At 39.1% G+C, this 57,671-nt stretch carries 58 protein-coding genes and 1 pseudogene (2 of these 59 only partly in view); 56 read left to right on the top strand and 3 right to left on the bottom strand.

From position 1 onward, the window contains the following. The 42 genes and pseudogenes from I585_RS15060 to I585_RS14850 all read left to right on the top strand — a co-directional run. Window positions 1-111 carry the 3' portion of a hypothetical protein gene (locus tag I585_RS15060; protein WP_010741521.1) on the top strand. Its footprint begins 105 nt before the window's first position, so only the last 111 of its 216 coding nucleotides appear in the window; its start codon lies off the left edge, out of view; it ends in the stop codon at window positions 109-111. Window positions 112-187: 76 nt separating this feature from the next. Further along, entirely contained in the window at window positions 188-943 is a 756-nt protein-coding gene (locus I585_RS15055; RefSeq protein ID WP_010741520.1) for a winged helix-turn-helix domain-containing protein, read from the top strand. Window positions 944-974: 31 nt separating this feature from the next. Then, entirely contained in the window at window positions 975-1,688 is a 714-nt protein-coding gene (locus tag I585_RS15050; protein ID WP_010741519.1) for a winged helix-turn-helix domain-containing protein, read from the top strand. A 521-nt stretch (window positions 1,689-2,209) separates the two neighbouring features. After that, window positions 2,210-2,620 (top strand): annotated as a pseudogene (locus I585_RS22965) (SOS response-associated peptidase family protein). 479 nt (window positions 2,621-3,099) lie between these two features. After that, entirely contained in the window at window positions 3,100-5,178 is a 2,079-nt protein-coding gene (locus I585_RS15040; RefSeq protein ID WP_010741518.1) for a BglG family transcription antiterminator, read from the top strand. A gap of 3 nt (window positions 5,179-5,181) precedes the next feature. Beyond that, a complete protein-coding gene (locus I585_RS15035; protein WP_010741517.1) occupies window positions 5,182-5,658 on the top strand; it encodes a PTS sugar transporter subunit IIA in 477 nt (158 codons plus the stop codon). A 15-nt stretch (window positions 5,659-5,673) separates the two neighbouring features. Then, complete coding sequence (locus tag I585_RS15030; RefSeq protein ID WP_010741516.1) at window positions 5,674-5,967, top strand: PTS sugar transporter subunit IIB; 294 nt, start codon at window positions 5,674-5,676, stop codon at window positions 5,965-5,967. A gap of 58 nt (window positions 5,968-6,025) precedes the next feature. Next, on the top strand, window positions 6,026-7,297 hold the full coding sequence (locus I585_RS15025) for a PTS galactitol transporter subunit IIC (protein ID WP_010741515.1): 1,272 nt from the start codon (window positions 6,026-6,028) through the stop codon (window positions 7,295-7,297). Window positions 7,298-7,372: 75 nt separating this feature from the next. Then, window positions 7,373-8,437: a galactitol-1-phosphate 5-dehydrogenase gene (locus I585_RS15020; protein ID WP_010741514.1), complete on the top strand. Its 1,065-nt coding sequence runs from the start codon at window positions 7,373-7,375 to the stop codon at window positions 8,435-8,437. Then, entirely contained in the window at window positions 8,434-9,489 is a 1,056-nt protein-coding gene (locus I585_RS15015; protein WP_010741513.1) for a zinc-binding dehydrogenase, read from the top strand. The genes I585_RS15020 and I585_RS15015 overlap by 4 nt, the downstream gene beginning before the upstream one ends. A 26-nt stretch (window positions 9,490-9,515) precedes the next feature. Then, window positions 9,516-10,316 (top strand): sorbitol-6-phosphate dehydrogenase subunit, encoded by an 801-nt coding sequence (locus I585_RS15010; RefSeq protein WP_010741512.1) that lies wholly within the window; start codon window positions 9,516-9,518, stop codon window positions 10,314-10,316. Window positions 10,317-10,326: 10 nt separating this feature from the next. Next, window positions 10,327-11,001: a fructose-6-phosphate aldolase gene (locus tag I585_RS15005; protein WP_010741511.1), complete on the top strand. Its 675-nt coding sequence runs from the start codon at window positions 10,327-10,329 to the stop codon at window positions 10,999-11,001. 1,512 nt (window positions 11,002-12,513) lie between these two features. Beyond that, window positions 12,514-15,036, top strand: a complete 2,523-nt coding sequence (locus tag I585_RS14995) for a sigma-54-dependent transcriptional regulator (RefSeq protein WP_010741510.1) — start codon at window positions 12,514-12,516, stop codon at window positions 15,034-15,036. A 185-nt stretch (window positions 15,037-15,221) separates the two neighbouring features. Beyond that, on the top strand, window positions 15,222-15,638 hold the full coding sequence (locus tag I585_RS14990; protein ID WP_010741509.1) for a PTS sugar transporter subunit IIA: 417 nt from the start codon (window positions 15,222-15,224) through the stop codon (window positions 15,636-15,638). A gap of 2 nt (window positions 15,639-15,640) precedes the next feature. Next, the gene (locus I585_RS14985) at window positions 15,641-16,117 is read left to right on the top strand and encodes a PTS sugar transporter subunit IIB (protein WP_010741508.1); all 477 of its coding nucleotides are present in this window, start codon (window positions 15,641-15,643) and stop codon (window positions 16,115-16,117) included. 198 nt (window positions 16,118-16,315) lie between these two features. After that, window positions 16,316-17,074 (top strand): PTS mannose/fructose/sorbose/N-acetylgalactosamine transporter subunit IIC, encoded by a 759-nt coding sequence (locus I585_RS23730; protein WP_010741507.1) that lies wholly within the window; start codon window positions 16,316-16,318, stop codon window positions 17,072-17,074. Continuing rightward, a complete protein-coding gene (locus tag I585_RS23725) occupies window positions 17,075-17,902 on the top strand; it encodes a PTS system mannose/fructose/sorbose family transporter subunit IID (RefSeq protein WP_010741506.1) in 828 nt (275 codons plus the stop codon). 17 nt (window positions 17,903-17,919) lie between these two features. Next, complete coding sequence (locus I585_RS14970) at window positions 17,920-18,972, top strand: galactitol-1-phosphate 5-dehydrogenase (protein WP_010741505.1); 1,053 nt, start codon at window positions 17,920-17,922, stop codon at window positions 18,970-18,972. After that, the gene (hxlB, locus tag I585_RS14965; RefSeq protein WP_010741504.1) at window positions 18,956-19,510 is read left to right on the top strand and encodes a 6-phospho-3-hexuloisomerase; all 555 of its coding nucleotides are present in this window, start codon (window positions 18,956-18,958) and stop codon (window positions 19,508-19,510) included. The genes I585_RS14970 and hxlB overlap by 17 nt, the downstream gene beginning before the upstream one ends. A gap of 50 nt (window positions 19,511-19,560) precedes the next feature. Then, window positions 19,561-20,304 carry an SDR family NAD(P)-dependent oxidoreductase gene (locus I585_RS14960; protein ID WP_010741503.1) on the top strand — a complete coding sequence of 248 codons (744 nt, stop codon included), beginning with the start codon at window positions 19,561-19,563 and terminating at the stop codon, window positions 20,302-20,304. Window positions 20,305-20,323: 19 nt separating this feature from the next. After that, entirely contained in the window at window positions 20,324-21,001 is a 678-nt protein-coding gene (gene alsE / locus I585_RS14955) for a D-allulose 6-phosphate 3-epimerase (protein ID WP_010741502.1), read from the top strand. Window positions 21,002-21,860: 859 nt separating this feature from the next. Continuing rightward, window positions 21,861-22,598 (top strand): GntR family transcriptional regulator, encoded by a 738-nt coding sequence (locus I585_RS14945; RefSeq protein WP_010741500.1) that lies wholly within the window; start codon window positions 21,861-21,863, stop codon window positions 22,596-22,598. Window positions 22,599-22,763: 165 nt separating this feature from the next. Then, window positions 22,764-23,951 (top strand): glycoside hydrolase family 88 protein, encoded by a 1,188-nt coding sequence (locus I585_RS14940; RefSeq protein WP_010741499.1) that lies wholly within the window; start codon window positions 22,764-22,766, stop codon window positions 23,949-23,951. 17 nt (window positions 23,952-23,968) lie between these two features. Then, complete coding sequence (locus I585_RS14935) at window positions 23,969-24,469, top strand: PTS sugar transporter subunit IIB (RefSeq protein ID WP_010741498.1); 501 nt, start codon at window positions 23,969-23,971, stop codon at window positions 24,467-24,469. 16 nt (window positions 24,470-24,485) lie between these two features. After that, a complete protein-coding gene (locus I585_RS14930) occupies window positions 24,486-25,301 on the top strand; it encodes a PTS mannose/fructose/sorbose/N-acetylgalactosamine transporter subunit IIC (RefSeq protein WP_010741497.1) in 816 nt (271 codons plus the stop codon). Next, on the top strand, window positions 25,291-26,106 hold the full coding sequence (locus I585_RS14925; protein WP_010741496.1) for a PTS system mannose/fructose/sorbose family transporter subunit IID: 816 nt from the start codon (window positions 25,291-25,293) through the stop codon (window positions 26,104-26,106). Before I585_RS14930 ends, I585_RS14925 begins: the two co-directional genes overlap by 11 nt. A 140-nt stretch (window positions 26,107-26,246) precedes the next feature. Further along, window positions 26,247-28,175, top strand: a complete 1,929-nt coding sequence (locus I585_RS14920) for an alginate lyase family protein (protein ID WP_010741495.1) — start codon at window positions 26,247-26,249, stop codon at window positions 28,173-28,175. 12 nt (window positions 28,176-28,187) lie between these two features. Next, window positions 28,188-28,604, top strand: a complete 417-nt coding sequence (locus I585_RS14915) for a PTS sugar transporter subunit IIA (protein ID WP_010741494.1) — start codon at window positions 28,188-28,190, stop codon at window positions 28,602-28,604. Window positions 28,605-28,683: 79 nt separating this feature from the next. After that, complete coding sequence (locus tag I585_RS14910; RefSeq protein ID WP_010741493.1) at window positions 28,684-29,331, top strand: bifunctional 4-hydroxy-2-oxoglutarate aldolase/2-dehydro-3-deoxy-phosphogluconate aldolase; 648 nt, start codon at window positions 28,684-28,686, stop codon at window positions 29,329-29,331. Between the two features lie 2 nt (window positions 29,332-29,333). After that, window positions 29,334-30,335, top strand: a complete 1,002-nt coding sequence (locus I585_RS14905) for a sugar kinase (protein ID WP_010741492.1) — start codon at window positions 29,334-29,336, stop codon at window positions 30,333-30,335. 26 nt (window positions 30,336-30,361) lie between these two features. Continuing rightward, window positions 30,362-31,201, top strand: a complete 840-nt coding sequence (gene kduI / locus I585_RS14900) for a 5-dehydro-4-deoxy-D-glucuronate isomerase (RefSeq protein ID WP_010741491.1) — start codon at window positions 30,362-30,364, stop codon at window positions 31,199-31,201. Window positions 31,202-31,224: 23 nt separating this feature from the next. Next, window positions 31,225-32,028, top strand: a complete 804-nt coding sequence (locus tag I585_RS14895) for a gluconate 5-dehydrogenase (protein WP_010741490.1) — start codon at window positions 31,225-31,227, stop codon at window positions 32,026-32,028. Between the two features lie 95 nt (window positions 32,029-32,123). Continuing rightward, on the top strand, window positions 32,124-32,924 hold the full coding sequence (locus I585_RS14890; protein WP_010741489.1) for a discoidin/SUN/FTP domain-containing protein: 801 nt from the start codon (window positions 32,124-32,126) through the stop codon (window positions 32,922-32,924). A gap of 412 nt (window positions 32,925-33,336) precedes the next feature. Continuing rightward, window positions 33,337-34,284 carry a serine hydrolase domain-containing protein gene (locus I585_RS14885; protein ID WP_010741488.1) on the top strand — a complete coding sequence of 316 codons (948 nt, stop codon included), beginning with the start codon at window positions 33,337-33,339 and terminating at the stop codon, window positions 34,282-34,284. A gap of 301 nt (window positions 34,285-34,585) precedes the next feature. Further along, window positions 34,586-34,882 (top strand): WXG100 family type VII secretion target, encoded by a 297-nt coding sequence (locus I585_RS14880; RefSeq protein ID WP_010741487.1) that lies wholly within the window; start codon window positions 34,586-34,588, stop codon window positions 34,880-34,882. A gap of 59 nt (window positions 34,883-34,941) precedes the next feature. Then, window positions 34,942-35,220, top strand: coding sequence for a TIGR04197 family type VII secretion effector (locus I585_RS14875; protein ID WP_010741486.1), 279 nt, complete (start codon window positions 34,942-34,944; stop codon window positions 35,218-35,220). Continuing rightward, window positions 35,220-35,579 (top strand): DUF3958 family protein, encoded by a 360-nt coding sequence (locus I585_RS14870; protein ID WP_010741485.1) that lies wholly within the window; start codon window positions 35,220-35,222, stop codon window positions 35,577-35,579. Before I585_RS14875 ends, I585_RS14870 begins: the two co-directional genes overlap by 1 nt. Further along, the gene (locus I585_RS22710) at window positions 35,569-37,059 is read left to right on the top strand and encodes a T7SS effector LXG polymorphic toxin (protein ID WP_010741484.1); all 1,491 of its coding nucleotides are present in this window, start codon (window positions 35,569-35,571) and stop codon (window positions 37,057-37,059) included. The genes I585_RS14870 and I585_RS22710 overlap by 11 nt, the downstream gene beginning before the upstream one ends. Further along, on the top strand, window positions 37,056-37,403 hold the full coding sequence (locus I585_RS14860) for a hypothetical protein (protein WP_010741483.1): 348 nt from the start codon (window positions 37,056-37,058) through the stop codon (window positions 37,401-37,403). Before I585_RS22710 ends, I585_RS14860 begins: the two co-directional genes overlap by 4 nt. Before the next feature lie 403 nt (window positions 37,404-37,806). Beyond that, window positions 37,807-38,001, top strand: a complete 195-nt coding sequence (locus tag I585_RS23720; RefSeq protein WP_010741482.1) for a hypothetical protein — start codon at window positions 37,807-37,809, stop codon at window positions 37,999-38,001. Window positions 38,002-38,022: 21 nt separating this feature from the next. Beyond that, window positions 38,023-38,355, top strand: coding sequence for a DUF2716 domain-containing protein (locus I585_RS23715; RefSeq protein ID WP_010741481.1), 333 nt, complete (start codon window positions 38,023-38,025; stop codon window positions 38,353-38,355). 217 nt (window positions 38,356-38,572) lie between these two features. After that, entirely contained in the window at window positions 38,573-39,445 is an 873-nt protein-coding gene (locus I585_RS14850) for a glycosyltransferase family 8 protein (protein ID WP_010741480.1), read from the top strand. Window positions 39,446-39,568: 123 nt separating this feature from the next. Here I585_RS14850 and I585_RS22960 read toward each other — a convergent pair whose 3' ends face one another. Together I585_RS22960 and I585_RS23710 are read right to left on the bottom strand one after the other, a co-directional pair. After that, window positions 39,569-40,507, bottom strand: a complete 939-nt coding sequence (locus I585_RS22960; protein ID WP_232089434.1) for an IS3 family transposase — start codon at window positions 40,505-40,507, stop codon at window positions 39,569-39,571. Beyond that, window positions 40,408-40,959, bottom strand: a complete 552-nt coding sequence (locus I585_RS23710; RefSeq protein ID WP_010741478.1) for a helix-turn-helix domain-containing protein — start codon at window positions 40,957-40,959, stop codon at window positions 40,408-40,410. The genes I585_RS22960 and I585_RS23710 overlap by 100 nt, the downstream gene beginning before the upstream one ends. A gap of 297 nt (window positions 40,960-41,256) precedes the next feature. On the opposite strand from I585_RS23710, the gene I585_RS14835 reads away from it, so the two are divergent. Continuing rightward, window positions 41,257-42,711: a serine hydrolase domain-containing protein gene (locus I585_RS14835; protein ID WP_034709060.1), complete on the top strand. Its 1,455-nt coding sequence runs from the start codon at window positions 41,257-41,259 to the stop codon at window positions 42,709-42,711. Between the two features lie 266 nt (window positions 42,712-42,977). After that, window positions 42,978-43,736, top strand: a complete 759-nt coding sequence (locus tag I585_RS14830) for a tyrosine-protein phosphatase (RefSeq protein ID WP_010741476.1) — start codon at window positions 42,978-42,980, stop codon at window positions 43,734-43,736. A 25-nt stretch (window positions 43,737-43,761) separates the two neighbouring features. Here I585_RS14830 and I585_RS14825 read toward each other — a convergent pair whose 3' ends face one another. After that, window positions 43,762-45,303 (bottom strand): AcpB/EbpR/MafR family transcriptional regulator, encoded by a 1,542-nt coding sequence (locus tag I585_RS14825; protein WP_010741475.1) that lies wholly within the window; start codon window positions 45,301-45,303, stop codon window positions 43,762-43,764. A 288-nt stretch (window positions 45,304-45,591) separates the two neighbouring features. On the opposite strand from I585_RS14825, the gene I585_RS14820 reads away from it, so the two are divergent. The 12 genes from I585_RS14820 to I585_RS14765 form a co-directional block, all read left to right on the top strand. Beyond that, window positions 45,592-46,842, top strand: coding sequence for an O-antigen ligase family protein (locus I585_RS14820; protein WP_010741474.1), 1,251 nt, complete (start codon window positions 45,592-45,594; stop codon window positions 46,840-46,842). Continuing rightward, complete coding sequence (locus I585_RS14815) at window positions 46,839-47,876, top strand: glycosyltransferase family 4 protein (protein ID WP_010741473.1); 1,038 nt, start codon at window positions 46,839-46,841, stop codon at window positions 47,874-47,876. Before I585_RS14820 ends, I585_RS14815 begins: the two co-directional genes overlap by 4 nt. A gap of 15 nt (window positions 47,877-47,891) precedes the next feature. Then, complete coding sequence (locus tag I585_RS14810; RefSeq protein WP_010741472.1) at window positions 47,892-48,578, top strand: YveK family protein; 687 nt, start codon at window positions 47,892-47,894, stop codon at window positions 48,576-48,578. A 15-nt stretch (window positions 48,579-48,593) separates the two neighbouring features. Then, window positions 48,594-49,814, top strand: a complete 1,221-nt coding sequence (locus I585_RS14805) for a polysaccharide pyruvyl transferase family protein (RefSeq protein ID WP_010741471.1) — start codon at window positions 48,594-48,596, stop codon at window positions 49,812-49,814. Further along, window positions 49,811-51,199, top strand: a complete 1,389-nt coding sequence (locus tag I585_RS14800; RefSeq protein WP_010741470.1) for an oligosaccharide flippase family protein — start codon at window positions 49,811-49,813, stop codon at window positions 51,197-51,199. Before I585_RS14805 ends, I585_RS14800 begins: the two co-directional genes overlap by 4 nt. 66 nt (window positions 51,200-51,265) lie before the next feature. Continuing rightward, window positions 51,266-51,997 carry a WecB/TagA/CpsF family glycosyltransferase gene (locus I585_RS14795; protein ID WP_010741469.1) on the top strand — a complete coding sequence of 244 codons (732 nt, stop codon included), beginning with the start codon at window positions 51,266-51,268 and terminating at the stop codon, window positions 51,995-51,997. Further along, window positions 51,994-53,223 (top strand): glycosyltransferase family 4 protein, encoded by a 1,230-nt coding sequence (locus I585_RS14790; RefSeq protein ID WP_010741468.1) that lies wholly within the window; start codon window positions 51,994-51,996, stop codon window positions 53,221-53,223. Before I585_RS14795 ends, I585_RS14790 begins: the two co-directional genes overlap by 4 nt. Window positions 53,224-53,241: 18 nt before the next feature. Then, window positions 53,242-53,949, top strand: coding sequence for a helix-turn-helix domain-containing protein (locus I585_RS14785; protein WP_010741467.1), 708 nt, complete (start codon window positions 53,242-53,244; stop codon window positions 53,947-53,949). A 295-nt stretch (window positions 53,950-54,244) separates the two neighbouring features. Beyond that, window positions 54,245-54,928 carry a sugar transferase gene (locus I585_RS14780; RefSeq protein ID WP_010741466.1) on the top strand — a complete coding sequence of 228 codons (684 nt, stop codon included), beginning with the start codon at window positions 54,245-54,247 and terminating at the stop codon, window positions 54,926-54,928. A gap of 35 nt (window positions 54,929-54,963) precedes the next feature. Beyond that, window positions 54,964-55,737, top strand: coding sequence for a YveK family protein (locus I585_RS14775; RefSeq protein WP_010741465.1), 774 nt, complete (start codon window positions 54,964-54,966; stop codon window positions 55,735-55,737). A gap of 15 nt (window positions 55,738-55,752) precedes the next feature. Further along, entirely contained in the window at window positions 55,753-56,436 is a 684-nt protein-coding gene (locus tag I585_RS14770; RefSeq protein WP_010741464.1) for a CpsD/CapB family tyrosine-protein kinase, read from the top strand. A gap of 65 nt (window positions 56,437-56,501) precedes the next feature. After that, on the top strand, window positions 56,502-57,671 hold the beginning of the coding sequence (locus I585_RS14765; protein WP_010741463.1) for an immunoglobulin-like domain-containing protein. Its footprint extends 1,707 nt past the window's final position; the window shows 1,170 of its 2,877 coding nt (coding positions 1-1,170); its start codon is at window positions 56,502-56,504; the stop codon falls past the right edge of the window.

Here is a 57,671-nt window from a genome sequence, read left to right as displayed (position 1 = left end):
AAGAAACTGACGTATCTACTAGCCAATTGGGGAATGTTTTTACTAGCCGTTGCTTGGGTCGTAATGAGTATTAGTCTTTACGTCATGATCCAGCAGCAATTAACCAACTAAACAGGACCGCTCGAGTGATCGGGCGGTTTATACATATCAATTTGTCGTCTTGGATTCCATAAAAAAGAGGTGGAAAATGAATCGAATCTTGATCTTAACGAAGAATATTTCGGTCGAAAGCTATTTGCAGGAACAGCTCCAAAAGTTAAATTACGAAGTGTTGGTGTCCGTCTCTATTTGGGAAAATTGGGAGAACTCTGGCAGAGTGGATCATTTCATGAAGTCGTTTCAATGGGTCTTTTTGAGTGAGACCATCTCAGATACTGAAGCGAAAGCATTTGGCGAACAATTTAGCACAGATTGTTTATTACGAATTGTCGGAGAAGAACCAACAGAAGAGGCATCATCAGAATGGAACAACTGGCATATATTTGATTGGATTTTAGCAAGTACCTCTTTAGAAAGGCTGCGCGAAAAATTAATCCATAAGACGCTTTTAAACCAGATCGAGTTTAGTAATGGTCAGATGGTTCAGCCGTTTTATGGCGACCAACCGCTATCGGATTTTAAGAAGAAAGCTTTTCCGCTTTATTTTTCGGACATTCATTTCACCAAACTGGAAAAAGGTATTATTAATCGGCTAATGGCGGCGGAAAATTTGTCACTAGCTAGGGATGAATTGTGCCACGGTTGGCGATCGAAGAATCAAAACTCTAAATTGAGCCAATTATCCTCATCTGTGGCGAGAATTCGTAAGAAGGTAGCGGAAGCTTATGGAATAGAAGATGCGGTAATGACGCTTTGGGGTGAAGGCTATCAACTAAATGCTTATTTTTATCAATGTCTGATGAAGGGCGAGTATCGAAATTATCCCAAAAGCATCAGTATCTAAACTATGAACCAATCAGAAAGAAGGAATCCAAATGAGTCAGATCCTACTATTAACCAATAATCCAATGAACGAACCAACCTTTGAAAAACGCCTGAGGCAATTGGGGCATGAAGTGTTTATTTCGAGAGAATTGATTGACCTATGTCTGATGGAAGACGCCAACAACGAATTTATTAAGATGTTTCATCAGATTATTTTAAGCGAGACATTGGCGAATGCCGAAGTGAAAGAACTGGTGCGGACGTTAAGTTCATACTCGATTCCAATCTTTAGAAAATCGGACGAGCGAGTGCCTGAGACAGAGTTAGAAGAATGGAAAGAGCTTGGTGTAACCGAATGGATCGAGAGTCGTCCATCGATCGAATCGTTGAGAGAAAAACTTAGCTGTAACAACGTCAGAAAAGAGGGCAAGATCGTCTTCCTACCAAAATCTGAGGAGAAACGTCCTCTATCCGCTCTAACATTGAGCGGCGGAGAATTAAAACTGTTCCGCATTCTTTATGAACAAGAAAAGCAAACCATCTCGCGAGAAGAAATCTGCCTGCGGATGTGGAATAGACAGAAAAGCAACTCCAGCATGTCCCAACTATCTGTAATGGTGAAGCATTTGAAAGACAAACTGGCGAGCCAGCATATTCAAGGCCCGATTATCGAAACCTGTTGGGGAAGAGGCTACCGGCTGGATGAAACAGTTTATGAACAGGTCTATTTAGACGCAGATGAGTTGAAGTATGGGAATGAATGAGGGAATACAAAGTAAAGCACCTGGCTATCCTTGGAGATCTGAGGAAGGCAGGTGCTTTCTTCAACTGTTTGGATATCTTAATCAGAAAAATAAGGAAATCAATCAAGTCGACATTAAAAAAAAGCGATATAGTTGATATGACTGTTTCTACAATCGTTACAAATTATCTGAAGCTTTACTTATAGTCGAAAAATTGATTCTAACTAATAGATTAATGATCGGAAGGATTTCCAATCATTAATCTATTGATATACACCTAAAAGATAAACTTTTTATGAATGAAAAAATCCTGAAAAATCAAAGATTTCAGGATTGGATGTGGATAACACCTATGGGTATAACCAAAACAGACACTATTAGTACTTATGAATAGTTAAAATACAGTTCTGTAATCGAGTAACTGATAAAATTCAAACCTTTAGAAGAGGAGAGGTAATTTTATCGTGCCACTTATTTTGAAATATTTATACCTTATTTAGTTCTCAAACGGGGGGAATAAGGACAATAATCCTGTTGCTGCGATCACACGTTGGAGCCTTACCGGCTTCAAAAAAGGACAGTTGATAATCAATGCAAGATCCGAAAGCGTTGAACAGAAAAAGACATTAGCTAAGCCTTTCCAAGAAAGCCGCTGTGAGTTTCTCATGAGCGGATTTTATGAATAGAACCAAGATAAAAAGAAATTTCTTTTTACTGAAGTGAAGGTAATGTATGTGGCCGGTTTTTATCGTATTCATCATTCCGCTGAAGGGATAGAAACTGAATCAATCATAACGACTACAGAACCAAATCAATCAATATCGAAAATTCACTATCGCATGCCGCTAATAATCGAAAAGAAAGATATCGGCAGTTGGATCGCTGACAGATATTTTGCTAGGGATCAGATAAATGCTGAAATACCTGATTTGAACAGTAAATTAGCTTTATAGATCTGAAGAACCATCATAATCGTAAGTAGGTCTATTTATTCTATTAATCCAAAGAAGAAACAGTGCATCTTTTAATAGTGCACTTTTTTTCTCTACAAGTTTTTGATTCGGGCAATGATAATTATAAAAATATAAGTAATTATTAGTTACTTAGGAGTGAATTTATTCCTTCGATTTGTTGTTTTGGTTATCGAGGACGATCGAAATATGCATAACTAACAAGCTTATTTTGATCAGTAAGGATAACAAAAATATGATAGTATTTAATGGCTTTGGTTGCTGTAAATTTGTCGATAATTCTGTACAACTAAAAAAATTTGATAGAAAGGTTGTAAAACAGGGGATGTCACCTGTTTTTTTTTAAGGAAATAAATTGAAAGAATTATGAAAGCTCATATTGCACAAAGCATGCATATTATTGGATAACAAAGTATGTAGATTTGGAAGCGTTTTTAAAGTATTTTGAGAGTGTAAGGGTGATGAATATGAACTTAGAAGATAGGAATAACCAAATATTAATGGAACTAATAAATAACCCCCAAATTACTAGTAAAGTTTTATATGAAAGGTTCGATCTATCAAGAAGTCAATTGAATTACGCTTTAAAAAAAATCAACGATTTTCTAGAGGATGGAAAACTACCGCAAATTAAAAGAACCAAAAAAGGGTATTTTTTAGTTCCCAATGTGGTAATTTCTGCATTTGGAGGGGGTAAAGAAAAAGAACATGAGAAGATAGAACACTATATATTTTCAGGACAAGAAAGAATCTGGGTAATTGAATTATTGATTTTGGCCAAAGATGAATATTTATCTTTGGATCATTTCATTTTGGAATTAAAGGTTAGCAGAAATACTATTTTGCGAGATTTAAGAAAAGTTGGGGAAGATGTTGGGAAGTATGACTTGGAACTAAAGTACACCCGGCAGAAAGGCTATCATTTTCATGGAGATGAATGGAATAAACGAGAGTTGCTATCTGTGACCTTGATGAATTTGGCAGAGATTCACGATGGAATCAATTGTATTAGCCAATTTTCAAAAATTGACATAGATCTGGTTGAAGTTTTCAAGAAACGTATCGGTTTAGTTGAAGAAAAACTGAATATTCAATTTACTGATGATCGCTTAAAGGTTTTACCGCTATTAGTCATTCTAATTATTCGGCGAGCGAAAAGAGGAAAACAAATTTCCTACAATTTCAAAATTAATGACTTTGAGCTTGCTGATACAAAAGAGTTTTTAGCAGCAGAACATATTATTTGGGATGTCGATAAGATTAGTAGAAATGAACGAGTGTACCTGACGCTGTTGTTGCTTACAACTAATTTATCTCAAGCGAACATTCTTTCAGTTAGAGAAATGGATAAGTTAAAAGAGGCCCTACTTCAAGTGTTAAACAATTTTGAGAAAATATCGGGCCTTAGTGTTGAACGAAAGGAAAGGTTGTTAGAGCGGTTATTGATTCATATGAGACCGGCATATTACCGAATTAAGTATCATCTAAACTTACAAACGAGATTTTACCAAGAAAATAAGGACTCCGATTTATTTTCATTGTTTTACTTAGTGAAAGAATCTAGTGAACCACTGGAAAATTTTTTTGGAGAAGCAATACCAGATCCAGAATTATTCCTGATTTCATTATTCATAGGCAGTCATATTGTCGAAAGCACGGAGATCATTCGGGATGAGAACAGAAGACGGGCAATCATTGTTTGTCCGAACGGAATCTCAATTTCGTTATTGCTAAAAAATACGCTGCAGAATTTATTACCAGAAATCGACTTTGTAGAATTGATTTCTGAAAGAAAATTCTATCGAAATAATTACGAAGTTGACTTCATTTTTTCGGCTATTCCTCTGGAAACAGAGAAACCTGTTTTTGTTGTAAACAATTTTTTAACTGATCAGGAAAAGAGACAGCTAAGGGAACGCGTATTACGTTCCGTGTCACTATCTCAAAACACTGTCATAAATCCAGAAAAAATCATGTCATTGATAAAGAAATATGCAGTGATTTCTGATGAAGAAAACTTATATCACGAACTATTAACGCTGTTTACTCCAAAAGATTTCGAGATGGTAGAGAAGAAAAGGATTCATTTAATCGACACATTGAAAATTGATACGATCCAACTATTTGATGATGAAATAGAGTGGTTGGAACTTCTTGATAAGTTGGCATGGCCATTAGAAAAGCAAAACGTTATTAGTAACAATTTTGTGAATGCTTTAAAACAAGAGATGCCTATATTGCCTCAATATACGGTTTTACGGAACACTATCGGTCTACCCCATACAATGTGTGAAGCAGGAGCGTTAGGCGTCGGACTCAGCATGGGGATCGTAAAAAAAGGAATCCTCACGGAAAATGGCTCAAAAGTGCACACCGTTGTTCTATTGGCCTCTAATGATAAAGATAAACATGTTGATTTGATTTTTGAATTGATGAATTTAGCAGGTTCAGAACAACTGAAAGAAATTGAAGAGGCAACATCTATCAATGAAATACTCACTTTGTTAGTTGATTTTAGTGATGAATATTGGAGGAATTAAGAGATGGCAAAAAATGACAAACTAAGTTTTTATGTGAAACCACCTTTGATTTTTGTTCAAGGAAATTTTTCGAGTCCTGTCGAAATCTTTGAACAGGTCTATGAACAAGCGTTAGAGCTAGGCTGGGTCAGAAGTGATTTTCTCGAACGGATAAAACAACGAGAGGAGATATTTCCGACAGGCATTCAATTGGAGAAATATGGTGCAGCTATTCCGCATACGGATGCTGAGTGCATTTTAACCGAATTTGTGGCAGTGATTACCAATAAGAAACCTGTTCAATTTACTAGCATGGAGGACAGGGACAAAAAAGTAACTACCGATATTGTTTTCATTTTGGGGTTAAATCAACCACATGCACAGCTAGAAATGCTGCAATCATTAATGGGATTACTGCAAAATGACAATATTTTAGAGGAAGTTTTAGCATCAAAGGATTCAGAACAATTAATTTATGCAATTAAAAAAATTGAAAAATAAGAGGAGACGATTTGTATGAGAAAGATTAAAGTGTTGGTAGCTTGCGGAGCAGGAATCGCTACATCAACAGTAGTTATGAAAAGGATTGAGGATCTATTAAATGACAATCACATTGTTGCTGATGTTCAACAAATTAAAATTTCCGAAGCAGTATCTAAACAGGAAGGTGCCGATATGCTTATTTCGACAACAATTTTACCAACCCAATACAAAATCCCGGCAATTACGGCATTGGGATATATCAGTGGAATAGGCACAGATAAACTGGATGAAAAAATTCTGGAATTAGCACGATCTGTCGATGAATAATGGTAGTTAAAAATAGTGGCCGCTATTTAAAATAAATATACAAGGAGGATTTATTTGAATGAAAGCGATTAACGATGTTGTACAGTATATCCTGAACCTAGGACCTACTGTTATGCTCCCGATTATGATTCTAATCATAGCACTTATTTTTAGAGTTCCATTTGGGAAAGCATTGCGATCAGGATTAACAATTGGAATTGGATTTGTAGGTATTAATTTGGTTATTGGTGTGTTATCAGATAATTTGGGACCAGCGGCGCAAGCTATGGTCGAACGCTTTGGGTTTCATTTGACTGTGATTGATACCGGATGGCCATCAGCGGCATCTGCTGCATGGGCTTCGCCGGTTTCAGCGGTTTTAATTCCGATTTGCTTGATTGTTAACGTTATCTTGCTACTGCTAAAAGTTACAAAAACTTTGGATATTGATTTATGGAACTATTGGCATTTTATTGCTGCGGGAGCAACAGGGTATATTGTGACCAATGGTAACTGGTGGTTTGCTATTTTATGTGCCGTATTGTATGAGATTGCTTGTTTGATTATTGCCGATAAAACAGCACCTTTAGTAGCAAAATTTTATGGGCTAGAAGGGGTAAGTCTGCCAACCGGATCGACAGTTGCCTTTGGGCTAGTCGGTATTCCGATCGGCATTGCTATAAGCAAAATTCCTGGTCTAAACAAGCTGCATGCTGATCCAGAATCAATTCAGAAACGGTTTGGTATTTTTGGAGAACCAATGATGATGGGAATTATTATCGGGGCAGCCATTGCTGCACTAGGCGGTTATGATATTGGCGGCATCTTGAAAATGGGTATCAACATGGGAGCAGTCATGTTCTTAATGCCTCGGATGGTAAAAATTCTAATGGAAGGTCTAATTCCGATTTCAGAATCGGTCAGAGACTTTTTACAAGAACGGTATGGCGAAAGAGAAATTTATTTAGGATTAGACGCTGCGGTTACCACGGGACACCCAGCAAACTTGGCGACTGGATTGCTTTTAGTTCCGATAACTTTATTTATTGCTGTTATATTGCCAGGGAATAAAGTGTTGCCTTTTGGTGACTTAGCGACGATTCCATTTTATGTTTCTCTAATTGTTGCGCATCGGAAAGGGAATATCATTCAATCGGTATTAACAGGAACGGTTGTAATAGCATTGGCATTATATATGGCTACTAATTTCGCTCCTGTTCACACAGAAATGATGCGAGGAGTGTATGAGTTTCCTAAAGGCGCAACGCAAGTATCTACCCTCGATATGGGCGGAAACTTCTTAAACTGGGTAATTCTGAAATTCTCTCAACTGGTTTCTGGAATCCTTTAATTTTTGATAGTCATTTCTGAATTAAGGGACTCTAAAAAGGGTCCCTTGATTTATTTGAAAGAGAGGAGCTTTGTCATGAAAGCCGCATTGTTAAAAGGGTTGAATAAATTTGAAATAGAAACGATCGAAAAACCTATTCCTAAAGAACATGAGGTACTGGTAAAAGTGAAAGCTGTAGGAATTTGTGGATCTGATATTCATAAAATGCAGAACGAATGGAAATATGAACTGCCCATGGTTATGGGGCATGAATTTTCTGGAGTCGTTGAATCAATAGGAAGTAATGTAAAAAGAAGTTTGATAGGCGACCGGGTGGTTGTAGCGCCTCTAATTCCCTGTCATGAATGTGTCTATTGTGAATCAGGAAAATATCAGTTGTGTGAAGACTACACCATGATAGGATCTCACCGATATGGCGGCTTTGAGGAATATGTAACTGTTCCAGAAGAGAATGTGATTAACATAGGGGAAAGCATTTCCTTTGAAGAAGCCGCAATGATTGAACCATTAGCGGTAGCGGCTCATGGTGTCATGGGGTTAGATTCTAAAATCGGAGATATAGTAGCGGTATTTGGACTAGGAACAATCGGAATATTAACGGTTCAGTGGTTGCGATTAACAGGCGTAAAAAAGATTATTGGGATAGATATCGATTCAAATAAGATAAACGAGGCGAAAAAATATGGCGTAACGGATACGGTAAACCCTTTAGAAGAATCAATAGAGAAAAAAATATTTGAGTTAACGGACAATCTCGGGGTCGATATTGCTATCGAGTGTGCCGGCTCCAAGATTACCGAGGAACAGTGCCTGTTAATCACAAAAAAAGGAGGCAAAATCGGCTATCAAGGTATCGCTTATTCGGATATTCTATTACGCCAACGAGCCTTTGAAAATATTTTTCGAAGAGAATACACAATAAATGGTTTCTGGAATTCCTATTCTGCCCCTTTTCCAGGAAAAGAATGGATACATTCTGCAAAATTTATCGAACAAGGAAAAATAAACTTAAAGGATTTGATTTCGCATCGATTTCAATTGACAGAAATTCAACAAGCATTTGATCTGACAGTGAATCGTGAAGAATCTTATAACAAAGTAATGATTTTTCCGGAAGAAAGCAAAGGGGATGAGAAATGATGAAGGGTATTTCAAAACAAGCTCCCGGCTATGATCAAATGGCATTTATCGACCTTGCTGTACCTGAAGCAATAGAGGATAAGATCTTGATCAAAGTCGCATATACCGGTATCTGTGGGTCAGATATCCATACGTTTAAAGGTGAGTACAAAAATCCAACGACGCCAGTTGTGCTGGGACATGAATTTTCTGGACAAGTCGTTGCAGTAGGCGACAAAGTAACAAGCGTCAGTGTTGGCGATCGTGTGACCAGCGAGACGACGTTTAATGTCTGTGGGAAATGTGGTTACTGTAAGGAAAAAAAATACAATTTATGCCCCCATCGTAAAGGAATCGGGACGCAACAAAATGGCTCGATGGCTAATTATGTGTTGGCACGGGAAGAAAGTATTCATTTATTACCAGATCACCTGAGTTACGAAGGGGCAGCGATGAGTGAACCTTTAGCTTGTTGTGTGCATGCAATGTATCAAAAGAGTCGTTTAGAACTAAAAGATACCATTATTATCATGGGACCTGGACCGATAGGGTTGTTTTTATTACAGATCGCCAAAGAAATCGGAGCGTTCGTTATTATGACAGGAATCACGAAAGATGCGCACCGCTTAGAATTAGCGAAAAAAATGGGAGCAGATGTGATCATAGATACGATGAAAGAAGACTTAGCTAAAATAGTTGCTGGAGTAACTAATGGCTATGGCGTTGATAAAGTATACGACGCCTCTGGAGCGGTGACGGCTGTAAATGCCAGCTTGCCATTGATTCGCAAACAGGGGCAATTTGTTCAAGTTGGTCTATTTGCCAATAAAATGGTAGACCTAGACACGGAATCGATCATTCAACGAGAGATTGAATACATCGGAAGTCGTTCGCAGAATCCTTATGATTGGCCAATCGCCATTCATTTGTTAGCCAAAGGTGCAATTAATATCGATGAGATGATCACAAAAAAATATCCATTGACTGATTGGCGTGAAGCATTTGATAAAGTGATGGATGGCAATGAGATCAAGGTGATGATCGAATCAAATCCAGAAGAATTTTCTGACTAATAGAAAATTAATTAAGGGGGGAAGGCATGGAAAGTTGGTTGGGTTTGGATAATAAGGTGATTATTGTAACTGGTGGTTCTGCTGGGATCGGGTGCAATATCGTCAAATGTTTGATAGAAAACAACGCACTAGTGGTGAACTTTGATTTAAAGAGTACGGATCAAATCAAACAAAAAAATTATTATTTTTATAAAGTCGATGTATCAAAAAAAAACGAGGTTGATCAACAAGTAGCTCATGTTTTTCAGAAATTTGGCCGGATTGATGGTCTAGTAAATAATGCAGGAATAGCCTTACCAGGTATGTTAATAAATCCTGATAATACTGGGAAGTATGAATTGACTGAAGAACTATTTGATCGAACTATCTCAGTTAATCAGAAAAGTGTATTTCTAATGAGCCAAGCAGTAGCTCGTAAGATGGCTATAAAGCACTCCGGGGTGATTATAAATATGTCTACTGAAAGTGCTATGGGTGGATCAATCGGACAAGGATTTTACGTAGGAACAAAGGGCGCCATTAATAGTATGACTTGTACTTGGGCAAAGGAGCTAGGAAAATATAACATCCGAGTATTAGGCGTAGCTCCAGGTATTATGGAGGAAACTGACCTGCGATCTGAATGTTATGAAGAAACATTAGCTTTTATTCGAGGAATATCGTTAGAAGAATTGAGAGAAGGCTATATAAAAGCTTCTAGTATCCCACTAGGCAGAGCTGGGAAGTTAATGGAGGTTGCAGAAGTAGTTGCCTTCTATTTGTCGGAACACGCCAGTTATTTAAGTGGTATTATCACAAACATAGCTGGTGGAAAATCTAGGGGATAGGAGAATAAGAATGGAGTACATGTTGGACACCGTCTGTTTAGATAGTATTGAAAATTATATGGATGTAGTACCAATTAGGGGAGTAACTTCTACACCGAGTATAATCAAAAGAGAAGGGAAAATTGATTTTTTTCCTCATATGAAGAGGACGTTGGAAATAATTGGGAACGATCGTACTTTGCATATGCAAGTCGTTGCAAAAGAACTTGATGGAATGGTTGATGATGCAAGAAAAATTTGGACCTCGATCGGAGAAGAGGTTTTCGTAAAAATTCCAGCGTCAAAAGCTGGCCTGAATGCACTAAATATTTTAAAAAAAGAAAATGAACATTGTAGAATTACAACTTCAGCAGTTTATACAAAGCTTCAGGCCTTTCTAGCATTAGAATCAGGGGCTGATTATATAGCCATCTACACTAATAGATCCGAAAATATCGGTATTGATCCTTTTGATATCATTAGCTCAGCCAAGGAATATGCCAGAAGAAACACATTGGATGGAAAGATCATGGCCTCTAGTATTAAGAACATAATGCAAATTACAGAAGCAATAGATTCCGGAGCTGATGCAGTAACTTTTTCTCCCGAAGTATTAGAGGCGTTCTTTGATTTATCAGCAACTAAACAAGCAATAGATCATTTCACAAATGATTGGAAAGCTCTTTATCAAACAAGAAGTATTTGATACATCCTATAAAAGAGACTGTAACATAATCGCTGTTGTTAATTGGAAAAAATTGTCTTTCGGAAAGCAGCAATGAAATGCACCTTATCATGTATACGGTTAAACAAAAAAACTACTATTCAGGAATCGAGTCACTCGATTCCTGTTTTGATACTGTTTGCTTTTTGAACTCATTTCAGGGCGGATATTTTAAGGATTAAAAGTAGTGATGGGTAGTTGATATTAATTATAACAATGATCAAAAATACCCTTAACGTATTACTTTCTATCATTTTGAAAGATTTATTAATAATGCTTTTCCTTTATCTAGTTTACATTAAGATTCGAATGTTAAATTAAATTTTTTTTCTTCCTTTTACGGTCACTTGGCTGGTAAGTCCTACGATCAGAACATAAGTCTTTCTTTCCACACGACCATCCCGCATCTCTTGCAGATTTTATAAACTGTTTTTCTGGTATAGAACGTCCGGTTACTAAAGTTGTTCCACATTTATCGCATGGATACTAATCCTTCTAGTTTCATTTCACAACCTCCTTCTTTTCGATGAGATAGCCCTTCTTATAGGCTTTTTAATGCTAAAAAGGTGACTCATCAACAAAAGTTTCTCTTCTCTGATGTTCAATTTTTTCTTGGATAATTCTGATTTCCTTCGGTTTTTCGCTCTTAAAGAATGGTTGTGGTTTTGCTTGTTTTTCGTCCAGGGATACAGAGACGTAATCGGCCATAACTAAAACAGAAATAATCGTTTTTACTTCATTCCGGATATTCTTAGATAGCGGTTGCATTTATAAAAATATTTTTTCCATTGTGATTGCAGGCACTAACTATGAAATACTTGAAGATTGATTTGTTGGTAATGATCGACACAAAAATCGATGATTTAAATAAGAGGTAAGTTGAAGAAATCTTTTTACTTGAAATAGTTTTTGTAAGGCATCTTTATGGAGTGTGATATTCAATAAAAAGCGTTATGTTGGAAATGAATTGGAGCATTCATAGCATGAGGATTTTTAGCAGCACTATCTATTCCTGCGGGATATTTATCAAAAGAAAAGCTAAATGAGCTGATCGCACCAACATTAACTTATGTATTGCCAACAAATGATTATTGATCCATTATCAGCAAAAAAAATCATTGAAGGAAAAGTATCAGAAAACGGAGGTTTTAAGCTGTTATTTAAAGCAATAGATTTTTCGGAAGCTTTTCGAGGATTCTTGGTGAAATAAATGTAAGATGAAGAGTCACTCGGTCGTCTGTTCTACAATAAGAATATTCACAGTGAAAGTAGAATTGATTTGATTAATTCCCTAACTCTTTTATAGAAAAGTGAACTTGAAAATACTAGCTATTTTTTATGGATGGCTATCGAATTAATGATCATCGTTAAATGTTTATAATATGCTTTATTACAAAAACCAATCATCCGTTTAAACGGATGATTGGTTTTTTCTGTATTGAAAGCGTTTCTTAATCTGTGTACAATGTCACTAAACAAAAGGAGGTAGGGGGAATGGGGAGAAAGGATAGTATTTTTACTTTCTTATGCAAGCAAACAGAGGACTTCGTTTCCGGTGAATATTCACCGAAACTAGATTCAACTAGTATCTCTGAGGAGATGGAAATCGCACGCTACAATGTAAGTCGTGATTTGAATCGATTAGCGGAAGAAGGAAAAGTGTTAAAGCTTTCGGGGCGTCCAGTATGTTTTCTTGCGAAGGAAATAATCGAACAGCATATCGGAAATGGATTAAAAACAGATGCTGAATGGACGCTTGAAGAATTAAGAAAATTATTGGAAGAAGACTCTAAAGATAGTCCTGGTGATTTTCCCTTTACGGAGCTGATCGGGTACGATGGGTCTTTGGAAAATGCGGTTCGACAGGCCAAAGCAGCATTATTATATCCGCCGTTTGGCTTACATTCATTATTAACAGGTCCATCCGGTTCAGGGAAAACAACGTTTGCTCGCTTTATGTATCAGTATTCGAAGCATGCGGGGAAACTGCAAGAGGACTCCCCTTATGTGGTCTTCAACTGTGCAGATTATTCAAATAATCAGCATTTGCTATTAGATCACCTGTTTGGTCATGTAAAACACGCCTTTACAGGTGCAGAGTCAGATAAGGACGGACTAATTGCAACAGCCAACAACGGCATTCTTTTTCTAGATGAAATCCACCGCCTGCCGCCAGAAGGTCAAGAAATGTTGTTTTCAATCATGGACCGAGGAGAGTACTATCGTTTGGGAGAGTCAGCTAATCCTCGCAAGGTTCGTGTATTAATCATTGGTGCTACTACAGAGGATATTGAAGGCAATATTTTATCTACATTCTTAAGACGAATTCCTTTAAAAATTTCTATGCCTAGTGTAAAAGAACGAGGATTGGCTGAAAAAATTAAGTTGATTTATTTTTGCTTTAAGCAAGAAGCGAAGAAAATTGAACGTAAATTGCAGGTCAATGAAGACGTCATTCGTTTTTTCCTGCAATATGATCCAGTTGGAAATATTGGACAAATGAAAAATGATATTCAATTGTTATGTGCCAATGCCTTAGTCGACAGTATTTCCAATAATTCTACCCTCATTCAAGTAAAGCTGTCGCATCTTTCGACGTATTTGATTGATCAATTTTATTATGCTCACTCTCCCGAAATTAATGGTGAGCTGCGAGAAAAATTGAAATTGCTGCAAATCGACGAATTTGTCTTCACACCTGAAGAAGAGCGAGATTATGATCCATTTCTTTTAGTTGACGAGGAGGAAAGTGTTTCTCATGATGTGTTAGAAACCTATCACAAGTATTTAGATGGCAAGGGCTCTTTGTCACCGTTAAAGTCAATCATTCATGGAAAAGCACAGGAATTGGCAGAAAAACAAGGGAATCAGCAACAGGCAATCTTTAAAATCGTTTCCCGTAAGAATTATGAAGTCACGGTCAATATTTTAAAAAGAATCGCGTCGAGAGAACGTTATCACTTAGAAGAGAGTAACATCAAAAGTCTAGCATTGCATTTAGATACCTTGATTGAAAAGATTACAGAAGGCTACTCTTTTAGAGATAATTCCTTTTTAGAACACAAACGACCAAATGAGTTGGCAATGGAAAAAGAAATTGGTGTAGCTGAACAAATCTGCCGTGAAATCTCCAATCAACTGGAGGTACAGCTACCTGAAAGTGAAAAGTATTTTATCTCGTTGTATTTAAAGGCGATGAATGAAAAGTACACTGAGAAAAAAATCGGGGTTTTGATTTTGATGCACGGAACAAGTGCAGCTACTGATTTAGCCAATACGGCCAATCAATTACTGAATGTCGATCATGCAGTCGGATTAAATATGCCTTTGTCTCAATCGGTTGGCGATACGTTGGAAAAAGCCACCGAGTTAATCCAAAAAGTCGATCAAGGAAAAGGCGTCGTGATTCTGAGTGACATGGGTTCGCTGAACATGTTCGGCGATATCATCACCAAAAAGACCGGAATTCCAACGAAGACGATTAAAATGGTGACGACCCCAATGGTCATCGAGGCAACTAGAAAATCATTGTTGCCGAAAATGTCGATTACCGAACTTTCGGAAGATATTGTTGAACAGAGTGCTTATATTGGGAATAGTGTTGAAGACTTTCAAGTAAAAACAATGGAAGAAAAAGTCACAGTGTTTACAGACGATCGCCGCAGTAAAATTATTTGTATCCTAGAAGAGAGCTTAATCTTTTTAGATGGTGCCACCATTTATGATCTGTTAGAGATTGAAGCGAAAAAGATCGCCGAGGCTTTTCAGATCGCGCATTTTGAAGATTTTTGGATCAAGTTTCTTTTCCATACCAGCAATATGATCGAACGGGCGATTCGTAAAGAACAATTTTTACGAGAAGATACGGCCGTGATTGTTGAAAACAATCGTGAGTTGTATCAGTACCTTAAAGATCTATTGACGCCTCTAGAAAATCGTTATGCAATTGTTGTCGAGGATAGTGAAATTAGCTATTTAATGGAATTGATCGAAGTAAATACAGAGTTAGTTTACTAATCGACACACTATATGAAAGAATAGCAGCACACTATTTTTATTTGGACAGCACACTAATAAAATAAATTGTTCATTGGAAAGTATCAACTACGTTTTATCGTCAAAACGTTGATTTGATGCTTTCTTTTTACTTGTTCACAAAGTTGGCACGCTTATTGCTTTATAGAGAGTGAGGAGGTGAAAGGATGATCGGTGTATTAATACTAACCCATGGGGAACTTGCTGCTGGTTATCTTTCAGCATTGAAATTAATTACAGGCGAGGCAGAAAATATTGATACGTTAGGTTTGTATCATGAAACAAGTATTGAAGGGTACAAAGAAGAGGTTGCTGCCAAAATGCTGAAAATGGAACAAGGAAAAGGAGTTATCGTTTTTTGCGATATCTTTGGGGCAAGTCCTTACAATGTGACGGCTCAGAATTATCAAGTATTAAAAGACAAGGTAAACTATCGCTCAATTACTGGTGTAAATCTACCGATGGTGATCGAAGCGGTATGCAGCAGGGAAACAATGGAGTTAAATGAATTAGCAAAATATATTCAAACAGTTGGAAAAGATGGGATCAAGGAACTTTTTGAAAATTATGGGAAGGATGAATAAAAATGAGTGAAATCGTATTAACTAGAATCGATGATCGCCTAATCCATGGACAAGTAATGACGGCATGGGTCAAGAAGACGCGAGCGAATCAAATTTTGATTATTGATGATGAAGTCGCAAAAGATGATTTTATGAGTGAGATTTTGAAAATGTCGGCGCCTGCTGGAATCGATATCGTGGTAAAAGGATTAGACGATGCTGTAACTTTTTTAAACGCGCAAGAAAAAGAGAATAAACGGTTGATTATTTTAGTGAAGGCTCCGGTTACTATCGACACGATCGTAGAAAAAGGGATCAAGATTGATAAGTTAGTAGTTGGAGGGATGGGGGCAAAAGCGAACCGCCGAGTGTTGTACAAAAATATTTCTGCCTCGGATGAAGAGCGCGCCACATTCAAAAAATTGATCGATCGTGGTATTCCTGTCGTGATTCATATTATTCCGGATCAAAAGGAAACGGACCTTTCAAAGTATCTATAAAAGAAAGGGGCTATAAATAGTTTCAATAGAAAAAGGATGTCAGTTCCACTTCTCACAGTTTGTAACGTGATAAAACAAATCAAAATTATCACAATGATTTATCGTTCAAACACCTAGTGGAATGATATACGGCATGAAAATAGGACTAATTTTTCCAAGGAAAAATTAATTCTTTAATATGAATAAGGAGGAAGAAAAATGCTTTTATCTGCAATATTAGTTGCTATTATTTCAACGGTTTGTAATTGGTGGCCGAGTCATTTAATCACCCGTTCATGGCTTTATCCGATTTGGTCAGGGTTTTTAGTTGCACTAGCAATGGGAGAACCGATGATAGGGATGCAAGCGGCGGCTTATATCAACCTTGCTTACCTAGGTTGGATCACCGCAGGGGGAACAATGCCAGGGAATTTGCCAGTCGCAGCAGTATTTGGTACGGCGATGACGATTTTATCAGGGGCAGACCCAAGCTTAGCAGTAACCTTTGCTGTACCATTCAGTTTGTTTGGAATTTTAACCTTCCAATTAACAATGTCAATCAATGCTCTTTGGGTCCACAGAGCAGAAAAATTCTTAGACAATGGAAATATTCGCGCAATGCGCATGATGAATTATGTTCCATCAGGGATTTTAAATTTCCTTGTTACAGGAGTTCCAGCTTTTATTCTCGTCTATTTTGGGGCAGAGCCTATGAAGAACTTGTTGAATATGATTCCGGATTCATTTGTTGATGCGATGCAGGTGGTCGGAGCAATCATGCCTGCATTAGGGATTGCGATGTTGATCAGCTTTATGGGAAATAAAAAGATTATGCCATTTTTCTTCTTTGGTTTCATTCTGGCGGTCTACTTGAAATTGGATGTCATGGCAGTCACAGCCGTTGCTGCAATCATGGGCTTTGTGTTCTATAATACTGGATTTCTTGATATGAAACCTGCTGGAAAGGAGCAATCATAAATGGAAGCAAAATTAACGAGAAAAGAACTATTAAAAAATTGGGCGCTGACTTATTCGAGTGAAACCGCGTATAACTATGAACGTCTGCAAGCATTAGGGCAAGCAAACGCGATGGTTCCAGTCATTCGAAAGCTTTACCCTGAAGATAAGGAACGTCAAGTACAAGAATTGAAGAAATATTTTGTCTTTTATAACACAGAACCTTCTTTCATCGGAACAATGATTCCCGGAGTTGCCGCAGCAATGGAAGAACAACGAGCAAATGGTGCTGAGGATATTACAGATGAAACGATTAACTCTTTACGTACAGGTTTGATGGGACCAATCGCAGGGATTGGAGATACAGTCAGTCAAGGAATCGTTTATCCGATCTTGGCAGGTATCGCATGTTCATTAGCAATTGATGGCAGTTATGTCGGACCGATCTTTTTTGAAATCGCCTACAAGATTTGTTTGATTGGCTTTGGCTGGAATATGTATCGTTTGGGTTACCAAAAAGGGAAATCTTTTATTTTAACGATGCTGCGTGAAGGAACCATTGCTCGCTTAACAGAGATTTTCAGTATGGTTGGTTTGATGGTTGTGGGTTGTATGACCGCTTCCCGAGTAAATATTGAGATCCCGATGATCTTGAATATTAAGGGAGTCAAACTGGGGATTCAGGAACAGGTAATCGATGCGCTGATGCCAGGGTTAGTCCCCTTAGCGATCACGATGCTGGTTTACTGGTTAGTCCGTAAAAAGGTAAATATCAATTTAATCATTCTGATTATTTTTGTTTTAGGGATCTCATTATCCTATCTAGGTGTTTTGGGAATTCCGAAATAAGTAGGGGGAAATAGTGTATGAAAGCAGTCGATTTAAAAGCAATCAATCAATTGGAACTAGTAGAAAAGGAGAAGCCTGTACCTAAAGCAGGGGAAGTATTGATACATGTTATGGCCTGCGGTATCTGTGGATCGGATATTCCACGGGTTTATGTAACAGGCTCATACCACTTTCCAACTGTATTGGGGCATGAATTTTCTGGAGAAATCGTAGAAGTCGCGGATGATGTCAGTTCAGATTATTTAGGCAAAAAAGCCGCCGTTTTTCCACTCTTACCTTGTAATGAGTGCGACTATTGCCAATCCGGCTATTATGCCCAATGTAAAAATTACAATTATTTTGGCTCAAGAACAGATGGCGGGTTTGAGGAATACTTAGCGGTTCCCTTATTCAATCTGGTTCTTTTAGAAGATCAAGTGAGCTATGAGGAAGGGGCGATGGTCGAACCAGCTACTGTGGCTCAGCACGTCATTAATAAAGCCGAATTAGCTATTGGCGATAACGTGGTCATTTATGGGGCGGGTCCGATTGGTGTCATGGTAGCACAATGGGCTCAGATCAATGGCGCTGGGAAAGTTTTATTGATTGATATTGACCCTACTAAAGTTGCTTTCGCCCAAGAATTAGGCTTTGAATATGTCTGTAATAGTCAGGAAAAAGATGCGGAAGCCTTTATTTTAGAAACCTTAGGTGGAAAGTTAGCGGATGTTGCGATTGAGGCCACAGGTTCTAGCGGGGCTTTTGACCAATGTGCGCAATCCATTCGAACATTTGGACGAGTGGTCTTGTTGGGAAACCCTCATTCGGATATGGTCCTTAAGCAGAAAACGTATGATCAATTCATGCGAAAAGAAGGCACGATCGTCGGAATGTTCAACAGTGTCTACGAACATTTTCCTAAAAACGAATGGCAAGTGACTGCTCAGGCAATCGCTAATAAGCAGCTAAATTTGAAACCGTTAGTGACCCACAAAGTTCCAATCGAAGAGCTGATCGGAGCATTTGACATGATTCATGAGAAAAAAGAATTTTACAATAAGGTGTTGATGGTTAATGAAAAATTATTATGAGAACAGTCAAGCAGTAATGGAAGAATTGGATCATTTATTAGAAAAAGTTTCTAGTGAAGAGATCGATCAATATGTAAAAGCATTATTGGAAGCACGAGAGGTCTTTTTTATCGGTGTTGGACGAGTACGCTTGTCATTAGAGGCGGCAGTGAAGAGATTGACTCATCTGGAAATCAGCTGTCACATGGTTGGAGATCTAAATGAACCACCGATTACTGAAAAGGATCTTTTAGTTGTGGGCAGCGGCTCAGGAGAATCAGTGATTCCTCTAGAAATCGCCAAAAAAGCGAAGTCATATGGTGCAACAGTCGTCCACTTGACCTCTAATCCGGATAGTTCGATAGCAAAATTGGCCGATCACATTGTCAAATTTGATAGTCCTTCAAAAAGCAATCAAACCTTTACCTCGATTCAACCGATGACAACAGTATTTGAACAAGGATTGCTGATTTTCCATGATGTATTAGCTTTACGTTTGATGAATGAAAAGCAGATGACCATGGATGATCTGAAAAGTCGTCACGCGAATTTAGAGTAGCGATCCGTTCTAATTTCTACAGGTAGAGTATTCCAAAAGGAGCTAAAGAAATGAGTAATGAAAAGAAAGTTGCTTTTATCACGGGAGCCGCTGGTGGTCTAGGCACAGCGGTAGTCAAAAAATTACTAGACAAGAATTTCATCGTTTTGGTTAATGATAACAATCAAGAGAATGTTCAAGCCTTACTAGATCAATTCAAAGAGCAAGAAATACAGGCCTTCTGCTTTGATGCAACAGAAGAAGCGGCTTGGGAAAAAGCTGTTACTGAAATTAAAGAAACATTCGGTAAAGTAGACGTGCTATTCAATAATGCCGGCATTTTCAAAATCGAAACGATTGAAGAAACCAGTGTAGAGCTATGGAAGAAAACGATGGACGTCAATGCATTGAGTATTTTTTTAGGGATTAAGGCGATGTCTCCATTATTGGGCGAAGGCAGCAGTATCATTAATACTAGTTCGATCGCGTCATTTTTAGGATCGAAGAATCGGATTGCCTATGCGGCTTCAAAGGGTGCCGTTTCCGCTTTGACTAAAGCTGCGGCCATCGAATTTGCCCCTCGTGGCATTCGTGCAAACTCTGTTCATCCAGCTTACATCAAAACTCAGATGGCTGAACATGCGGCAGAGGCTACAGAACGGACAATGGAAGAAATGGGGAGCCGAATTCCCTTATATCAACGAATCAGTACAGCTGATGAAGTTGCCGATGTGGTCGTTTTTCTGGCATCAGATGCATCGCGCTTTATGACTGGATCTGAAGTGGTCGTTGATGGTGGACAATCGGTTAATTAACAGGAAAGAGGATCAGAACATGGTAAAAATCTCTCCGTCACTGATGTGTATGGATATCAGCAAATTTGAAGAACAAATCAATTGTTTGAACCAGACCGTTGATTACTATCATATTGATATTATGGATGGTCATTACGTTAGCAACATGACCTTGTCTCCGTGGTTTATTGAACAGCTTAAGGATCACACCGAGACCCCACTGGACGCACATTTGATGGTGACAAATCCAATTGAATATGTGGATCAATTGCTAGATTTAGGGGTAGAAGTGATTAGCATTCATGCAGAATATCTGAACGGGCATGCCTTTCGATTAAGTGAAACAATCAAACAGCGAGGAAAGAAAATGGGGGTCGTTTTGAATCCTGAAACACCGTTGACGATCATTACTGATTATCTTCATTTGATTGATATTGTGACAGTAATGACGGTAGACCCTGGTTTTGCAGGACAGACATTCATCTCAGAAAGCTTAGATAAAGTCCGAAAATTAAACGCTTATCGCGAAGAACACCAATTGGCATTTGAGATTCAAATTGATGGGTCCTGTAATGAAAAGACATATCATACGATGATCGAGGCCGGAGCAGATATTTTGATTGTAGGAACCAGCGGCTTGTTCAATTTGGACGATTCCATTGAAAAATCGGTGGAATTAATGCAGGGACACATTTTGGCAGCTGCTCAAACAAAATAAATTTGTTTAACTGATGGATAAAAAGATAAGTAACTGAAAAATATAATTTTGATGTGCGGAGAACGAGGGAGTAGACGTTCTCCGCTCTGCAGTTATGGACGAAATTATCATAAGAAATAAAGAATACATATTTGTAAGCAAATAACACGATTATAGTTCGCTTTCAGAATTAGTATGTTTTAAAAAAGAAAGGGGAATGGTGCTGAAATGGTATCAATCAATGAACTTGCAGGGATGATAGATCACTCATTGTTAAGAGCAGATGCAACAGAAAAAGAATTTGAAAAGCTTTGTAATGAGGCAGATATTTATGGATTCAAAATGGTCGCAGTCAATTCGTACCCAGTGGCATTGTGTAAGCAGTTGTTAAGGAATAGACCTGAGCTATATCCAAGTTTTTCCAATAATTCTGTATTTCTTCAAAGTATTTCGAGTTAACAATGTCTTCTTTGGTTCGTTTATCTTCTTGGATAGCGGTTGCATTTATAAAAATATTTTTTCCATCAAATTATTTTGCGATGACAGGCCGATGATGCTGTCATTTTCGATAATTTGTTTTAGATACAAACCTGCTTCTTTCGCGACTTCCATACTTTTTTCAGTTTATAGATAACGTACTGGTGAGCTATATGATAAGTGGTAATATTTTTTTCTAAAATCATTGAAATAATAACCTTTCCAAGAGTATTCTGATGATAAAAATGCAAATAAGTAGTGTTTAACCAAGATTTTTATAGTGACGAATTCAAGACGATCGTTTTAGTTTAGCAATATAAATAATTATTACTCATTCTATTTACATAAATATAAAAGTTCTTTACAATGAAGATAAACGGTTAACGTGTTAGGAGAGGATCATATGTTGCCTAAGTATGAGATTATAAAGCGAGATATCATAGAGAAGATTGAATCTGGAGAGTTTAGTACGGGTGAGAAAATTTATTCAGAAGGTGATTTAAAAAGAAAGTATAATGTCAGTAATACGACAGTAGTAAAGGCTTTGAACGATCTGGTAAATGAAGGGTATTTGATTCGTCGTCAAGGCGAGGGAACCTTTGTCAGAAAAAATTTGAAGCATAGAAAAGTTCTCTTCTCAGAGAAGTTATCAATGTCGAATAACGAAAAACAAAAGTCTGTTGAGGAAACGATCACTTTAGTTTCGGAAGAATTTACTGATAAAGAGATTGCACAGATATTAGGCGATAAATCAGGCAGCAAAGCGTTGATTAAGCTAAGCCAAGTTGCATTAACGAATGATTTTCCGTGGAAAATTCAAAATCGTTATCTCTTTGCAGAAAAACTTGAGGATGATTCTGTTAGGCGGCTGATTAAGGGTGCTAGCTTATCCGATGAATTGGGTCTTCAAGGGAATATGGCAAATCTTCCTATGACGATGGAAGTGAGCACTATTTTATTAACGAAGGATTCAGACGAGTTAGAACCGCTGCGAATCATAAGAAAAAGTTTTGGCGAAGAAGATAGTTTTTCACTATTTAATATCAAACGTTTAGCTAGAGGGAACGATGGAGCTCCGATTGAATATAGCCAAAGTTTTATTCATTCTGATTTTTATCAGATTGAGATTATTAGTGAATAAGTTTTTACAAACATAAGTATGTTCGTCAAAGACCGCAAACATAGTCCATTTTATGGAAAATGTTTGCGGTCTTTTTTTTTAGAAAGCGGTTTACAAACTTAAATCGGTATTGTATGATGTATTCACACCGGTTAACGCGTTAAGTTGTTTTGAGAAAGGATGCTTATGAAAAAGAGAACACGAGAGAAATTATTATCTAGTGAGCGATTTTTTGGTCAAGGGATGCTTACGGAAGACTTTATCGATCAAGCTATAGATAAGGCTTTAAAAAAAGTTGAAAAAAATATCCTAAGTCTGGGAGATAAATTTCCAACACCGGCAACAAAGGACAATACGTACTTAGCTATGGATAACACGGAATGGACAAACGGTTTTTGGACAGGAATTCTGTGGCTGTGCTATGAGGTTTCTGGGGAAAACCATTTCCGGGAAGTGGCAGAACAAAATGTTGAGAGTTTCATTTACCGAATTGAAAATGAAATTGAAGTTGAGCATCATGATTTAGGGTTCCTGTACAGCTTATCCTGTGTCAGTGCGTATAAGCTAACAGGAGATGAGGCCGCTAAGAATGCTGCAATAAGTGCCGCTGAAAAGTTATTACAGCGCTACCAATCTAAGGGAGAATTTATCCAGGCTTGGGGAGAATTGGGCAACCAAGATAATTATCGTTTGATCGTAGATTGCTTGCTTAATATTCCATTATTATTTTGGGCGTCAACAGTGACTCAAGATGAACGTTATCGTGAAGTAGCCGTTAAACATTATCATACGACAATCGAGAATGCGATTAGAGAAGATTCATCTGCTTACCATACGTTTTTCTTCGATGCTAAAACGGGCGATCCTTTATATGGAAAGACCCGCCAAGGATATTCCGATAGTTCAAGCTGGGCGAGGGGACAATCGTGGTTGATTTATGGCTTGGCATTGTTCCGCTCCTACTGTCCAGAGGAAGAGAATACAGAGCTTTTTGAGGCGATTACAAATTATTTCTTGAATCGCTTGCCGAAGGATTTTGTTAGTTATTGGGATCTGATTTTTATGGATGGTTCCGAACAGTCCCGAGATACTTCTGCGACAGCGATTGCTGTTTGCGGTATGAGTCTAATGGACCCGTTTTTACCTGAGACGAACAGTCATAAGTTGGTCTACAAGTATGCGCAGCATTCAATGTTAAGAAGCTTATCTGAAAACTATACTGAGTCCAAAACGGATGGGATTACGGCCTTGCTGAATGAGGGTGTCTATTCTTGGCACAGCGGCAAAGGCGTGAATGAAGGCAATATCTGGGGGGATTATTTCTATCTAGAAGCGTTAGTGCGGTTCAAAAAAAATTGGAAAATGTACTGGTAAAAGCAGGAGGAATGAAAATGGAAAAACCCAATGTAAAAATGGTGCGTGTAGATGAACGGCTAATACATGGACAAGGTCAATTATGGATCAAGAGTTTAGGAGTGAACTTAGTTATTTGTGCCAATGATAAAGCAGCAGAGGACAGCTTGCAGCAGACGTTGATGAAAACGGTAGTTCCGAAAGAAACAAATATTCGTTTTTGGACGATTGAGCGTACGGCAAAAGTTATTTGGAAAGCAGCCCCTAGTCAAACAATTTTTGTAGTCGTTGGAAATTTGCATGATGCCTTAGAATTATGCAAACTTGGCTTTCCAATGGAGCAGCTAAATATTGGGAATGTTCATGCCAGCGAAGATAAAGAGAAAATTTCTCAATTTATCTATTTAGGCAAAGAAGATAAGCAAGCTCTTCGTTCATTGCGTGAGGACTACGGTGTGACCTTTAATACCAAGACTTCACCACTTTCAAATGATGGTTCACAGCACTTAGATGCATTAATGGCAAAAATAACTAATTAATTAGAAGGAGAAGCAGATGGAGATTTCATTAGTTCAAGGTATATTGATCGGATTAATTACAGCTTTTTGTTATTCGGGGCAGCTATTAGGAATTTACACAAACCGTGCACTGGTTATGTCCTTTTTTGTAGGTGTTGTTTTAGGCGATATTCCAACAGCCTTAACATTTGGTGCTTTAGCCGAGTTAGCCTATATGGGATTTGGTGTTGGCGCAGGCGGAACTGTACCGCCAAATCCAGTTGGACCCGGAATCGTTGGTACGATTATGGCTATCACACTGAAGCATCAAGGAGTGACACCTGAATCTGCATTGGCACTATCATTTCCTTTTGCCGTATTGTTCCAATTGGTAACGACGGCGATCTATACCATATTTTCTGGGAATGTTAAATGGTCGAGGAATGCAATTGAACAAGGCAAATATAAACGCTTTAATCTGATTGCTAATTCAACATATATTGCTTTTTCCGTTGCAGGATTTCTGATCGGGTTATTAGCGGCATTGAGTCGTCCTGGATTGCAGGCATTTGTTGAAGCGCTACCAAGCTGGCTGATCAATGGTTTTTCAGTTGCGGGCGGGCTTATTCCAGCGATAGGTTTTGCGATGATCATGTCTGTGATGCTCGAAAAGAGTCTGACGCCTTATGTGTTATTAGGGTATATTTGTGCAGCATATTTGGAACTGCCTACGATGGCTGTTGCAATGGTAGGAACTGTCTTTGCGTTGATTCAATATTATGGAAAAGATAAAACGATTGTTGGGGAAGAGAGCACAAAAGGAAACAGCCAAACCACCTTGATGGAAGAGGAGGATTTTAGTAATGGAATCTAGGACACCTAAACTAACGCAAAAAGACTATATGAAGACAGCTCTGCGGTCGTATTTATTACAGAACGCTTTTAACTATACCTCTTATCAAGGGATTAGTTACTTATACACGATCATGCCGGCGCTAAAGAAAATCTATAAAGATGAACCAGAGAAACTGAAAGAAACGGCTAGTGCAAACTTAGAGTTTTATAATACCAACCCTCAAATGCTGCCCTTCATTACCAGTATGCAGTTAGCGATGTATGACAATGACCAAAGTATCTCGGACACACGCAGCATTAAAATGGCGCTTATGGGGCCGCTATCAGGAATTGGCGACTCAATCGCTCAATTTGGGATTGCTCCTTTATTTTCAACGATCTTTGCCGGTTTAGCAATGGATGGTTTGGGTTTTGCGCCGATGGGCTTTTGGTTTTCAATGTTAATCTCAATGTTGATTATCAAATTATTAATGGGTTATTTGGGCTTTAAACTTGGAACGAGTGTCATTGAAACGTTAAGTGATAAGATCGGCAAAATTTCTTCGGCAGCCAATATTGTCGGAGTGACTGTTATAGCCGCATTAGCTACATCATTTGTTAAGGCCAATATCGCCATAAAGTATTCGCATCACGTTGAATCCGGTGAAAAACAAGTAATCGCTATTCAGGATATTTTAGATAAGATTATGCCTAAAATGCTTCCAGTAATTTTAACTATCTTAGTGTTCTATTTGATCAAGAAGAGAAATTGGAACACGTATAAACTATTGGTCTTACTATTTGCTATTGGGATAGCAGCGTCTGTCCTAGGAATTTTGGCATAGTAAACGAGGGGAATCAGAAACAAGATTTTTAATTTTGAAAAAATGTTCTTGTCTCCGTATTTGTCACTTTTCGAAGTGAATGAGGAAGCATACTGTAATTTTAAGCCTGAGGCGAATAAAAATTTGAAAGCGGGAACACGATGAATCTTCAAAGAATCGAAGACTACCAACTAAAATTTTTTCAGCAAGATTGGCTTTCAGAGTACTTGGAGCAACAGTCACAATTTTTGAAGCCACTTTTTGAACGTTCTTCTTATTTGCTGAAAGATCAGATTATTTACAATGATGCGATGGATATGGAAGCTTGCTCCATTCCGTATTCTTTAAAAGAGTATGCGTGGAATCGGTATCCTGCTGATGATCCAGAATGGCTCTTTATGTTGAGTCGTCAAAGCTTTCTTGTAGATCTGGCACAAGCATATGCGCTAACTAAAAAAGAATGTTACTTACAGAAATGGCACAGTTTGCTTATTGATTTTATTAACGATGAGGGTGAACCAAATTCGACGAATAGGGATGTCTGGCGTCCGTTAGATGTTGGGATTCGAGTAACAAACTGGATGAAAAGTTTAACGTATATTCCGATCGCTGATTTCAAACAACTAGGAATCGATGATGTGCTACAAAACGCCTTGCTGATCCATCTGGACTATTTGGAGCGGTCCTATATCGATAAATACAGGCTCAGTAATTGGGGTGTGTTGGCAATTGGCGGAATGGCAGCTATTGATTTATTTCTTCCAGAACTGGTGACCAGTAAACAGAGGGATCTAATATGGTCTCGTTTAGCTGAACAGCTTGACCTACAATTCTATTCAGATGGGATTCACTGGGAGCAGAGCCCGCTGTACCAGCACGAAGTTTTGATGACATTCGTGTATCTACTGCAGATTTCTGAATATCTTGAAGTCCAGTTACCATTGAATCTTCGCACGAAATTAAAAACACCTATTTTCTCTACCCATTATTTGGCGGACAACCAAGATATCCTAAATCCGATCAATGATAGTGATCATGTCAACTTTCATTACGTATATGATATCTATCGCAAATTAGGTTTCTTATATGAGCCCTCCATGTCTGCGAATATAGCAAGGCTTTGGACGGGGGATCTTTATGAAGAAAGAATCTGGGAAACAATGAAGCCAAAAGAACTTTTTCGTGGCGAATCAAGTGGGCTGATGGCGTACAAAACAGAGGATATCTATTTCACACTTTTTAACGGTCTGCATGGGAGCGCACATGGTCATGCTTCTACAGGTGGATTTACACTACAACTACAAGGGGATGACTTGTTTTCTGATAGTGGTCGTTACAGCTATGTCAACAAATCAGAGCGGCTTCGGCTAAAAGAGTGCGCTGCCCACAATACGATGTTTATCGCAGAAAATCCCCATACTTTAGTTTCTGATACGTGGGGCTATGACAAATTACCGACTCCTTTATTTCAGCAAATAAAAGAACTTTCTGTCGGTTTTTTTGCGGAATGCGGCTGGCTGGATAAGGCGGATCAGAATCCAATGATTTTTGAGCGCAGCTTCATCTATTTAAAGTCGATCAACTCCGTAGTTATTATTGATAGCTTTGCAGGACAGAAAGAGACTGAAATTACGAGTACCTATAATTTAGCACCGGCGATAAATTGTCAAAAGGAAGCGCATCGGTTTGCTTTAACTACGAATAAGCATAAGTACACACTCCTTTTTGCTGGAGGTCAAACACAGCAATCAGCGGTAAAAGGATCAGAGATTTATAACCAGCTGAATGAGCACCCGCGTTTGTCAAACAAGTTTTGTTACAAAACGGGAAAAGAAATTCAAGCTACAGTCATTTCTCCGTTAGAGGATATCCAAATTACGCCAATAAAAGTGAGTCAAGCAGGAGAGAGTGAGCAATTCTGTCAGGCTAAGGGATTTCGGATAATCGCCGGATCGGAAAAATTTGATCTCTTTGCTATGCGGGAAGATATTGTCAAAGGGAATAAATTATTAGTGAGTGAATATGGCCAATTTTTTTATGGCCGGCTTGTTTTGATTGATCAAAAGGAAGCAAAGATTCGGATTAAATAAAGGAGCAAAGAGATGAAATTTTTAATTACTGGGCATAGTGAATTTTCGATTGGGATGCAGAGTGCTTTAGCGATGATTGCCGGAGAACTCGAAGATGTGAACATTATTCCCTTTTTAGCCGAGGAGACGGTAGATGAGTATCGCCAAAAAGTAGCGGCAGAAATTCAAATGTTTGATCAAGCTATTTGTTTCACAGATTTGTTGGGTGGGACCCCATTTAAAACTTGTGTTGAATTCTCTGAGGGAAAAGATCAAGTTTTTGTTGTGAGTGGCACAAACTTAGGAATGCTATTAGAAGGCTTGATGATGCGAAATAGCGTCACCGACCCATTTGAAATTGCTGAAACAGTCGTACAGGCTGGAAAGAGCAACATTGTGCTTTTTGAAAAAAACAATGAAACAGAAGAACTGCCAGAAGAAGGAATCTAAAAAAAGAAATAGCGCGATGTAGTCAATCTGGTGTTGGTTTATTTGATTCCATAAAGCTTTATAAGAAAGGCGTAGGCGAATGAAAAAAGTTGAAGTATTGAAACGCTTAGAAAATGCGGGAGTTATCGCAGTATTGCGAGCAGATTCTAAAGAGGAAGCTTTGAAAGTTAGTCATGCAGTAGTAGAGGGCGGAATGATGGGATTAGAACTGACTTTTACAGTCCCTCAGGCAGATGAAGTCATTCGGTCATTAGTTGAAACATATCATGACGAGAAAGAAATCGTGATTGGCGCGGGCACGGTTTTAGATGCTGTGACGGCTCGCCTAGCTATAATGGCCGGAGCCGAATATATTGTCAGTCCTAGCTTTGATCGGGAGACAGCTGAAATTTGTAACTTGTATCAAGTTCCTTACTTGCCAGGATGTATGACAATTAATGAGATGCAGACAGCTTTGAAGAGCGGAGTAGATATCGTGAAGTTATTTCCGGGAAGTACCTATGGTCCGAGTATTATCTCTGCATTTCAAGCGCCTTTGCCGTACCTGAATATTATGCCTACAGGCGGTGTTAGTCTGGATAATATGGCCTCATGGTTTGAGGCAGGTGTGACGGCAGTGGGTGTTGGTGGGAACTTATTAGCTCACGCTAAAACAGGTGAGTTTGGTAAGGTAACGGCTTTGGCTAAACAATATATGGCCCAATTTAGAGAAATAAAGGAAAACTAATTATGGCAAAGATACTAACTTTAGGCGAAATTATGCTGCGACTTTCAACGGATATAGGTGTTCGTCTAAACGAAACACAGCAATTGGACTGTCACTATGGCGGCGGCGAGGCAAATGTAGCTATTTCATTAGCCAATTTTGGTCATCAGGTTTCTTTTGCAAGTAAAGTACCTGATAACTCATTAGGTCAAGCGGCAGTGAAACATTTGCGTCGAAACGGTGTGATGAGTGATTTTGTACAACTTGGCGGAGCGCGTTTAGGAACTTATTACATGGAAGCGGGGATCGGTGAACGTGCTGCTAGTGTTACTTATGATCGAGCGGGGTCAAGCTTTGCAGAAGCAGCCGAGTTTCCATGGTCTTATGAAAAGCTTTTTTCTGGGATTGAGCTATTTCATATTTCAGGCATTACAGCAGCTTTATCAGTGCAATGGTGTCAATGGACGGTTGAATTAGTGAAAGCCGCAAAGAAATTTGGTGTGTTAGTCAGCTTTGATATTAATTATCGCGGGAAACTGTGGAGTCAGGCTGCAGCAGGGAAAGCACTAAAAGAAATCTTGCCTTATGTTGATTATTGTTCAGCTGGAGATTTGGATGCGCGCTATTTATTGGGGGTTCCAGAAGATCGGATGAACTCAGGATTTGTTTATTATTATCAACAAATGCAGCAGCAGTTTCCCAATATTAAATGCTTCTATTCAACGAAAAGGATCGTTTATTCGGCTAGCAGCAACCAGTTAGTAGAGACTTTATGGCTGGAGAATACGTATTATGAGTCAGAAGTTCATAAGATAAATCCGATCGTTGATCGAGTTGGCGGCGGTGATGCTTTTGCGGCGGGGATCTTGCATGGATTGATCTCAGATTTTGACGGGCAAAGAACCGTTGAGTTTGCTACGGCTGCATCAGCATTGAAGCATACTGTTCATGGGGATTGTAATCAATTTTCAGAAATAGAGATCGAACAATTTTTGACAGCAGGTTCTGGTCGAATCGTTCGTTAAATATTAAGTAAAAGAGGGAAATAAACATGCAGAATATGGAAACGAGATATACGCATAGTCCAAAGGATATTCGTCATTATTCAACAGATGAATTGAGGGAAGAGTTTTTAGTTGAAAAAGTATTTGTACCTGGTGAAGTCAGTTTGACGTATACCCACAATGATCGCATGATCTTTGGCGGCGTAGCACCGACGGCTGAGTCGTTGGAGATCATTTTGAACAAAGAATTAGGTGTCGATTATTTCTTGGAACGGCGTGAATTAGGAGTTATTAATATTGGCGGTCCGGGTTTTATTGAAATCGACGGTCAAAAAGAAGCGATGAAGAAGCAAGATGGCTATTATATCGGGAAAGAAACTCGACAAGTGATTTTTTCTTCAGAAGATGCAGCTGATCCTGCGAAATTTTACGTTAGTTCTGCTCCGGCGCATCACAAATACCCAAATGTAAAAATCAGTATTGATGAGATTAAGCCAATGGAAACTGGGGAAGCATTGACATTAAATGAACGTAAAATTTATCAATATATTCATCCCAATATTTGTGAAAGCTGTCAGCTGCAAATGGGCTATACGATTTTAGAGCCGGGCAGTGCTTGGAATACCATGCCGTGTCATACGCATGAACGCCGAATGGAAGCGTATGTTTACTTTGATATGGCGGAAGATACAAAAATTTTCCATATGATGGGTGAACCAGCTGAGACAAAGCATCTGGTAATGGGGAATGAACAAGCCGTGATTTCACCGAGTTGGTCGATCCATTCAGGTGTAGGAACAAGCAACTATTCATTTATCTGGGCGATGTGTGGAGAGAATATCACTTATACCGACATGGATATGGTTCCAATGGATGAACTAAAATAGAACGAATGAAAGTGGGAGAATAGATGGATTTTAATATGGATATGTTTCGTTTAGATGGGAAAGTCGCATTGATTACGGGTGCAGTTTATGGAATTGGCTTTGAAATCGCCAAATCATTAGCGGCAGCAGGAGCAACGATCGTTTTCAATAATTTAACTCAAGAATCAGTCGATGAAGGATTGGCAAATTACAAAGCAGAAGGCATTGAAGCAAAAGGCTATGTCTGTGACGTAACGGATGAAGAAGCAGTTCAAACAATGGTCAAGCAAATCAAAGAAGATGTTGGTACAATCGATATTTTAGTTAATAATGCTGGAATCATCAAACGAATTCCAATGACAGATATGTCAGCGACGGATTTCCGCCAAGTCATCGATGTCGATTTGAATGCGCCGTTTATTATGTCAAAAGCGGTTATTCCTGAGATGATCGAAAAAGGCGGGGGTAAAATTATTAATATTTGCTCGATGATGAGTGAATTAGGTCGTGAGACTGTTAGTGCTTATGCCGCGGCAAAGGGTGGTTTGAAGATGCTGACAAAAAATATTGCTTCTGAATATGGTCAATTCAATATCCAGTGCAACGGTATCGGTCCTGGTTATATTGCGACACCGCAAACTGCGCCGCTGAGAGAACTGCAAGAAAACGGGGAACGTCATCCATTTGATCAATTTATCGTCGGTCGTACACCAGCAGCACGCTGGGGTGATCCGGTCGATCTTGCGGGTCCATCAGTCTTTCTTGCCTCACAGGCCTCTGACTTTGTAAATGGTCATGTTCTGTATGTTGATGGCGGAATTTTAGCTTATATTGGTAAACAACCTTAAGAAAATAAAGAGGAGAGGAAACGGTCAAAGCCGCCTCTCTTTTTATTTATTACGGGTAATTTTTTAAAGAAAAAAGTAAAAGGAGCAAGGATAGTATGCAAATAGAAATATCAATAATTAATCAAAAAAATGAAATAGTTCTGAGTAGCAGCGGGGTGGATGAAGTAGTTTTGGCAACGAAAAAGTATACTTTTCAAGCAGGAGATAAATTCAAAGTTGTAACCGCAGAAAAACAATTAGTTTACGTCCAACTAGACAATGCAATGGGCTCCTCTTTAGTGTATTTATCAAAAGGCGAGTGGGTCTATGAAATTCCCATGACGGAAAAATTGCGAGAGGTCTATCCACCAGCGGCTTTTCTTGACGAGAAGCATTACTTTTTTGTCAGAAAGGCTTTTGCTGAAGAACAGACCAGCTATCGTAACTGGGCGCTCAATCCTCATGATCAAAAAGATGTGGACAATGTTTATCCGCACGCTTATGCAAATGTTGAAACACGAAACGATGCGACTTTTTTTGCTAGAAATGCAATTGATGGAATTTTGGCCAACGGAGATCATGGATCGTACCCCTATCAATCTTGGGGGATCAATCAGCAAAAAGATGCTGAAATCACAATTGATTTTGGCCGAGAAGTTGAACTCGATAAGCTTGGATTGGTATTACGTGCTGATTTTCCCCATGATAGTTATTGGAAACAAGTAACCATAGCCTTTTCCGATGGTTCAGAAGAAATATTTGCTACGAGAGATGTGGTAGAAACGCAATATTTCACCTTCTCTCCACGAACAGTAACCACTGCTACATTGAAACAGCTGGTCAAAGCAGAAGATGAGTCACCATTTCCAGCGTTAACTCAAATTGAACTATTTGGATATCAGAAATTGCTGAACTAAAGAGAGAAGATATTTTTCGGGGTATGCGAATTCGTATCTTAAATGATGATATTTTAAAAGCATCTTATTAGATTTTTTACTCTAGTTTCGGTTATTCCAAGTTATCTGGATAGCTGTCTAAATAATCGACACCTTCAATATTCTAGGTTGCTGAATACAAATTGCGCTAAAAAAAGGAGATAACGCTTATCCAATTGAATAAGAGTGCTCGCCGAATCCACGAAGAGTTTCAAAATCCGCCCGTATTTACATACCGCCATTCTTCATGCTATGTTTATTGAACAAATCATGTAAAAGGATGTTCGAAATTTAGCAGCTTGCAGTCCTTTTTTTATCAATTAGAACGATGTCTTTCTGCCCATGTTCACCTTATAAAGGTGTCAATATAAATAACGAATAGGAGGGTGTTCCGATGACAGGATTGGTAGAGGCGTTTTTAAAGGAGACGGAGGAAAAGAAGCTATATGTTTTAGCTGCCCAGATTCGAAAGGACGGTCAAGTGGTTGATGAATGGACGAGATTTCCTGCAAAACCAAGGTTTGAAGCGTACTCCATTTCAAAAACGTTTGCTGCGGTAGGTGTAGGGATCGCTATAAAGGAAGGGTTGATCACGTTAGATGATCGAATCGCCGATAGTTTTCTGGAAGAAAGCTACGACACAACAAATGAGAACGCTTTAAAAATAACGGTTAAAGATTTATTGACGATGACTTCGGGTGTAAGTGAAAGAATGCTTCGCAGAGCGGGATATGAACGGAAGCATGAACGAGATTGGGTCCGTTATTTTTTTAAACATGCGCCATTTCTTAATGAACCGGGAACAACTTTTCTATACAACAACGCAAATGCCTATATCTTAGGCTGTTTAATCGAAAAGAAATCGGGTCAGAATTTGAGAGAATATTTAAGGTATCGACTTTTTGAACCTTTAGAGATTCATAATGTCGAATGGACGAGCTGTCCGATGGGGCATACGATAGCGGCCAATGCACTGCAGTTAAGCGTGGATGAGGTTGGAAATTTTGGTCAGCTTTTACTAAATAAGGGTGTGTACAATCGGAAACGCATTTTGTCGGAGGCGTTCATAGATGAAATGCTTACTCCGCATTATGAAAGCACAGAGTTTGTACCAAACGATCCTCCGGTTAAGGCAGGTTATGGGTATCAAATATGGATTGATGGCGCAAATGATGTGGTATTTATGTGGGGAATTCTTGGGCAATACTGCATTTTGATTCCTAAGAAGAATGTAGTGATCAGTGTTTTATCCTTGGAACCCACAGATGAGATGGGGCATGAGTTGTATCCTTTGTCGCCGCTTCGTCAGACGATATGGGAAGAATTGGTTATGAAAGTATGATCGATAATCGCCCACCATTATAAGCTAAACAACTAGCATGATAATGGTAGGTTTTCCTATTTTCAGAATATATTGCTACCAAAGGATTGTGGGAATATCATTCATTTGTGATACGCGGAGTCGAATTATAAAAGACAATTTTTGTAGATTAATTGTTTATAAACTATTTCCAGACCAACAAATTTAATTGTTGGTCTTTTCGTCGTATACGCAACTTTTTTTCGTATCCGATGAACTTTGATTCACAGCTCCAAAAGTAGGTTATCTTTAGGTACAACATATATTTAGGAGGAATTAACAAATGGCAGGAGCAATTACAGTCACACCCGAACAGCTGAAATCCGAGGCGAAGGTCTATCAACAAGCCTCAGCACAAATCGAGGACGCGATCCGCAAAGTCAATTCAATGAATCAAACGATCGCTCAACAATGGCAAGGTGAAGCGTTTCGTGCATACTTGGAACAATACAACCAATTAGAAGGCAACGTAAAACAAATGGAAGAATTACTAGAAAGTATCCACGGACAATTGAACAAATATGCGGATACCGTGGCAGAACGCGACCGCCAAGATGCTGGATCATTCGGCTTAAACTAATAGGAATTTTAAGCATCAGTACATTGTGTGCTGGTGCTTTTTTCAAAAGGAGCAGAACTATGGCAGTAAAAAGTAATCTGGGAGTAGCCCAACAACGAGCGAGTGCGTTGAAGAGCGCGGCAGGCAGCTTGACGGGAGGTGGTGTTCCCACAAGTGACGCACAAACAACTGTTTCGGGAAATAAATCCGCGCAAAATGCAGTGAAATCCACCATCAATGCGGTACTAAAAGTCACCGAAGCAGTGAACAGTGCTTCCAGTAACATCAATAGTGTGGCGAAAAACTTTGAAGCGATCGATCAAGCTGGGAAAGAATTATTTACGAGGAAGAATTTGTGATGAGTGAACAACGATTAGATGACATTCGTAGAGAACAAAGAGGCGTAACTAAGAAGCAAGACGAATTATATGATCGTCAACGCTCAGTTGATCGCTTGAATGATGGCATCGGAACCTATTTTCGACAAACTCAGCAACGATTACAAAAATCACGCGAGACCTTTCGAAAAAATGATGGCGGTCGTGATTTCGATGAACTCTATTCCTTCTTTTCTCGGGATGCTGGAAAAGCGATGGCAGCACTAGGGGATGAAAAAAGAGAAATTAAGCGAGAACAACAATTGCTAGAAGAGCACGATCAAGCATTGAACAAAGAGAAACAAAAATTATACAGCGAGGAGGAAACCAATGAGCATTGATATGTATGTCGGCAGTTCGCAAGCCCAGGCGAGCGGTGTCAACACGATGTGCCAAAAACAAATTCAAGGCTATCAACAGCTTCAGCAAGCCATCAATCAATTTGTCATGAGCAGTGCCGAGTTGCAGGGGAAAACCTATGATTCAGCCAAACAATATTTCTCAGCAGTCTTAAATCCTTTAGCTAAAGGTGGTATGCTTTTGGCTGAGGCAACCGCCAAAGCGTGCCAGAAGTTCCCAGACGACTACCAATCACAAGTCGATAGTGCGGATTTGAAATCATCCGAGTTGGAAGAACAAATTCAACAATACCAACAAGGAATTGATACCGCCAATTCAATTATTCAATTTGTTTCAAGTAGTCCGTTGCCTGAACCTGCTAAGAAAACAGTGTTGAAGTCGGTCAAGGACGTCAAAGAGGGGCAAGAAAAGGCGAAGAAGAAACTGGACAAGAAACTAAAAAAATTATTGAAATTCGATTCTTCTTCTCCTTCTATTTTTTCTGAGATAGCAACACTGGAATCGGCTGTGAACGCGGGAACAGCACAGGCTGGGACATGTTGGAATGGAAGTACAGGGACATTTATGGTGCCGAAACAGGAAGATATGGCATGGGCTACGCATATTAATTTGCAGTGGGAAAAACGTGCAATGGAAAAAGGTGATGGACCTAAAGTTGAGGTTAAACAACGGGCTATTGGTAAGGGAACACAGGGAGAAACTTACATCTACGAAGTTTACGTAGATGGTATTTATGACGCAGAACAGTCAAAACGATATAATGAAATTGTTCAAGCTGCGAATTTAAGTGCTCTTCATTTCATGGGGGATTTGACACTTATTAATGATATCTATCGGTTGGTGACTGGAAAAGATTGGCTTTCAGGAGAAAAAGAAAGTCGTTTGGAAGCTGGGTTTTGGTTAGCTTTATCCGTAATTCCTGTAGAAAAACTTTTAAGAATGGCGAAAGAAATCAAAGCAGGAAATAAACTATTGAAGGGCGTTGCGTTAACAGAGAAAGAAATCTCGATATTAACCAAAGCTGGCTATTTTGATGAAGTAAAAAGAGTGAAGTTTGACTTTGGAGCAGAAAATCCAGTATCTGGAAAAGAATGGAATGAATATTTTAAGGTTAAATATGGATCTGGAAATGTTCAGTGGCAAACTTCAGTTAAGTCAATAAACGAAATAATTGATACACCGAGTTCGCTAACAGGTGTTAATCCTATTGATGTTGTCGATTTTGTGAAAAAGAAGGGGTGGAATGTGACTCCTCTTAAGAAAGGTGAAAATGCAGGTATTCCTTTTGAAAAAGGTGGAGGATTTAGTATGAATCCCCCGGCAGGAACCAGTGGAAGTTCAAGATATATTCAGTATCATCCCGGTGGTGGGCACCATGGTGATTTACCTTATTATAAGGTATCCTCTCCGGAAAATGGAATTTCTAGAATTTATATTGACGGAAGGGTTGTGAAAGAATGATTAATGATGTAGAAAAATTAACGTTGTTATATGACAGAATGATTGAAAACTTAAATGAATTTACAATGACTCCGATAGATCAAATAGAAAAGTTAAAAGGATTTCCAGTTGCTGATGAGATTGCATCAGATTTTTCTGATATAACAATAAAGTATGCAAAAGAATTATTTGATGCAGAATGGATAGATAAAGAACAATTCCAAAAATTCTTAGATGTTGATGGATATTTAGAGAAAATGAGTGAAAATAAGGACTTATGGAGTGAAGAAGCATTAAAATCAGCACCAGAATGGGAAGAATGTAGAGAAATGGGGTTAGAGCTGTTGTCATCTTTAGGATATTAAAATTGAAAAAACAGAGAAATTTTAAACAAAGTTTTTTTAATAAGTATTGGAAAGTATACTAAGAGAAAAAAATCAAATAAATCCTTTTTGACGGAAGTAATACTAATTATATAGTCCATCAGTATAAGCTACTTATCTAGCATTATACTGGTGGTGTTTTTGTTTTTCAGAATACATTGGTATCAAAGGACTGTATAAATAGCATTCACCAACGATGCTGGAAACTATATCATCATTTTTTTCACTTAAGCAGATTTTTATTAATCCATTTGATGTAAAATGGAGACTGATAGCGCTTGAGGTTGCCTTTTTCGCCTTTTAAAACTAAAAGAATTGAGTACAGAGTATTCAAATTATCATTATACTTTGAATACTGGATATCAACCCAGAAACGAGGCTTATCATGAAACATCAACAAGAGTGGAAAATACTCTCAGAACAACTAATGGAAGAACTATGGGACATTGTCTACCAACGATTTTCTTTCGAACCAGATTATAAGGCTGAAGATTCACGCTATACATTAAAGGAGCCTCACGATCTTTACAGTTGCAAGGGAGTAAGTGCCATAGCTGATTCTGATCCTAGCTGGCGTTAAACGATCCAAGGCATTTTTTGCATGTGCTTAAAAGATCAAAAATATATGTACGCTTTAGATTGGCAGCATACTTGTTACGAATACTATCCGCAAGTGAAGACACGTAAAGAGAACCCAACATTTATTTTGGATGAAAGATATCACGGTGGTGGATACAATGCGTATTTTCCAGAATTTTACCCCAATGGAGATTATTATTTGTTCTTTTCCAAGGATTTATCTTGGGGCTATCTGACTGATCCGTGGCGGCAACATATTTTTGTCTATGGTGAACAATTGAGAAAAGAAATTCAAAAGAACGCTCAGTATCTTGGATTTACACTGATTGAATCTAGTGCTGGGAATAAGAAATAAAATGGTTCAAGCTTGAAAGTAATACAATCCAGTTGTGTTACTTTTTTGCGAAAATCTTGCTAAGAAGTTTAGTCCCAAAGTTGGGACTAAACTTCTTTTTGTAATTCGAACACTATAAAATAAGATTTGAGAGCTACTATTTCTATTTGCGTCATTAAAAGAGATTCTCTTGCCAGAAATAATAAGAAGACACTTAAGAATATTTTGGATGTGAACTATGAAGAAAAAGGCAGTTATTTATTGTGTCACTCGACCACATATACAGTTAACAGCAGTATCCATTGCTTCAATTGTAAGTAATTACAAAACCAAAGAACCTTTAGACATATTGGTGGTCGTTAGCGAATTAGGAAACGAAGAAATACAGAAGCTAAAGAGTATTCCTAAACTTTATGAAACAGAAAGTGTGTCTATCAACATTTGGTATCCTCCCGAAATAGTAAAAGAAATAAAAAATTATAGTAATTCACGGTTTCCAGAAGTTACCTTGTGGAGATTATTTCTGCCTTCCTATTTTAATAACTATGATACCATCCTGTATTTAGATAATGACACTATTGTATACGATGATGTATCCAACTTTTTTAATCTTTTACCTGAGGAAAAGGCGCTTGCCGCAGTTAGGGATTTCTACTTTTCGGTTGTCAGTGATAGTGCGGATAGTTCTGATCATTTTGGGGTTAAAACCATGAAAAATTACTTCAACTCAGGGGTTATTCTATTTAATGTAGCTCTGTTCAACAAATTGATTAGCCCAGAAGAAATACTGAGTATGATAAATAAGAAGGGATACTTGTATTTAGATCAAACGATTTTGAATATTCTTTGTGAAGAAAGTGTTCACTTATTACCCTATGAATACAATTACCAGAAGGATGATCATTGGCTATTTGATTGGGCTAAAAACACAAATTATTCCAAATTTTTGGAAATTGAAAGGGCTAGAGAAACTGTTAAAGTGCGACACTTTGTTGAATTTGAAAAAAATTCGATGCCGTGGGAACACTTACTTGTGTTGGATAAATGGGAAAAAGATTTTTGGGAGTATTTATACACGGTAAAAACTTTAAATTGTGAGTCAGATAAATAAACTATTTTAATTCGCGAAAGTAATGTAAACGGATAGTATTACATTACGTAAAAAAAGCAGCATACTGAAGTGAGACCCAATAGTTAGACCATATACCGACTGGAAAAACTGGTCGGTATATTTTTATGCTGTCATTCGCTCTCGGTACTGAACTGGACTACAACCAAGCCGGGTTTTAATTCGACGATGATTGTAGTAATCTATCCAGTCCTCAATTGCCTGTTTCAAGTGCTCAAAACTTGTATATTCGACACCATGATACATTTCTTGCTTTAATAAACCGAAGAAGTTTTCTATCAGTGAGTTGTCCAAACAGTTGCCCTTTCGGGACATGCTTTGAAAGATATTCTTATTCGATAATGGTTTTCTATATTGCTTCAACTGGTAAGCCCAACCTTGATCAGAGTGGAATGTCCGACGATAGGGACAATCTGCAGTGTAGTCAATGGCTTCTTTTTGACCATCAAGAATGGCCTTTAACGTTGGTGTCTCTGAAATTCGGTAGGACAAAACTTCTCCATTAAACATATCAAGGAACGGGTTAAGGTACAGTTTTTTGATTACTACTCGCCCCGTATTGTCCCGTTCGAAATACTTGAATTCAGAGGTATCTGTAGTGATTTTTTGATGAGGAACCGATGTATAAAAACGGCGGTGAATACGATTTTTCGCCACTTGTCCAACAGTTCCTTTGTAAGAACAGTACTTACGAGATTTTCGTGTGAACTTCTCGCCTTTCAGTCCAAGCTTACGCATCAATCGACGGATTTTCTTTTGGTTCACTTTTAGTCCGCGTTCATTCAAGGCAATTTGAATGCGACGATAGCCATAATTCCCATTATTTTCTTCGAAAAGTTCTGTAATAATTTTTTCTAATGCGGCGTCTGGATTTTCACGATTGAAGCGTTGTTGCCAATACATATACGTTGCTTTAGGAAATTTCGTCGCTTCAAGTAGAATTCCTAATCGGAATTCTTTTCGGAGTTCGTGGATGATTCGTGCGTCTCGTTCTTGAGTCGATCCGGGATAGTCATCCCTAAAGCTCGGAGCTTTTTTATGAATGCTAGTTCTGCACGAAGCAGTTCATTTTCTCGTTCCAGCTCCTGCTCACGCGTCAACGGTTTCTTTGGTGTTTTCTTCTTTTTCTTCGTCATGGAAGGTCTTCCTCTCGGTTTGGGTGAAAGACCTTCCATGCCTTCGCGGAGAAATGCTTGATGCCAGTGCTGGAGTAAATCTCCAGATGGCAATCCGTAGTTCAACGCAACATCAAGGTAAGAGTCACCACTAGTCAAATAATAGTGTATGACATCTTGCTTGAATTGAGAAGAATAAGTCTGTTCGGCTTTTCTTCGATTTAGAGCGCTAAAGCCAAGTCTTTCAGCGGTTTTCACCCATTTTTTAACTAACGACATAGCTGGAATACCAAAGCGCCGAGCCAACGTTCGATAGCCACCTTCACCATTCTGATACGCTTCGACAACGATTCTTTTGAACTCATAATCATATTTGGCCATTAAAAAACCCCTTAAGTTAGATTTTCTGGTCTAACTTAAGGGGCGCACTTCATACATTTAATTGTACGCTGCTTTTTTGTTTGGTTTTAAGCGAATAATTTACTGCTCAACTAAAGTATTTCAGTCTTACCTGTGATCCTTTCAATTATTGAACATAAAATAAAAAGTATATCCATCTTCCTACTTAAGTCGGATGTGGTTGCCATCCCTTAATCATAGAATGAAATAGAGAGTTTCGACGCTCATGTAAAAAGGGGATAAATGGGTATGAAAAAATAAATTTATTTTGGGGGTTCTATGAAAAGGGTAAAAAATGTCATGGTTTTAGTAACGTTGTTGGTACTATTTTTTTCTTCGATAAGTTCTTCGGCATCAGTTGCGACTGAGCGGGAGGAAATTTCCGACATGATTCAGGAGCATGTAGACAAGGCTAAAATACCAAATGTGTCTACAGGATTGATCCATGGGGATAAAGCGACTTTTCTTTCGAAAGGGGAGCAACCGTCCGATCAGGATACGTTATATTACATTGGGTCCACTTCGAAAGCTTTTACTGCATTGGGTGTTCTATGGTTAGAGGATCAAGGGCTGCTTTCGCTGGATGATCCTGTTGCGAAATATCTTCCTTGGTTCAAGGTGAAATATGAGGGGAAGACGATTCCTGATGAAGATATTTCGATCAAAAATTTGATCTATCAAACCAGTGGATTTATCAATCATGAAAAGAAATTTCCGACGGCCAAAGCCAATATGACACTAGAAGAATACGCTCGAACATTTTCAGGGGCGGAATTGGAATTCTATCCTGCCAATCGCTATGCGTATGCCAATGCGAATTATGTTTTATTGGGCCTGCTGATTGAAAAAGCATCAGGGAAAAGCTACGCGGAGTTTACGAATGAAGTGATTTTTGAACCGTTAGGCTTATACAGTACCTATGCCGATCCCAAACAAGTGGGGAAAGAGGAAACTATCATAACAGGAAATCGGCTATCCTTTTTAAGAACGCACCCTTACCAAGTGGCAGTCAAACCGGCACTGATTCCAACAGGCTACATTATTTCAAACGCGAAGGACATCAGTAGGTGGCTGCAAATTCAATTAGGTGCAATAGATGTGAAACCACAAATGAAGCGGCTCATTGAGAAATCACACCAACCGGACACAGCTCACCAAGTCGATAAAAACACACGCTATGCGGCGGGGTGGTTTGTGCTGAATGATGGCACGATTGAACATTCTGGCGGTACGCAAAATTATTCCACGAATTTCATCATCAACCCCGGTACCCAAATGGGCGTTTGTGTTTTAACGAATATCAATTCAACTGTGAACACAAATATGATGGCGGAAAACATCATGAATATTATGGAAGATAAAGCTATCACTCCTTATCAATCAGATATATGGGTGACGATTGATACCATTTTCTCCATCATTACCTTTATCAGTGTTCCATTGATAGTTTTCACACTGATTATGCTTGTAAGAATCAAAAAGCGTTATCGCAAGGAACATCGAGTGAGAAAGATTTCAGGAAAGAGCATCGCTAAATGGCTTGCTTTGCCAATACTTCTACTGATTTTAGCGATCACTATGATCATCGTCTTTCCGATTACCTTTAGCAGCGGATGGCTCGCATTGAGTGCTTGGGCACCACATAGTATGTACACAGGTATTGTTTCATTCACGTTGCTAACGATTTTACTTATCGCAACAGCTTATACAGTTAGTATTTATCCTAAAAAGTAACCAAACGAGAGGCCCAGTCATTTGGCTTCTCGTTTTTTTGGAAAGTAAGGAGATTTATTGTTTAGATAAGATCAACTTGAAGTTAAAGTGTTCATCCTTTTTTATATTTTTGTCGAAAAATGAACAGTTTTTGATGGGGGCAATTTAACGATCTTTGGTAGAATCAGGCGAAGGAAAGAGGCTTACGCCTTTTTACACCTATTTGGTGATTGTGAAGTGGTCTTTTTCCTTGCAAAAAAGAGAGCAGATAGTTTGGAGTGATGCGCGTGATTGATTTACATTGTCATATTCTTCCTGGGGTAGATGATGGGCCTCAGACGCTTGATGAAAGTATTATCATGGCGCATGAGGCTGTTCGACAGGGGATTACACATATTTTATGTACGCCTCATCATAATAATGGTCAATACAATAATCCTGCTTCAATGGTCATTCCAGCGGTTCGTCGTTTGCAGCAGGAATTGGATCAACGAGGGATTGCACTCACTCTTTATGAGGGCCAAGAGGTTCGTATAACGGGTGAGTTAATAAAAGAGATTGAGCGTCAGAAAATTTTATTTACTGATATAGATAATCAATACCTATTGATCGAATTCCCAACTTTGGAGGTGCCGGCCTTTACCGAGCAATTGTTTTTCCAGCTGATCGAACGAGGGCATACACCGGTTATTGTGCATCCAGAACGCAATGCAGTTTTTGCTAGAGACCCGAATCGACTGCTGCCATATTTGGAGATGGGTGCGTTGACTCAAGTGACCGCGCCAAGTATTGTCGGTCATTTTGGCAGAAAAGTTCAAAAAACGGCTCACACAATGTTGGCAAATAAGCTGGTTTATATGGTTGCTTCTGATGCTCATAGTATTCAGCATCGGGGCTTCTATTTAAAGGAGGCGTATCAAGCGATTGAAAAGAGTTTTGGGTTGGACACTGTGATCGCGATGGAACAGATGACTAAGGATCTATTGAACGGGGATGACGTGCAACGTCCAGCCTTTCAGAAAATAAAACGTAGCCGCTTTTTTTAACGAACGACACACAAAGAGCTTGTATTCATGAAAAGGATACAAGCTCTTTGTGTTGGTTTTTAACTGTAAAAAGTTCATTTAGTTTTTCTTCTAACGTATGAAAATCCAGCTTTGTCGGTTCTCTTGGAATAACGATATTTGGGATCAAAGGTTTTTCATCTAAATACGACCTTCTTGTCGATAGTAGCAGATCAATCGAGCTGATTTCACGCATGCAATCACGATGGGTATAAATCTCCAGTTTGAACCGTCCAATAAATTCATTTTTGATCATTTTGATCAGCTTATGTTCTTCTAAGTTGGACAGATCGGAGGCTAAGAAAATCTGTAAAGGTTCTTCTACTTTATGGAGCGGTGTGATTGATTCCAGCAGTAAGGTATAAACGGACAGCAAATAGTTGGACTCTTTAAAAAGGGCGAAATTCGTCTTTTTATAAAGCAAGCGAATTAGTTCTTTTGCTCGGTTCTGCATATGAAGAGGAGTGCCTCCGCTAGCCTGTGCGCAAAGTCCATATGTATTAAAGCCAGTTTGTTCTTCATTTTGGAACAATTGACCGTATAGGTGTGCGCTGTATAAACTTTTATCGACAATTTTTAGGTCTTCCTTTGAAATGAAAAGATTTTGCTCGTCAAATAAGAGTTGTTTAAAGATCTCGACGGATTGATGCAGCTGGGTTTTCTTTTCGAAATGAAAGGCACTGAAATTTTTTCGAATGTAATTATCATTAAAAACTTCATCCAAAGTAAAAATATACAAAAAAAGAAACCCTACCTCATCGCGCCGATAAAGCTCCTTTGGCAGAACATCCTTCAACTCACAATAAAATTGTTCGAACAGATCATTTTTTTCAATATTTTCCCATAATTCTTTGGTCAAACAAATATGTTTTCCTTTTTTCGTCCGCTCGATACTTACTGCGATCAAACAAAAAAGCTTTTTATAGCCAAAATCAGATAAACATAAGTGAAAAAAAGGAACGATTCGTTCAATAATTTTTTCTGTAATGAGTTTTGTCGTACTGCCGCAGGGCCAATTTCCTCTAGTATGTGAATTCAACAATAAAAAGAAGCTCAATCTGCGAATTTGAATCTCATTTCCCATTAGTTCCAAAGAGCGGCGCTCGATCGATATCCCTCTGGGTGATAACTCTTTTCGAAACTTATTGATCATGCGCCATAAGGATGATTCGCTAACGTAATACTTGTGTGAAAACTGAATGATCGAGGTCATCTTTGAGAAAAAAATCCTCATTAACAATTGATAATTGATGGTCGCTTCAATGATTCGAAAGATCAAATCCTCTATGACCGGCTCAAAGTCATAATGCAGAAAATACCCCTTTTTAGTATGACTCTTCAACACGATTTCCTTGTTTAACCCAAAAGAATCGATGTCTTCTTCAATAAAGGAAAGGTACTTCAAAATGGTTCGCTGATTAATTTCTAATTGCACAGATAGTTCGTCAATAGACAACCAATTGTTACTTTCCTTCAATAGATAAATAATTTTAATTTTTGTAACCGTCTCTTTGTCGAATAGGTCCGCAAGTTGGTTAATTAATAACATCTTTATTATGCGCCTCCTTCCACTACTTTAATGCGTCAAAAACGTTATAAGTAATTAAATGATAATAAACAATAAAATGGTTTAACAAAATAATTTTCGTTTTGTTAATATCAGTTTTTTTATTTTATGGTTATTATTTTATACTTTTATCTTAAAGTTTACCTGTCAAATTCCGACCTGTAATTAACATAAAAAGATGTTTAGTTAGTTATTTGTTGAATTATTATTGATTTATATTTTGTTAGTTACATGACGAATGTGGCTATTTCTAATAGTAAAAGGAGATGTATGGTGGTCGATCGGATAAAGATAAATATTTTTTTGCTGTTAATAATGCTCTTTCCTTTAATAGATGTTTTCAACGGAGTGTTTATCTCTTACGGCTATAACATTCCATTAGGAACCGTGTATCGAGTCGGTTTTATTGCCTATATTTTTTATGGTGTTTTGTCGAAAGGGATAAAACGGTCGGGCGATTATGTTTTGCTGCTCGTTACATTATTTTCGTTGTCGATCATTTGTATCGTTCAAACCTTTTTCTTTAAAACAGGACTTTCCTTATTAGTAGAAGAGCTGTCTTATATCATTCGCTTCTTTCTCTGCCTGCTGATTCCTTTTTTCGGCAAACAATTTGAGGAGTATCTATCCACTAAGAAATTGGTTTGGCTAACGATTATGCTGGATGTCCTGTTAATTGCCGGCTTGATCATTCCGTATCTGCTTGGTCTGGGAAATAGTACTTATGATGATACGGCTGGTTTCAAAGGCTTCTATTTTGCGACGAACGACATTGCTTATGCCTTTTTGATCATGCTTTTTTTCATCGGCTGGTTTCTGATCCAACGGGAGAAACGGGTGATCCCAGCAGGTGTGTTAATAACCCTGTATTTCCTTAATATGTATTGCCTACTGATTTTAGGAACAAAGTCGGGGTTGCTGGCAGGGGTTCTCTATTCCATCTATTTACTATTCTATTTTCTTTTTTATTATCGGAGCCGCACGTTGTATGGACAATTTTTTATTTTTGAATTTCTGTTAGGGATGCTGTTTTTCCTGCTGATGAAGGGAAAAGAACTTTTATTGGAATCCTTGTCCAGTGTTATCGCACGATTTGCCTATTTTCGGACACTGTATCAGGATGATCTGCCAAGATTGCTGCTTAGTTCAAGAAATGTTTACTTGCAGGATGCGGCGGCGAACTTTTTACAACTGCCTAAGAATCAATATGTTTTTTGGTTCGGTGCTGGGTTTGAGAATCGCTGGAATTGGTATGGCAGAAAAGGCGGCTTAATCGAGATGGATTTCTTCGATATGTTTTTTTCTTATGGAATTATCGGGACCTTAGTTTTGCTGGCAGTGATGGGCTATTTTCTGAATCTGGCGGTTCAACGAGGCGTGAATAAATTCTGTGTATTCTTACTACTTTTTACGATTATTTACAGTTTCTTGGTGGGGCATGTCTTTTTCTCGGCGTTATCTGCGACCGTGTTTGGGTTTATGTGCTTGTTCATTCAGGAAATAAAGAAGGAGCAGACATGACAAAAGTATTGATGGTAGGGCCAGAAAGTTCGGGAAAGGGTGGTATCTCAACCGTGATTCGAAATTTCATTCACTACTTTCCGCAAAATCAAGACTGGCAGATGCAATACATCTTTTCATGGAAAGAACAGAGCAAATTGCGCTATGCGATGCGAGCTTTTCGCCGAGTGCTTATCGATACCCGAGAACAAGAAGAAACAATTGTTCATTTCCATGTATCGCAGGATGCCAGCTTTTACCGAAAAGCGTTACTGCTTAAAGCGACGAAAAAAGGAACAAAAACGATCTTTCATATGCATGCGCCAAACTTTGATCAGTTTTACGAACAGTCGTCTGTCAGTAAGCGGCGCTACATTCGCCGGATATTGAACAAAGTGGATTTGATCGTCGCACTAGGTGAGGAGTGGGCCGAGTATTACCAAAAGCTGACTAGGACGAAGGTGATCGTGATAAATAATGCTGTTTTTGTTCCACAAAAAAATTGCTATAACACACAATCAACCAATGTTTTAACCTTTGGCCGCATCTGTGAGCGAAAGGGCAGTCAGGACATTCTCACACTCGCGAAGCGAATTCAAAATGATCTGCCGGATATCCGATTCCATCTTTATGGCGATACCGATGAAACAACGCCGAAGATCATTGGAAAAATGAAACAGCTCGGTTGTAACAATGTGGAGATACATGGCTGGACGACAAATCAAGAAGAATTGTTAACGGATTGTAGTCTGCATCTTCTTCCTTCCTATCATGAAGGAATTCCGATGGCGATCTTGGAGACGATGGCTTCGGGTATCCCAAACTTGGCGACGGATGTTGGCGGTGTTGGTCAAGTAGTAAATGATCAAAAAAATGGTTTTCTGGTGACACCTGGTGATATCGACCAAATGGAGGAAGCGATTCGGTCCTTCTTCGTTTCTGACGAAAAGCGCCAGCAATTTTCAACGAATGCCAAAAAGATGATCGAGGATCAGTTTTCGATTACGGCTTATCTTCAAGCCTGGGAGCACGTTTATGAATCATTATCTGGGTAAGGAGAGGAGTTAGGCATGTATTCATTCAAGGATTTCTTGCAATTTTTGTGGCAGCGCTGGAAAACGATCGCGGTCATGACGTTATGCTGCATGGCAGTTGGTTGTGCCGGATTCGTTTTACTAGATGGCTTTCAATACACCAATCAAGTCTCCTTTTTATTGCCTGTAACAGAACAAACCGCTGAGGTAGGCGACGGAGCAGATGAACAAGAAGTGGAAAATACGATCGTAGCCAGTAATATCAAGCTGATCGAAACCTATAAGGAGCTAGTGAAAAGTGATGGAGTATTGCAGGAAATGCAGAAGGAACATCCGCATCAAAGCAAACAGTCGCTTTTGAACGCCTTAACTGTAACCAGCAGCATCAACTCGCAGCTGTTTACGGTAAATGTGACGACTGATAGTCCAGAGCAAAGCCAAAAAATCGCACTGAGTCTGAGTAAGAGCTATCCGAAAATAGTGGAGAATAGTCAGCTTCCACGAAAGGTATTCCTGCTTTCCGCACAGTCGGTGGAAACGATTCGGACGCCGAGTCTGTTCAGATTAGTTCTTGGAGCCTTTTTTATCAGCTTCATTTTCAGTACCTCCTGCAGCTTTATTTGGTCTTACTTATATGAAAGAAAGTTCCTGCGAACACCAGAGGCCCTGCAAGCACTTGTAGAGGCAGAACCTCTTGGAACCGTGGACTTTTATGAAAGATAAAAACAGGAAAGTAGAGTGTCTGGTTTGAAAGCATTACTAGTTAGTTTTATTGACAGCTCAAACATCGGTGATCGCTTAATCGCGGAAACCTTGTCAGAGCAATTATTAATCGGCATCGAAACGAAGAAATACAGCTACAAGCTCATCGAAGAATCACAAATTACAATTAACCAGGAACTGGTCCGCCGTTCGAAAAGTCATGATTTGTATTACAAATATTTGCGGCCAATGCCATTTATGAAAAATCTCATTAGTAAAGGAAAGTGGCGTAGATCACGAAAGCGGATGTACGACCCGACAACTATTCAACAGTTCGAAACCGCCTTAAAGCAGACTGATTTCTTAGTTATTGGCGGAGGAAACGCGATATTCGATTCGTCACCAGCGACACTCTCTGCTCAACGTTTTGATCAAGTAGTTTCCTTGGCAAAGAAACATCAGGTGCCAATAGTTGTCAGTTCGATCGGAATCGGTCCTTTTTCTACAGAAAAGCAGGAGCAGGCCGCTATTGATACGCTGAAAAAATGCGATTATGTGACCTTTAGAGATCGCCGTTCACTGGATTATTTAAGGAATACTCAGCATTCAGCAGCCTATGCTTCGGTCGATCCGGTCTTTCTTTTACCCGCAAAGCTGCCTTTTGAGCAATTGAAAACACAAAAAGGTTCGCAACAGCGAATCGGGATCTGCGTGATTGATTATCGCATTACCGGCTGTTCATACAAGGTTTATCAGCGTTATTTGGAGGAAATGAGAAAGTTGATTCAGCAACTATCCGGCTTCAAAAGAGAGATCATTCTATTTTCTTCTGAGGTACAGGACTACGAGACGATTGAGGCACTTTATTCTGACTTCCAAAAAGATCCGCAAGTCGATGTCGTTTTCATTAAAGACAAGGAAGACCTACTGGATTTATACCAGACGTTGAATGTAGTCGTTGGCACTCGAATGCACTCCATGATTGTAGCTGTGTCACAGTATGTGCCGATCATCGGACTGTCGTGGCAGCAAAAGGTCGTCGAGATGTTCAAAAATCTTGGATTGGAAAAAGATGTGCTGATGATTGAAGATCTGGCGGCTGAAAGAGACCACATAGCAGAAAAAGTTGAAGAAAAATTATTGAATAATGCGCAGGAAATGAACCAGATGAAGCAGTGTAAAGATCAGATGCGAGCAGCCTTCGAGGTGAATCATCAATTGATTGACGCGGTTCGACAAAGCTTGGTCAATCTATGAATCAATACAAGAAATTATTCAATGATTCGTTGATTTTCGCTATCGGCAGTTTTGGCAGCAAACTAATCACTTTTTTCTTAGTCGGTTTTTATACTTTTTATCTAACCAAAAGTGAATATGGCATGGCGGATCTACTGATCAATACAGTTAATCTGCTTCTGCCAATTATTAGTCTGAGTGTGTCAGAGGGTGTTTTACGTTTTGTTCTGGGTAGCAAAAGCCAACAGGAAAAAGAGAACTGGCTAAACACGGCGATGAAAATAAATTTGCTTGGACTTGGGCTGACTGGAATTTTTCTGACGGGTGTTTATCTATTTGGGTCGCAGTGGGGTGTTTCTTCTACTGTAGGTTTTCTGAGTTTTGTTCTGTTGGCGATCCAATCGGTTCAATTAATCCTTATGCAATACCTGAAAGCAATCGGCAAGTTGAAAATTTATGCCGCAAACGGGATTCTGCTGTCGTTGCTGACCTTACTCTTTGGCGTTCTTTTCTTTCAACGAATGGCGAACATGTTAACGGCTTATTTTTGGTCGCTCGTGCTGGCCAATAGCCTATCGCTAATTTTCTTATTGATCAATATTCCTGTAAGCGCATGGGTTACAAAAGGAAATCAACCGACCGCTCGGCAAAGAAAGCAGTTGATCGTCTACAGCTTACCTTTGATTCCAAACTCTGCGATGTGGTGGATTCTTACGACTTCTAGCCGCTTTATTATGACTTTTTACCTTGGTGTAGCCAGCAATGGGATGTACGCCGCGGCAAGTAAAGTCCCTAATCTACTCTCGGTGATCGGTTCGATCTTTATCCAGGCTTGGCAGTTATCGGCAGTTGAAAATTACCACAAAAAGGGGGCTGGCGGATTCTACCAAAAGGTCTTCAATCACTATAGTACGCTGTTGCTGTGTTTCTCAGGATTGATCCTGTTGTTTTTAGATCCTTTGGCTTCGATCCTGTTGTCGAAGGAATTCTACTTTGCCAAAGCCTATATTCCTTTGCTGCTGGTGAGCAACTTCTTTTCCTGTGTTTCGGGCTTTTTCGGAACAACGTACATCGTAGTCAAGAAAACCAAGGGAGTTTTGACGACTTCCTTGGTGGGGGCGGCGGTGAACTTAATCGCCAGCTTCCTATTGATCCCGCTGATCGGTATCAATGGGGCTTCCTTGGCCTCAGCTTTGGGCTTCTTCATCATTTTCTATTTACGGAAAAAACAGACGAATCGCTTAATGAATATTCGTTTATCTACCAAAAAAATGAGTTTTCAATTCTGTTTGTTGATTTTGCAGATCGTGTTAAACCAATGGCCGCCGTTCTCTAAGCCGCTTTTGATGGCTAGCCAATTACTAATCCTGGGACTAATCGCTGTTGTTGATTTCTTCCCAAAATAATAAAAATGACGACTCACATCCATCGGTGTAGTTGAAGGAGCAGAATGAGTCGCTATGGAGGTTGAGATGAATAAAATTGAACTATTTGATCTTCCGATTGATGACGGAAACTTAGAGGAAACTGTGGAGGAAATACTTGATCGGATTCAACGAGATGAAGTCATCGAACATGTCGGAGTGAATTCCAACAAGGTCGTTCTAAGCCGCCGCAATGCCAAGATTAGAGAAATTATTCAGCAGGCGGACATGGTTAGTGCCGATGGCTATTCTGTTGTTCGAGCCTGTCACTGGCTTAAAAAGAAAAAGATCGATCGGGTCACCGGCATTGATACGATGATGGAACTGCTCAAGCAAGCAGAGGCGTTGGAATTAACGGTGTATTTCCTTGGAACCAAGGAAGAAATCTTAGATAGATTATTGGAAACAATCCAGCAGAAATATCCTAGATTGATTATCTCCGGCATGCAGCATGGTTATTTCAAGCAGGAAGAGGAAAGGGCAGTGGTGGAAAGAATTGCCGCTTGTCAACCACGCATGCTGTTCATCGGGATGACCTCTCCTTATAAGGAAGAGTTTGTAAATAAATATAAAAACGAGTTGAATGCCAATTTGATTATGGGTGTTGGCGGCAGCTTTGATGTGCTGTCCGGTGAAATTTCGCGAGCTCCCGCGTGGATGCAGCGCAACGGGTTTGAATGGCTGCACCGATTCATGAAGGAACCGCGGCGATTGTATAAACGTTATATTTTCGAAAATCTCTATTTCGTCTACTTAACTGTACAGGAGAAAATTAAATGAAAAGGCCGCGTGTATTGTTGCTGACGTATGGCGCGTTGCCGATTCCGGCAGTCAAAGGCGGGGCAATTGAAACTCTGTTAGCTTCATTAATAGAAGAAAACGAAAAACAGCAATTGTTGGAGCTGATTATAGTGTCTACAGATGATCCCGCTATTCCTAGGTTTAATCAAACCCATCAACATACTCAAGTAATAGCAGTAGAAACAAAAAAGCGGCCGCTTTGGTGGTTCATACAAAAGTGTTGGAACAAGTGCAGAACGTTAGCAACCGGGAAAAGAAAAAATCTGATTCCATATCCAGAATTAATCGTAAAGACAAAAGAGTATTTACAGGAAGAGACTGTAGATTGTCTGATCGATTTGAATTGCCCAGAGCGAGTTCCTGCGATTCGGTCCTTTTACACAGGCAAGCTGGCGGTGTATTTACACAACGACTACTTGAATACACAGACATATCAGGGAGAGAAAATTTTGCAGCAGTTAGATGGTGTTTTGTCTGTTTGCGACTTTCTTAATCAGCAGGCTCAAAAAATTGCTTATTCAGAGGAATGGCCGGAGTTTTATCGCGTGAATAATGGGATAAAATTGGCAGAATTTCAACTAGCAAATAATGAGGAAAAGCAGCAGGCGCGTACCCAGCTCCAGTTAAATGAAACCGATCGAGTGATCGTCTTTTCCGGTCGCATCACAAAGACCAAAGGAGTACACCTGCTGCTAGAAGCATTGAGTCGAATCGATTCTTTGGAAAAGGTGACGCTCTTAGTTCTAGGTGGTACCACGTACAGTTCGGGTGAAAAAGATAGTTATTTCAAAAAGGTCATCACTCAAGCGGAAGAGCTTCCTATCGATGTACGGTTCACTGGATATATTGAAAAAGAACAAATTCCTTACTATCTAAAGGCCGCAGACATTTGCGCGATACCGTCGATTTTCCATGAAACTTGCTGCCTTTCAGCGGTGGAAGCTCAGGCCATGGGCATTCCCGTAATCGCCACAAAAATAGGTGGAATTCCAGAGTATATCAGTGAGAAGAGTGCACTGTTGATTGATTACGATCAGCACTATCTTGAAAAGTTTGCGGCAGGGTTGGATCAGCTTATCCATGACGATCCATTTCGTGATCGATTAAGTAAAGCAGCCGTCAAAGGGAGAGAACAGCATTCGCAGAAACGCTACTATCAGGAATTCGTCGGAAGCATCAATCAACTAGCCGCAAAAAAAATCTAATCACTAAGGAGATACAGCATGAAAGTATTAATTTTAACCAAGAATCTATTAGCCGAAACTATTTTTCAGAGCAAGCTCCAGCAGTTGAATTACGAAGTGTATTGCAGTACGTGTTTAGTAAACGAATGTCAGAGGATGAGTCTGGAAACCACGCAGCTGCTTTCGTGTTTTGATGCGGTCATTTTAAGTGAAACGATCGCTTATCAAGAGATCGTTGATCTGATACTGGGCATTCGCGATCATGTGCCGATGATTATCAGAAAGTACGAAAGCGACTTTACGAAAAGTACCGAAGAGGAGCAAACAGAGCATGTCATTGATCGCTGGATTCGAGTAAATGCTTCATTAGAAGAGATTCGCGAGCTTTGCCAAACGATTACACCAAGAGAAACAGAGCAATCATCCGGTGCGGTCTCCAGAAAGGAAAGACCTGAACAAAAGAAGTATCCACTGTATAATTTTGGCTTTTCTAATCGCGAGAGTGTCTTATTAATGTGTTTGCACGAGCATCAAGGACAGTACCTTTCACGGCAAGAGCTTTGTGAAAAGCTGTGGCGTGAAGAGGGTGTAACGAGCTCGAAAATGACTGCGCTGTCTAGCTGCGTGCGCAATATCAAAGAAAAGGTCGAAAAAAATGGCGTGAAATGCAATCCGATCAATACCGCCTGGGGAAGAGGCTATCAAATTTCAGATGACTTTTACCACCTGATCCAAATCGGAACGTAGAAAAAGATGATTTTCTGAGGTAATCAGGTTATTTGAGAAACGACCAACACGTGGATATCGCTAAAAAAGCAAAAAATAAACAAAAATTGAAAGAAAAGGAAGAGAATCGATCATTTAATTAATAAAAGCGACGTTTTCCGCAGGTTAATTTCAGAAAACCGTCAATTATTTGACGGTTCGTCCATTGTCTTCTGTTCTATTATTAGCTTGTTAGCTGTAATTATTCTAAAGAAACAACGGCTTGGAAATAAAGAAAAATACATCGGGAATTTTACCGACCTTTGGAAGTGAGAAGATGAATAACATTTATGAGAACAACTCGTCAATCAAGGAGATTTTTGTCTCAATACAAACGCGTTTAAGTGTTTCTGAGTTTCATTTAGGCAGAGTAAAACGGGCCATGGATATTATGATCAGCCTATTTGGACTAATGCTGCTTTTGCTGCCATTCGCGGTAGTCGCTTTGCTGATCAAGCTGGAAGATCCAGAAGGTCCGATCTTTTTCAGCCAAACGCGTGTAGGTCTGAATGGAAAGTGTTTTGTTTTATATAAGTTCAGAACGATGTATGTAGGAGCTGAGGATCAACTGACAGAATTAATGGAAAAAAATGAGATACAAGGTCCCATGTTCAAAATGAAATGCGATCCGCGAATCACTAAGATCGGAAGCGTTCTGCGCAAATTTAGTATCGATGAGTTTCCGCAGCTGGTAAATGTATTAAAGGGAGACATGTCGATCGTCGGTCCTAGACCAGCTTTGCCTCATGAGGTGGAGCAATACACATCGTATCACCGTTTGCGATTATTGGTAAAACCTGGCTGCACAGGTCTTTGGCAGGTGAGCGGCCGCAACAACCTTCATTTTGAAGAGATGATTCGACTAGATCTGAGCTACTTAAGTAAAGGCGGTCTCCTGTTAGACATACAGATTATCTTTAAAACCTTGCTGGTAATTATCACACGTGACGGTGCTTATTAAACCAGTACATAAATTATCGGAGGCAACCAATCATTATGGATGAAAAATTCAATTTATCCTTTTTGTTCCAAACAATTAAGGAAAAATTACCGATCATTATTTTTTGCAGTATCACGGGGGTACTAATCGGCGGGTATATTTCCTTTTTTTGGATCACTCCGCAATATAGCTCCCAAACTCAGATGATCGCTGCGACAAAATCGACTGAAGAAAATCTTTCCAACGAGATCACGGCCAATTTACAGCTGGTGAAAACGTACAAGGAACTTGTATTAAGCGACCTCGTTTTGGGGCAGGTGCAAGAAAAGGTAGAGGCAGAGCAAAAGCAAAGCATGTCGCTTAGTCAATTGAGAGAGGCGATCACTTTAGAACAGCAGCAGGAGTCACTTTTTTTTTCCATCCGAACAGTGAGTGACCGACCGAGACTAGCAGCCTATTTAGCCAATACGACATCACAGGTATTTCAAGAGGCCTTAGCAGAGAGTCAGATTCCGGGTGAAATCTCGATCACTACTGAAGCGACAGCAGCTCGATCGCCGATATCGCCAAATCATAAATTAAATTTAGTGTTGAGCTTATTTATCGGAGGGATGGTCGGCTTTCTATTTGTGCTGCTGCGAGCAAGTGTCGATCAGACGATTAAATCAGAGCAGGCGGTCTACGAAATTTTTAATACCAACGCATTAGGGATGATCCCTTATACGACCAGTGTAGATATGAAAATGTCTGCCAAAGATAAAGATCTTTTGAAAAGAAACTTATCAGAAGATTCTCTTCGTGTGTCCAGAAGACAACGGAAAAGAGTCTAAATAAGGAGCGTCAATATGAAGGAACGAGAAACACGACTGATTTCGATCGAAAATCGATTTTCACCAATTACGGAGCAATACCGTAATATTCGCACCAGTATTCAATTCGCCTCTTCAGCGGGCAATCCTTTAAAACTCGTTTTAGTAACATCAACTGAGCAAGAAGAAGGAAAGACTACACTCGCCTCAAACTTGGCGGTAGTCATGGCCGAGACCAATAAAAAGGTATTGCTGATTGATGGGGATCTGCGCCGTGCGACCGCAGGCAAATTTTTCAGCCTAGTCTCTAGTCAAAACAAGGGCTTGAGCACGTTATTAAGCAATGCTCGAAGCTCACCGGAGGAAGCGATTCAAAGTACCCAAGTAAAAAGCTTAGATTTTCTACCTGCGGGTCCCATTCCGCCAAATCCTTCAGAGCTGCTGAATTCAAGTCGGCTGGACGAGATTTTTATGCAATTAGAGGAACAGTACGATTTTATTATCGTCGATTCACCGCCATTACTGGTAGTAACGGATGCTCAAATCTTTTCTTCAAAGGTCGACGGCGTCATCTTAGTCGTTCGGGAAAATCGGACAAAACGGAATAATTTAATGAAGTGTAAAACCTTGCTCGAACGGTCGCAAGCCCGTTTGATTGGCTTTGTGTACAACGGAGCTAAATCAATGAGCGCTGGAAATTATAAATACTACAAATATTAGGGGGTGATGGATGATTACACGGCGGTTTTAAATAGAAAAAGGGAAAATAGAAAGGGGAAGAAATAGTGAAGAAAAAGAAATTATTAACAATCGGTGCCAGCAGCTTGATGCTGTTGAATACAGGGTTAATGCCTGCTATGGCTTTAGCTGAAGAAAAGACGCCAGCAACGGAGGAGGTATCTCCGGAATTAGCAGATAGTTTAGCTAAAGATGCTTTACCTGAGGCAGCACCAGAATCAAGTACAGAACCAGAACAGGAAACACAAGAATCAAAAGCCGTACCAACGAGCGAGGTACCAGAAGAAAGTACTGAAGCACCTGAAGCGGCGGAAGAACAAAAAGATGCAAGTCCAATTATGCCAATGGATATTGGGTTGATTGCTTGGGGTAAAATTGGTCTAAAAACGTCTACAAATAAAGAATTGGTGATCAATAATCAAAAAACAGAAGGTATTTTGACCGTTGATTTAAATATCACGCAAGTAGCCAATATCGGAATTGCAGATAAAACGTATTACCAAGTCAAATTGCCAAATGAATTCAAACCTTTATTAGAAGATCCACGTTTTATCAATTATATATCAGGTGAAATGAAGGCTTACAATGCTGGGATTCCAATTAAATCGTATAAATACAAATCAACAGATGTCAAAGTAGATCCTGAAAGCTGTTCATTAATCGTTCAAAATCCAAGCATTACAACAATCATTGGGCTTTTCCCACATGTTTATTGTTCATTAAACATTGATCTAGGTGGATTTGTAACAGACACAGAAATTCGGATTCCAAATTCATTAGATGGTAAATATCATTTTAACACTGCCTTGACACAAGACAATAACATCATTGATTGGACTGTTGGCGGCGGAAAAGAGTCTAGTGGTTTCCTAGAATATGCCAAAATCGATCCAGCTTACGGGACTGAAAAACCTGTATTAACTGCTGAAAACCGCAAAATTGTTTTAGGCGATGACTTCAGTGGCGCATTTGCAATGAAGGGCGTCTCAGCGATTGATAAAGAAGATGGCGATATCACGAAAAATGTTGCTATTATCGACAATCAAGTGAAATCCAATGTAGCCGGAGTTTACCCAGTGACTTATAAAATTGTTGATAGTCATGGGTTATCAGCAACTAAAACGATTGAAGTTACTGTAGCGGCAAATACTTTGCCAGTCATCAATGCTGAAAACAAAGTGATTGAAAAAGGCGAACCATTCAACCCATTAGAAGGC

Source organism: Enterococcus malodoratus ATCC 43197, from assembly GCF_000407185.1.
GTDB lineage: Bacteria > Bacillota > Bacilli > Lactobacillales > Enterococcaceae > Enterococcus_A > Enterococcus_A malodoratus.
Note: the sequence above shows the minus strand (reverse complement) of the source record. Positions and strands in the feature narration are given on the sequence as shown.

Coding starts and splice junctions, on each gene's coding strand:
- I585_RS15055 (WP_010741520.1), top strand. CDS start 188: ATGAATCGAATCTTGATCTTAACGAAGAATATTTCGGTCGAAAGCTAT.
- I585_RS15050 (WP_010741519.1), top strand. CDS start 975: ATGAGTCAGATCCTACTATTAACCAATAATCCAATGAACGAACCAACC.
- I585_RS15040 (WP_010741518.1), top strand. CDS start 3,100: ATGAATATGAACTTAGAAGATAGGAATAACCAAATATTAATGGAACTA.
- I585_RS15035 (WP_010741517.1), top strand. CDS start 5,182: ATGGCAAAAAATGACAAACTAAGTTTTTATGTGAAACCACCTTTGATT.
- I585_RS15030 (WP_010741516.1), top strand. CDS start 5,674: ATGAGAAAGATTAAAGTGTTGGTAGCTTGCGGAGCAGGAATCGCTACA.
- I585_RS15025 (WP_010741515.1), top strand. CDS start 6,026: ATGAAAGCGATTAACGATGTTGTACAGTATATCCTGAACCTAGGACCT.
- I585_RS15020 (WP_010741514.1), top strand. CDS start 7,373: ATGAAAGCCGCATTGTTAAAAGGGTTGAATAAATTTGAAATAGAAACG.
- I585_RS15015 (WP_010741513.1), top strand. CDS start 8,434: ATGATGAAGGGTATTTCAAAACAAGCTCCCGGCTATGATCAAATGGCA.
- I585_RS15010 (WP_010741512.1), top strand. CDS start 9,516: ATGGAAAGTTGGTTGGGTTTGGATAATAAGGTGATTATTGTAACTGGT.
- I585_RS15005 (WP_010741511.1), top strand. CDS start 10,327: ATGGAGTACATGTTGGACACCGTCTGTTTAGATAGTATTGAAAATTAT.
- I585_RS14995 (WP_010741510.1), top strand. CDS start 12,514: ATGGGGAGAAAGGATAGTATTTTTACTTTCTTATGCAAGCAAACAGAG.
- I585_RS14990 (WP_010741509.1), top strand. CDS start 15,222: ATGATCGGTGTATTAATACTAACCCATGGGGAACTTGCTGCTGGTTAT.
- I585_RS14985 (WP_010741508.1), top strand. CDS start 15,641: ATGAGTGAAATCGTATTAACTAGAATCGATGATCGCCTAATCCATGGA.
- I585_RS23730 (WP_010741507.1), top strand. CDS start 16,316: ATGCTTTTATCTGCAATATTAGTTGCTATTATTTCAACGGTTTGTAAT.
- I585_RS23725 (WP_010741506.1), top strand. CDS start 17,075: ATGGAAGCAAAATTAACGAGAAAAGAACTATTAAAAAATTGGGCGCTG.
- I585_RS14970 (WP_010741505.1), top strand. CDS start 17,920: ATGAAAGCAGTCGATTTAAAAGCAATCAATCAATTGGAACTAGTAGAA.
- hxlB (WP_010741504.1), top strand. CDS start 18,956: ATGAAAAATTATTATGAGAACAGTCAAGCAGTAATGGAAGAATTGGAT.
- I585_RS14960 (WP_010741503.1), top strand. CDS start 19,561: ATGAGTAATGAAAAGAAAGTTGCTTTTATCACGGGAGCCGCTGGTGGT.
- alsE (WP_010741502.1), top strand. CDS start 20,324: ATGGTAAAAATCTCTCCGTCACTGATGTGTATGGATATCAGCAAATTT.
- I585_RS14945 (WP_010741500.1), top strand. CDS start 21,861: ATGTTGCCTAAGTATGAGATTATAAAGCGAGATATCATAGAGAAGATT.
- I585_RS14940 (WP_010741499.1), top strand. CDS start 22,764: ATGAAAAAGAGAACACGAGAGAAATTATTATCTAGTGAGCGATTTTTT.
- I585_RS14935 (WP_010741498.1), top strand. CDS start 23,969: ATGGAAAAACCCAATGTAAAAATGGTGCGTGTAGATGAACGGCTAATA.
- I585_RS14930 (WP_010741497.1), top strand. CDS start 24,486: ATGGAGATTTCATTAGTTCAAGGTATATTGATCGGATTAATTACAGCT.
- I585_RS14925 (WP_010741496.1), top strand. CDS start 25,291: ATGGAATCTAGGACACCTAAACTAACGCAAAAAGACTATATGAAGACA.
- I585_RS14920 (WP_010741495.1), top strand. CDS start 26,247: ATGAATCTTCAAAGAATCGAAGACTACCAACTAAAATTTTTTCAGCAA.
- I585_RS14915 (WP_010741494.1), top strand. CDS start 28,188: ATGAAATTTTTAATTACTGGGCATAGTGAATTTTCGATTGGGATGCAG.
- I585_RS14910 (WP_010741493.1), top strand. CDS start 28,684: ATGAAAAAAGTTGAAGTATTGAAACGCTTAGAAAATGCGGGAGTTATC.
- I585_RS14905 (WP_010741492.1), top strand. CDS start 29,334: ATGGCAAAGATACTAACTTTAGGCGAAATTATGCTGCGACTTTCAACG.
- kduI (WP_010741491.1), top strand. CDS start 30,362: ATGCAGAATATGGAAACGAGATATACGCATAGTCCAAAGGATATTCGT.
- I585_RS14895 (WP_010741490.1), top strand. CDS start 31,225: ATGGATTTTAATATGGATATGTTTCGTTTAGATGGGAAAGTCGCATTG.
- I585_RS14890 (WP_010741489.1), top strand. CDS start 32,124: ATGCAAATAGAAATATCAATAATTAATCAAAAAAATGAAATAGTTCTG.
- I585_RS14885 (WP_010741488.1), top strand. CDS start 33,337: ATGACAGGATTGGTAGAGGCGTTTTTAAAGGAGACGGAGGAAAAGAAG.
- I585_RS14880 (WP_010741487.1), top strand. CDS start 34,586: ATGGCAGGAGCAATTACAGTCACACCCGAACAGCTGAAATCCGAGGCG.
- I585_RS14875 (WP_010741486.1), top strand. CDS start 34,942: ATGGCAGTAAAAAGTAATCTGGGAGTAGCCCAACAACGAGCGAGTGCG.
- I585_RS14870 (WP_010741485.1), top strand. CDS start 35,220: ATGAGTGAACAACGATTAGATGACATTCGTAGAGAACAAAGAGGCGTA.
- I585_RS22710 (WP_010741484.1), top strand. CDS start 35,569: ATGAGCATTGATATGTATGTCGGCAGTTCGCAAGCCCAGGCGAGCGGT.
- I585_RS14860 (WP_010741483.1), top strand. CDS start 37,056: ATGATTAATGATGTAGAAAAATTAACGTTGTTATATGACAGAATGATT.
- I585_RS23720 (WP_010741482.1), top strand. CDS start 37,807: ATGAAACATCAACAAGAGTGGAAAATACTCTCAGAACAACTAATGGAA.
- I585_RS23715 (WP_010741481.1), top strand. CDS start 38,023: ATGTGCTTAAAAGATCAAAAATATATGTACGCTTTAGATTGGCAGCAT.
- I585_RS14850 (WP_010741480.1), top strand. CDS start 38,573: ATGAAGAAAAAGGCAGTTATTTATTGTGTCACTCGACCACATATACAG.
- I585_RS23710 (WP_010741478.1), bottom strand. CDS start 40,959: ATGGCCAAATATGATTATGAGTTCAAAAGAATCGTTGTCGAAGCGTAT.
- I585_RS14835 (WP_034709060.1), top strand. CDS start 41,257: ATGAAAAGGGTAAAAAATGTCATGGTTTTAGTAACGTTGTTGGTACTA.
- I585_RS14825 (WP_010741475.1), bottom strand. CDS start 45,303: ATGTTATTAATTAACCAACTTGCGGACCTATTCGACAAAGAGACGGTT.
- I585_RS14820 (WP_010741474.1), top strand. CDS start 45,592: ATGGTGGTCGATCGGATAAAGATAAATATTTTTTTGCTGTTAATAATG.
- I585_RS14815 (WP_010741473.1), top strand. CDS start 46,839: ATGACAAAAGTATTGATGGTAGGGCCAGAAAGTTCGGGAAAGGGTGGT.
- I585_RS14810 (WP_010741472.1), top strand. CDS start 47,892: ATGTATTCATTCAAGGATTTCTTGCAATTTTTGTGGCAGCGCTGGAAA.
- I585_RS14800 (WP_010741470.1), top strand. CDS start 49,811: ATGAATCAATACAAGAAATTATTCAATGATTCGTTGATTTTCGCTATC.
- I585_RS14795 (WP_010741469.1), top strand. CDS start 51,266: ATGAATAAAATTGAACTATTTGATCTTCCGATTGATGACGGAAACTTA.
- I585_RS14790 (WP_010741468.1), top strand. CDS start 51,994: ATGAAAAGGCCGCGTGTATTGTTGCTGACGTATGGCGCGTTGCCGATT.
- I585_RS14785 (WP_010741467.1), top strand. CDS start 53,242: ATGAAAGTATTAATTTTAACCAAGAATCTATTAGCCGAAACTATTTTT.
- I585_RS14780 (WP_010741466.1), top strand. CDS start 54,245: ATGAATAACATTTATGAGAACAACTCGTCAATCAAGGAGATTTTTGTC.
- I585_RS14775 (WP_010741465.1), top strand. CDS start 54,964: ATGGATGAAAAATTCAATTTATCCTTTTTGTTCCAAACAATTAAGGAA.
- I585_RS14770 (WP_010741464.1), top strand. CDS start 55,753: ATGAAGGAACGAGAAACACGACTGATTTCGATCGAAAATCGATTTTCA.